Raw genomic sequence first — 56,509 nt, forward strand, 5'->3', positions numbered from 1 at the left:
GCCCGACCCGGTCAAGGACAAGGCCGCCCAGGCCGCCGGACAAGCCCGCGCCAAGGCAGCCCAGGCCGGCCAGGTCTGGCACGACAAGGCACCCGAACAGGTACAGCACACCACCGCTCAGGGAGCGCGCCTGGCGCGCGACAACCGCAAGCTGCTGCTGGCTGCCGCCGGTGCGGCCGTCCTGGTGTGGCTGGCCTGCCGCCGCAAGGACTGACCCGCTGCGGTGCGAGCCTCATCCCGGGGTCGCCGGGATGAGGCTGGCGGTACTGGTCTGCCGTCGCCGGTCGTGCCCCTTCAGCAGGTGGGGACGCCGGGGAGCCAGGCGGGGCCCTTGACGTAGATGTTGGTCAGCCAGGAACCGTCGGTCAGTTTCGCCCAGGCGTCGTTGGTGTAGCCGTCCGCGGTCACCTCCTGGGCGTGCGCCTGGCAGACCACGTTGACCGTCGTGGGCTGCGCGAAGTAGTCGACGACGCCGGCGTTGACGTTCGGCTCGCTGTGCGTGCGCACCCCCGTCCCCCACGTCTGGAACGGCGTGCTGCCCCCCGACGGCGGCGGCGTGCTGCTTCCGCCGCAGTCCGGTATGCCGGGCAGCGAGGCCGGGCCCTTGATGTAGATGTTCGTCATCCACGAACCGTCGGCCAGCTTGGACCAGATGTCGTTGGTGTACCCCTCCGCGGTGACGGTCTCCGCGTGCTGCTGACACTGGACCGACACCTGGGTGGGACCGGCGAAGGTGTCGACCACGGCGGACCGCACGCTCGGCGTGGAGTGGGTGCGCACTCCGGTGCCCCACGTCTCGAAGGTCGTACCGCCGTTCGCGGGCGGGGGAGTCGGGGTGCCCGACCCGTTGACCCGGATCGCGCCCGCGTAGTCGCCGCCCGTGCGCACCGGGGTGACCCTGATGTGGGTGCCCGACTCGTAGGCCTCGACCATCTGCCCGTTGCCGAGGTACATGGCGACGTGGTGGATGTGCCCGTTGCCCCAGAACATCAGGTCGCCCGGCACCAGCGGGGCGGTGCCCTGCCCGGCGGAGAAGCGGGCGGAGGCCTGCGAGCTGTGGAACTGGTCGTCCGCCGTGCCGTTGAGCAGGTCCCTGCCGGTGGCCCTCCAGTACGCGTACCGCATCAGGCCGGAGCAGTCGAAGCCCTTGCGCTCGTTGTCGTGCAGGCTGTCCGGGTCCGAGCCGTCGTAGTAGCCGTAGGTGGCGCCGGGCGTCGCGCCGTGGCCGCCGCCCCAGCTGTACCAGACGCCGATCTGGGAACAGGCCGCGTCCACGGCGGCCTGTGCGGTGGCCGAGGCGCCGGGCGCGAGGACCCCGCAGGAGGTGTCCTGGGCGGCGGCGTGGGCCGGGGCGGAGAAGAACGCGGTCAGGGCCAGGACCGAGGCCCCCAGAAGCCCGCCGCTGGTCCGGCGGCGCGTGCTGCTGATCTTCACGGGAGTCATCCTTCGTCGATGAGTCAGTAAGTCTCGGTAAGTCGATGAGTCGATGAATCGATGAGTCGTCACCAGACGTACCTGTGACGGCAGTTGGACGCTTGTTCGCCGCTCCCCACCCCCGTGGGGGAGCGGCACGGCCCTAGAGGTCGAGGGCGACGCGGATCTTGGCCAGGCCCCGCATGCGGTTGCGCTGGACCGTGCCCCGGTGGGCGCCGAGCCGCTCGCCGGCCGTGTCGTGGCTGAGGCCCTCCAGATCCACGAGGATCACCGCGGCGGCCTCCTTCTCGGTGAGCGTCCGCAGCAGAGCGAGCGTGGTCGCCGAGGCCTCGTACGAGGCGAGTCCGCCGTCCCAGCCCGCCTCGGGCAGCCGGTCGGTGCTCCGCTCCCGGCGGGAGGGATGCTGCCAGGAGTCACGGAGCAGGTTCAGGGCGACGGTGCAGGTGTAGGCGTAAGGGTGCCGCTGGTGCGTCAGTTCCTGGGCGCGGGCGCGCCGGGAGAGCCGTACATACGTCTCCTGGAGCAGGTCGTCGGCGTCGTGCGGGTTGCCCGTGAGCGCCAGCAGCCGTCGGCGCAGCCGTGGCATGTCGGCGGCGAAGGAGGCGTCGAAGTCCCCCGGGCTCATCCGGTCGGGGTCGGGGCGAGGCGTGGGCGGACGGGCGGCGTTGCTGATCTCCAACGAGGTTCCCCCTCGGTCGTACGGTGTGGTCGTGCCGTGTCCTGGTCGCCGCGGGTCACGCCGTGGACACGGGCGGGGCGGCGGGGCCGTAGCGGGCGGCGGGGGCCCGGCGGACAAGGGCCCAGTACCGGTCGCCGTAGGACCAGTGCCACCATTCGGTCGGGTAGTTGACGAAGCCGGTCGCGGTGAGGGCCCGGCTCATCGCGGCCCGGTTGGCGCGCGCCTCGGCGCCGATGCCGGGTGCCTCGGTGCGGCAGGCGCCCCCGCTCTCCTCCGGGGTGGCGTTGACCTCCGTGCCGAGCGGCAGTTCCCTGCCGTCCAGGTCGCACAGGGTCAGGTCGACCGCCCCGCCGCTGACGTGCGGTGCCACCTCCGGTGGGGAGATATAGGCGCTCGCCAGTTCACGGATCCGCTCGGGACCCGCGTCCGGGTGGGCCCGCCGCATCACGTCCGCGTACTGCTCGAAGTACCGCCGCTGCAGGTCCGGCGGCCGGTATCCCTCCACCACCAGGAACCGGACACCGGCCGGCAGCAGACGCTGTGCCCGCACCAGCCGGCGCAGCGCACCGGAGCGCAGACGGGCGTAGTTGCCGTCGCCGTCCGCCTGCCGGTGATCGAGCCGCAGTTGGTCCGTCCCGCGCAGGTCGACCAGCGGTTCACCGCAGTCTGCCTCCGCGACCGCTGCGACCCGTGGGTCCGAGAGCGTGATGATGTCGGTCACGCGGATCAGCGTCGCCCAGGCCGCTGCACATGCTCTGCAGGTTGCCTGTAAGCGGCCGACCGGCCTTTCTGCAGACGGTCGGGATCACTCGCCGGGGTCCGGTTCGTGGGCCTCCCGGCAGTCCAACTCCCGGAAGACCGCCATCGCTTCGGCGCGCGCCGAGCGCGCGGCCGGCTCATCGCCGAGCGCCGCCCGCACCCGGGCGAGGTCCCGGAGCGTACGGGCCCGCCACAGCGGCAGGCCCAGGGACTCCCACATCGACAGCGCCCGCTCCAGCGGCTCCCGGGCGGCAGCCGGATCACCGGCCGCCAGCCGCGACTCGCCCACGGTGCGCAGCACCAGTGCCTCACCGAACCGGTCCTGGCGCTCGCGGGCCACCTCCAGGCACCGGTCGAGCCGCGCCCGGGCCGTGTCCAGGCGGCCCTGCCGCACCTCGGTCTTGGCCAGGGACTGTTCGGTGTACATCACCCCGAACTTGTCCTGCAGCCCGTCGAAGATCCTCAGCGCCTCCAGCAACAGCCGTTCCGCCTCGGCCAGTTCCCCCTCGGCGCGGTGGCACAGGGCCAGCGACCGCAGGGTCAGTCCCTCGCCGTGCCGGTCGCCCTCCGCGCGGTACAGCTCCAGCGCCCGCGACAGGGCCTGAAGGGCCTGCGGGCCGCGTCCCTGTTCCCGGTGCACATAGCCGATGCCGTACAGCACACGGGCCCGGGCGCCGCGGTCCGCGGACTCGCCGTAGCGCTCGAGCGCGGCCGTCAGCAGGTGGGACGCCTCGCCGTACCGGGCCTGTTCGCGCCGGGCCGTCCCCATGCCGGCGAGCGCCAGCGCCTCGCCCCACGGCACGTCGCCGCGTGCCTCGAACAACCGCAGGGCCTGGCCGAAGTAGGCGTACGACTCCTCGAACTCGTCCTGTTCGTAGCGGAGTTGCCCCAAGCCCGTGAGCAGCCATGCCTCGCCCTCGCCGTCCCCGCTGCGGCGCACGGCCGCCATCGCCGCGGCGTGGGAACGGGACCAGGCGTCGAACTGGTTGTAGAGCGCGGCCGAACTCGCGATCAGCGCTCCTGCCAGATCGCGGGCGGCGCGGTCCATCCCGTGGTCCGCGCAGTACTCCACCGCGGCGAGCAGGCAGGCCTGTTCCGCCGCGAACCAGGCGGCGGGCCGCTGAAGCAGCTCGTCCTCGGCCCGTGGGTCGGAAGCGTCGAGGGACCGTACGGCCGCCGGCTCCGGGAAGTACCGGGCCGCTCCGCCCGGCCCGCGGGCGGCCGCCCGTTTGGCGAGCCCCAGCCAGCACTCCACCAGCCGTTCGACGGCCCCGGTGCGCTCCTCGGCGCTCTCCTCGGACAGACAGCGCTCCCGGGCGTGCTCGCGGGCCAGGTCGTGGATGCGGTAGCGGACGCGTCCGGTGTCGTCGGCGCCGAGCACGTCGACGAAGTGGCAGTCCACCAGCCGCTCCACCGCCTCCTCGGCCTCCTCCGTGCCGATGTCCAGCAGCGGGGCGGCGATCCAGGCCGCGAAGTCGGGCAGGTCGAGCAGGGCGAGCCGGCGCAGCGCGCGCCGCTCCTGCGGGTCGAGGTCGCCGTATCCGAGTTCCAGGCTGGTGCGCAACTCCAGGTCACCGGCCCGCAGTTCGTTCAGCCGGCGCCGCTCGTCCCGTAGCCGGCCGGCGAGTTGGCCGGGGACCCAGTGCGGACGGGCCGCGAGGCGCGCCCCGGCGATCCTGACGGCCAGCGGCAGCCGCCCGCACAGCGAGACGATCTCGGCGGCCCGTTCCGGCTCGGCGTCGGTGCGCTGCTGCCCGGCCACGCGCCGGAGCAGTTCGAGCGCCTCGGCCGGCTCCGGCACGGTGAGGTCCAGGTGGGTGGCGCCCTCCAGCGCGACCAGCCGGCGGCGGCTGGTGACGAGCACGGCGGAGCCGGGGCCCGGCGGCAGCAGGGGCCGCACGTGTGCCTCGCCGGCCGCGTTGTCGAGGATCAGCAGGACACGCCGGTGCGCGATGTGCGTGCGATACAGCCCCGTCAGCTCCTCGACCGAGGACGACAGCGTCTCCGGTTCGGCGCCCATGGCGCGCAGCAGCCGGGCGAGGGCGTCGGCGGGCTCCAGCGGTGCGGTGTCCGCCGCCCGCAGGTCCACGAACAGCCGCCCGTCCGGGAAGAGTTCGGCCGTGCGGTGGCCGACGTGCACGGCGAGGGCGGTCTTCCCCGTGCCGGACCGTCCGGAGACGACACCGATGGGCGGGGCGGTGCGGCCGGCGTCGCCGACCCCGCGCAACAGCGAGGTGGCCCAGTCGATCTGCTCCGAGCGGCCCACGAAGTCGGCGATGTCCGGCGGGAGATGGGACGGGGTGGGCCGGGGGCGCGGTACGGGGTCGGCCCCTCTCACGGTCTCCCGGGGCTTCGGACGTCCGGCCGGCTGGGCCGCCGTAGTCCGGGAACCGGTGCCCAGGAGCGCGGGATCATTGGTCAGGACCGCTTTGTGCAGCGCCCGCAGTTGCGGCCCGGGGTCGATGCCCAGCTCCTCGCGCAGGACCTCGCGGCCCTCCTGGTAGGTGCGCAGGGCGTCGGACACCCGGCCCGTGCGCACCAGCGCCGTCATCAACTGACCGCGCGGGCGCTCCCGCAGAGGGTGGGTGGCGACGTGCGCGAGCAGGGGAGCGATCGTCCGGTCCGCGCGGCCCAGCTCCAGTTGCAGGCCGAAGGACTCCTCCTGGCCGACGATCCGCAGCTCCGCCAGCCGGGCCGCCTCGATCCGGGCGAACGACTGGCCGAGCCCCTCCAGGGCCTCCTGCCCGCGCCACAGCCCGAGCGCCTCGGACAGCAGGTCCGCGGCCTCCTCCGGGCGGCCCGCCGCGGCCGACGCCCGGCCCGCGGTGAGCAGTTCCTCGAAGCGGCGGGCATCGACCCGGGAGGGGTCCAGTTCGGCGTAGTAGCCCGGCGGCCGGGTCCGGATGACGTCCGCCTCGCCCACCCGGGCCAGGGCCCGGCGCACGGCGGAGACATGGGTGGCGACGAGGGCGCCGGCCGTCGCGGGCGCCTGCTCGTCCCACACGAAGTCCACGAGCCGCTCGGTGGACAGGACTTCGCCGAGATGGACGACCAGGGCGGAGAGCACCGCCAGCGGCCTGACCCCGCCCAGGGGCACGCGCCGGTCCCCGTCCCACAGCTCCACCGGACCGAGCAGACGTACCTCGAGCATCGTTCCCCGATCGCCGTACCACCCGTCCCCCGCGGATCGTGGCAACGATATCGGCGCATGCATTGGGTGGACATGCCAAAGACCGGACCGTCTGGCCGGATCGGGCCGGTCCGCGGCAGTGGACCGGGTCCCCGACGGGGCCTGGCGTCCGGAACGGGAACAACTGCCTTCCGGGTCCTCCTCGGCTCGTCACTTGGCTGGATACGAGCGGTACGCGGACGCACCGCTCACCCGTGTGACGGCTGCGCGGGGGCCGCCGTATGACAGGAGACGCGAGAAAAACCCGTGTGCTCGCGGCGTCGTACGAAGGTGCCGCCCGGGGCGTCAACGGCTCGAAAGCACCACGCCCCCTCGACCGACGCCCCGGGAGCACGCCTACGAACCGCACAGTCGTCCCCGCCTGACCGCCGCGGTGTGTGCGGTCACCGCGGTGGCCTCCCTCGCCCTGACGGGCTGCACGGCGGGAGCCCCGACGGCCCGTCAGACCTCCACGGCGCCCGCCACTTTGCGGCTCCCGGACCTCACCTGGGTGAGGACCTGCGGGTCTCGGACGCCGAACAGCGGCTGACCGCACAGGGCGTGCGGCGCCACGGCTTCCGCTTGTGGGAGGAGCGGACACTGAGCCCGACCGAGAGCCGGCCGGTCGGCCATGTGCAGGACGACGTCGTATGGGCGCGCGAACACGGCTACGGCGGCCGGATCATGGCGAAGGAGGATCGCGCGCGCCCGCGCAACCCCAACCTCGCCTACCGCAGGACACTCCCGCCGGCACGGCAGATCGCCTACGACGCCGCGATGGACGGCGGGACGGGAGGCGGCTCTGCTGAAGTCGCGGGCCCCCTCCGGCGGCACCATCACCAAGCAGTCCGGCGGTTGTGCCGCCGAGGGCCGAGAAGAAGCTTCACGGCGACCCGGCGGCCTGGTTCCGCACCGACACGACCCTCAGCAACCGGCGTCCCCTCTACGTGGACAAGCTGCTGCGCTACCGGCAGTTCACCGCTGCGGTCCGCGCCTGGTCGCGCTGCATGGGGCGGGCCGCCCACCCCTACCCCGACCCGGACGCCGCACGGCAGGGGACACGCGACCACGCCGCCGGCCGGTCCCGGGCCGGGGAGGCCAGGTCCTTCGCCGCGGAGACCCGGATCGCGGTCGCCGACGCCACCTGCGCCCGCACCGTCCCGCTCCGCTCCTTCGGCGAGCGGCGCGAGGCCCACCCTCGGCCTGGCGGCCCTCGGCATCGCGATCCCGGCGACCACCCACGCGGCCCCGGCTGCAACGCCAACTGGCGGTCGCACGGCCGGGACGGCTACGTCCGTGCCTGGGAAGGCACCGGCTGCTCGGGCACGCTCCTCGGCGCCACGCCCGGCAACGACAGCGACTGGAGCGCTTCTCCTGCACGCCGGGACACCCGTCCTCCGCCTACGGCTGCCTCAAGCCGGGCGAGCTGTACGTGGCGGGCCCCGTCGCGCTCACCTCTCGTACTGACGACTTTCACACGGACGCCACCGGACCCTTCCCTGACGTTTGTTGCTCTTGGAACACTCGCACCGCGCGCAATCCGTCACGTTCCGGCCATCCGCACCCAGGATGAGAGGCACTCACCATGCCCGAAGTAAATCGGCGCCGATTCCTGCAACTCGCGGGCGCGACCACCGCCTTCACCGCCCTCTCCAACAGCATCGAGCGCGCCGCCGCGCTGCCCGCGAACCACCGCACGGGGTCCATCGAGGACGTCGAGCACATCGTCGTCCTGATGCAGGAGAACCGTTCTTTCGACCACTACTTCGGTTCACTCAGAGGCGTCCGCGGCTTCGGTGACCCGCGCCCGGTGACGTGGCCGAACGGCAAGTCCGTCTGGCACCAACAGGACGCGAGCGGCAAGGAGATCCTGCCGTTCCACCCCGACGCCGACGACCTGGGCATGGCGTTCATCCAGGACCTCCCGCACGGCTGGAACGACGGACACGCCGCCTTCGACGGCGGCAAGTACGACAAGTGGGTGCCCTCCAAGGGCTCCACGACCATGGCGTACCTGACCCGCGAGGACATCCCGTTCCACTACGCGCTCGCCGACTCCTTCACCATCTGCGACGCGTACCACTGCTCGTTCATCGGCTCGACCGACCCCAACCGGTACTACATGTGGACCGGTTACACGGGCAACGACGGCCAGGGCGGCGGCCCGGTCCTCGGCAACGACGAGGCCGGCTACAGCTGGACCACCTACCCGGAGCGCCTGGAGAGGGCCGGCGTCTCCTGGAAGGTCTACCAGGACGTCGGCGACGGCCTCGACGCGGCCGGCGGCTGGGGCTGGATCCAGGACGCCTACCGCGGCAACTACGGCGACAACTCGCTGCTTTACTTCAAGCAGTACCAGAACGCCAAGCCCGGCGACCCGCTCTACGACAAGGCCCGCACCGGCACCGACGCGACCAAGGGCGAGGGCTTCTTCGACCAGCTCAGGGCCGACGTCAAGGGCGGCAAGCTGCCGCAGATCTCCTGGATAGTGGCCCCCGAGGCCTTCACCGAGCACCCCAACTGGCCCGCGAACTACGGCGCCTGGTACGTCTCCCAGGTCCTGGACGCGCTCACCGCCGACCCGAAGGTGTGGGCGAAGACCGCGCTGTTCATCACCTACGACGAGAACGACGGCTTCTTCGACCACCTGATCCCGCCCTACGCGCCGGGCTCGGCCGCCCAGGGCAAGTCGACCGTCGACGTCGGCCCGGACCTGTTCAAGGGCGACGGCAGCCACCCGGCCGGCCCCTACGGCCTCGGCCAGCGGGTGCCGATGCTCGTCGTCTCGCCCTGGAGCAAGGGCGGTTACGTCTGCTCCGAGACGATGGACCACACCTCGATCATCCGGTTCATGGAGCGCCGCTTCGGTGTGCACGAGCCGAACATCTCGCCCTGGCGCCGGGCCGTGTGCGGCGACCTGACCTCGGCGTTCGACTTCTCCCACAAGGACACCAAGCCGGTCGCCCTGCCGGGCACCGACGGCTACCAGCCGCCGGACAAAAACCGCCACCCCGATTATGTGCCGACCCCGCCGGCCAAGGGATCCCTGCCCCGGCAGGAGCGCGGCCTGCGCCCGTCACGTCCGCTCAAGTACGCGCCCCACGTGGACGGTTCGGTCGACACGGCCGCCGGGAAGTTCACCCTCACCTTCGCCTCGGGGGCGAAGACGGGCGCCGCCTTCCTGGTGACCTCCGGCAACCGCACGGACGGCCCCTGGAGTTACACCACCGAGGCCGGCAAGTCCGTCGCGGACACCTGGAACTCGGCGTACTCCAGCGGCTCGTACGACCTGACGGTGCACGGCCCCAACGGCTTCATGCGCGTCTTCAAGGGCGTCAACAAGACCTCCGGACCCGAGGTCACCGCCCGCCACCACGGCGACGACCTCGAGCTCACCTTCACCAACAAGGGTTCCGGCACGGTGCGGTTGCGGCTGAGCGGCGGTTACGGCCACAAGTCCCAGGTCGTCTCCGTGCGGCCCGGCGCCACGGTGAAGCACGGCATCGACCTCAAGGCCAGCCGCCGTTGGTATGACCTGACCGTCACCTCCGAGGCCGACCCGGCGTTCGTACGGCGGTTCGCGGGCCATGTCGAGAACGGGCGTCCGGGTGTGAGCGACCCGGCGATCCTCACCGCGTAGGCGAACGGGCGGTGGCAGACAGGTAAAGGGTGATGCACGGCGTGCCACGGGGTCTGGTCAGGTGCCGGTGGGCCCGGGGTAGTGTGCCCCGGTGACCACGCATTCGAACACTCCTGCAGGCTGGTACCCGGATCCGCACGGTGCGTCCCAGACCCTCCGGTACTGGGACGGCGCGCAGTGGACCCAGCACACGCACGCGGACCAGCAGCAGGCCCCGCAGCACGCCGCCGCCCAGCAGGTGCCGCAGCAGCAGGTGCCGGACCAGCAGGTGCCGCACCAGCAGGTGCCGCAGCAGCCCGCGGGGCCCGATCCGCGGGTGCAGCGCCAGGTGCAGCAGCAGGCCGGGGTTGCAGCCGGTGGCCCCGGTGGCGGCACCCTGTTCTCCGAGCCGGTTCTGGTGGTCAACCAGAAGGCCAAGCTGATCGAGCTGACCAACGAGTACACGGTCATGGATCAGAACGGCCACCAGATCGGCTCGGTGACCGAGGTCGGGCAGAGCGCCCTGAAGAAGGTGGCGCGGTTCGTCTCCAGCCTCGACCAGTTCATGACGCACCGGCTGGAGATCCGGGACGCCCACGGGCAGCCGCAGTTGGTGCTGACCCGGCCCGCGAAGGTCTTCAAGTCCCGGGTGATCGTGTCCCGCCCGGACGGTTCGCCGGTCGGTGAGATCGTCCAGCAGAACATGATCGGGAAGATCAACTTCGCTATGACCGTCGACGGGCAGCAGGTCGGCGCGATCAAGGCGGAGAACTGGCGGGCCTGGAACTTCGCCATCGTCGACCACGCGGAGAACGAGGTCGCCCGGATCACGAAGACGTGGGAGGGGCTCGCCAAGACGATGTTCACCACCGCGGACAACTATGTGCTGCAGATCCACTACCAGTTGCCCGAGCCGCTGCTGAGTCTGGTCGTGGCGACGGCGCTGACCGTCGACACGGCGCTGAAGCAGGACTCCCGGGGCCTCGGCTGACGTCTGTCAGAGCGAGGTGAGGTGCCCCGGGTCGACCGACTGCCGGGGCACCAGCGCCGGTTCGAGGGTGGCCGTCTCCGGCTTGAGGGCCAGGACCGCCGCCACCGGGTGCTCTTCTTCCGACGCGACCGACGTGACCGGTGCCACGCGCGTCAGGAGCACGACCCCCCACGACGCGAGCCCCGCACCCGCCAGGCCCAGCAGCACACCCGCCACGCCACCGCGCAGGCCCTGGCCCAGCAGGGTGAGGCCGATCACCGCGGCCGCCACCGGGTTGGACAGGGTCACCACCGCGAGGGGGGCGCCGAGGCCGCCCTTGTAGGCGGTCTGCGACAGCAGCAGGCCGCCCACCGCGAACGCGGCCACCAGGACCGCCACCAGGACGACCCGCAGGCTCAGCACCGGCCCCGAGTGGTCGGTCGCCGCGACCGTCACCGTCTGGGTGAGCGCCGAGGCCACACCCGAGGCGAAGCCGGAGGCCGTGGCGTGGCGGAGGCCCGGGCGGGCTCCCGGACGGGCCAGCAGGCCGATCAGGGCGGCCGTGGCGCCCGCGACCGCCACCGCCTCCGTCAGGCTCAGCACCTGCGCGGGCGCCGAGCCGGACGCGGTGACCAGCAGCGCGGCCAGTCCGGCCAGCGTGAGCGCCGTACCCCGCCATTCGCTCGTGCTCACCTTGCGGCCGGCAACCCGCGCCCCCATCGGCACCGCGGCCACCAGGGTGAGCGCGCCGAGCGGCTGTACGACGGTCAGCGGGCCGTACTTGAGGGCGACCACGTGCAGCAGGGCCGCGCCGGCGTTGAGACCGACCGACGCCCACCAGGCGCCCGCGCCCAGCAGACGCAGCATGCCGGTGTCGGAGCTGCGGGCGGCGAGCCGCTCCTGGGCGACGGCCGCGGCCGCGTAGGCGACGGCGGAGACCAGGGACAGCGCGACGGCGACGAGGGTGGCGGTCATCGGCCCGCTCCCACCAGGACGTTGTCCTCGGCGACGGGCGCGAGCTGTTCGGTGCCGCGGCCGGCCGTCGTGGTCGTGCGGTGGGGACGGTGGATGAGGGCGAGCGCGGCGCCGAGCATCGCGGTCGCAACGATCGCGTCGAGCCAGTAGTGGTTCGCGGTGCCGACGATGACCAGCAGGGTGACCAGCGGGTGGAGCAGCCAGAGCCAGCGCCAGCGGGACCTGGTCGCCGTGATCAGGCCGATCGCCACCATCAGGGCCCAGCCGAAGTGCAGCGAGGGCATCGCCGCGAACTGGTTGGAGAGGTGGTCCGAGGAGGGCGGGCCGTAGACCGAGGGGCCGTACACGTGCGCGGTGTCGACGAGGCCGGTGGCGGCCAGCATGCGCGGCGGGGCCAGCGGGAACACGAAGGGCAGCACCAGGGCCGCCGAGGTCACGGTGGCGAGCACCCGGCGGGCCCAGACGTAGTGCGCGGGGCGCCGGAGGTAGAGCCAGACCAGGAAGGCCACGGTGGCGGGGAAGTGGACGGTCGCGTAGTAGGTGTTGGCGATGTGCACCAGGGTGTCGCCGTGCAGCAGCAGGGACTGCACCGAGCTCTCGCCGGGCAGATGGACCGCTCGCTCGAAGTCCCACACGCGGCGGGCGTTGTGCAGGGCCTCGCCGGTGTGGCCGGTCGCCAGCTGACGGCCGAACTTGTACACGAGGAAGAGCCCTGCGACGAGCAGGAGCTCACGGACGACCGGAGGCCGGGCTATGGCGCCGGTCTCTCCTTCTGCAGGCTCGGTGCGGGCATTCATCCCCCGGCCCCTTCGCTGACGGTGGTGCGGTGTGCTGGCAGGAGTCGGGACCGCTGTGGTGGCCCGAACTCATCGGTACGCGTCCGTGCCGAAACGAAAGCGTTCCGATACGGGAGTGTACCGATACCGAGGCGTTCCGGTACACTGGCGTATCGATTGAGGAACGCCACACTGGATCCCGGGAATAAAGCCGGGATAAGGAATCGCTCGAGAGCCGGACTCGGCACACCGCTTGAGACGAAGGAGAAGGGCACATGACGTCGCAGGCCGCGGACGGGCCGGAGACGGTCGCCTCGCGCCGCTCCAAGATCACGCCGGAGCGTGAGCAGGAGTTCTTCGACGCCGTGCTCGAGCAGATCCGCGAGTGCGGGTACGAGGCCGTGACCATGGAGGGCGTGGCCGCCAGCACGCGGTGCAGCAAGTCCACGCTCTACCGGCAGTGGAAGACCAAGCCCCAGTTCGTGGTGGCCGCCCTGCGCTCCCGGCGCAGCAAGCGCCTCGGCGGCATCGACACCGGGTCGCTCGCGGAGGACCTGCGCGAGGCCGCCCGCGCGATCGGGCGCTGGTCCAACACGGACACCAAGCTGCTGCAGGCCCTCGGGCACGCCGTCACCCAGGACGAGGAGCTGGCCCGGGCGCTGCGGGAGGCGCTGGTCTTTCCGGAGATCGAGGCGTTGCGGGAGCTGCTGCGGCGCGGGGTCGAGCGCGGCGAGGTGTCCGCCGACAACCCGGCCCTCGAGTACATCCCCGCCCAGATGTTCGGCATCGTGCGGGTCCGCCCGATCCTGGGCGACGGGTACGCCGACCCCGACTACCTGGTCTGCTTCGTCGAGGCCGCCGTGCTGCCGGCCCTGGGCCTGACCTGAGACGCAGGCCGCCGTCCACGGGATGACTGGACGGTGGCCTGGCCGCGCCGCACCGTGGGGACGGGGGCGGCGCGCACCCCCCGGCCGGGTGGGGCTCCTCCTTGAGCGGAGGGGAGCCCCGCCCGGCCGACCGTTGTCCGGGCCCGGGGGCCGGGGTCAGACGTTGTGGCCGTCCCCGCCGCCGGTGGACACCTTGATGCCCTGGGTGATGTCGTCGATGACGGACTCCTTCTGGCCGACGTCGACGCCGAAGCGGACCACGACGATCTCCGAGGGGTTCGCGGGCGACGGGAAGGCGAGCGACTCGACGTAGCCGTCGGCTCCCTTGCTGGTGACCGCCTTCCAGCGGACCAGATAGCCCTTCTGCCCGGCCACGGTCACGGCCTTGGACTCGAGCACGTCGTGCGAGGTGATGGAGCCGTAGGTGGTGCCGCCGTAGGACTCCTTGGCGTTCGCCGCGATGTCGGCCTTCGCCACCGCCTCGGCCGTGCTGCCGGCCGTCTTGAGCACGGAGGCCGGTGCCGAGTACGCACCGCCCTTCGTGCAGGTCTGGGAGGTGTCGCCCGGGCACTTGTAGGACGCGTCGGACGTGACCGAGGCGCCCACCTGGATCTGCTGCCCGTACCAGCCGTCCGGAATGGGCAGGCTGATCCCGCTGATCGGGTCGGCCACCGAACCACTGGTGATCTTCGGCGCCTCCGACTGCCCGGGCGCGGGCGACTGACCGCCGTCCCCGCCGCCCGAACCACCCGAGCCGCCCGAACCTCCGGAGCCGCCGCCATTTCCGCCGAACGGACCGCCCTGACCGCCGCCCGTGCCGCCCTGACCGCCGAATCCGCCCTGACCCTGCTGGGAGCCGGCGTTGCCGTTCGAGCCGCCGTTGTCGGTCAGCGCCCACACGCCCACCCCGATACTGGCGAGCACAGCCGCGGCCACGGCGACGGCTATACCCGTGCGCAGACCGCGCTTCGGGGCGGCCGGCGGGTGCGCGGGGTACGCCGGATAGGCGGGATACGCCGCGTACGCCGGATCCGCCCCGGCCGTCGGCGACTGCGCCGGGGGACCCCATACGGCGGCCGAGCCCACGGGTCGGGTCCGGTCCGTCCATGCCTTGCCGTCCCACCAGCGCTCGGCGGCGGGACCCTCACTCGTCTGCCCCGGATCGGGATACCACCCGGGAGGAGTCACCTGCGTCATGCCCCCACCGTATGAGGCGTCGGTGAAAGCGGGATGAGAGGATCCGGCCTTCGCCCCGCCGCCCCCTCGTCAGGCTCGCCGACGGCAGGTCACAGCCCTGGTGCGTCGACCCGAGGCGACCGGTGTCACCCCTCACGGGAACAGGTGGCCCGACCGGGCTCCGCCCGCCCATGGCGACGGCTACGCTCGACCTCGGTACGTCGTTCGGGCGACTTGGGGAGGTAGCGGAATGACGGAGGCACGGCCCAGGGAGGCCGCCTCGGCCTCCCTGTGGGAGCGCGAAGAGGAGATCGCCGCCGTCGAACAGGCGGTGGACACCCTGTGCGCCGACCGTTCCTCCCCGGGCGGCCTGCTGGTGATCCGGGGCGAGGCGGGCCTGGGCAAGACCAGGCTGCTGGCCGAGACCCGGCGCATCGCCGAACAGCGCGGCTGCGCCGTCTGGTCGGCCCGCGGCACCGAGACCCTCAGGTCCGTCCCCTTCAACGTGGTGCGCCAGCTGTTACAGCCCGCGCTGATCTCGCTGATGCCCGAGGAGGCCCGCGAGTACCTCGGCGACTGGTACGACGTCGCGGGCCCCGCCCTCGGCATCACCGAACCGGGGGAGCGCCAGGCCGACCCGCAGGGCGTCTACGACGGCCTGGGCACCGCCGTCCGCCGACTGGCCCGGCGGGACTGGCCGTTGGTGCTGCTGATCGACGACGCGCACTGGGCCGACCAGGAGACCCTGCGCTGGCTCGCCGCGTTCGCCGAGCGCCTGGAGGACCTGTCGGTGCTGGTCGTCGTCGCCCACCGGCCCGCCGACGTCAGCGGTGAGAGCGCCTGCCACCTGGAGGCCGTCGCCGCCGCGGCCAGCCCCGCCGCCGTACTGAACGCCCTCACCCCCGAGGCCACCGCGGGCCTCACCCGCGCCACCCTCGGCGCGCACGCCGACGCCCCGTTCTGCCGCGAGGTGTGGGCCGTCACCGGCGGCAACCCGTACGAGACCGTCGAACTCCTCGCCAAGGTCCGCGACAGCGAGCTGGAGCCGACCGAGACCGGCGCCGCCGAACTGCGCGCGCTCAACCGCTCGGCCCGCGGTGGCGGCCTGGTCGCCCGCCTGGAGGAACTGGGCATCGACGCCACCCGGTTCGCCTGGGCGGCCGCCATCCTCGGCACCGGCATCACCGTCGACCTGGTCGCCCGGCTCGCCACCATGAACCACGACGACGCCGCGCGCTGCGCCCTACTGCTGCAGGGCGCCCGCATCCTCACCGCGCCCGACCCCGCCGGCGCCCAAGGGGGCGGCGGGGAGCTGGAGTTCGTCCACCCGCTGATCGCCTCCGCCGTCTACAACTCCATCCCGGACGCCCTGCGCACCGCCATGCACGGCATCGCCGCCCAGGTCGTCAGCGACTCCGGGCTCGGCGCCGCCATGGCCTCCCGGCATCTGCTGCGGGTCCACCCGGACGACGACGAGGAACTCGTCGCGCAACTGCGCGAGGCAGCCCGCGAGCACCTCGCCGTCGGCGCCCCCGACGCGGCCCGCCACTGCCTGGAACGCGCCCTGCTGGAACCGCCCACCCCGGACGTCCACGCGCACGTGCTCTACGAACTCGGCTGCGCCACCCTCCTCACGGCGCCGCCCGCCACCACCATCGACCACCTCCGCAACGCGCTCGCCATGCCCGGACTCCAGGGCGACGAGCGGGTGGACGCCGTCTTCCGGCTCTCCCAGGCGCTCATGCACAACGACCAGTTGGAGGAGGCCGTCCGCACCGCCGAGGCGGAGGCAGCCCGGCACGAGGAGGGGCCCGCCAAACGACGGCTGCAGGCCGTGCACTTCATGTGGGAGGCCATCTACGTCGGCGAGGCCATCTCCCCGGACCGCTCCGAGCGCCTGGCGGCACTCGCCCGCACCTGCGCCGGCCGCGACAACTCCGAGCGCGCCCTGCTGATGCTGCGCGGCTTCGACGCCCTGATCCAGGGTCAGAGCGCCGAGGAGGTCGTCGAGTTCTGCGACCGCTCCCTGGTCAACGGCCGGCTCGCGCCGGGTCTCGGCTGGACCGACACCGAGTGGGGCTTCGAACTGCTGCTGATGCTCGGCAACTGCTACGCCTTCACCGACCGTCTCGACCGCGCCGACAGCCTCTACAACGAGGCCCTGCACGCCTACGAGTCGGCCGGCTGGAGCGGCGGCCACCTCGCCCTGGCGCACGCCTGCGTGGGCCTCGGCCACCGGCGGCGCGGCCGCCTGCGCGAGGCGGAGGCATCCCTGCGCGAGTCGCTGCGGCTCGCCGAACGGGTGGGCCGCGGGCTGCCGTTGTACTGGAACGCCACCTGCAACCTCGTCGACACCCTGCTCGCCCGCGGACACGTCGAGCAGGCGTGGGAGATCGCCGAGCAGTACGGGTTCGCGCCGCCGTACCCGTCCACGATCGCCATGCCGGACTCACGGTCCGTGCGGGGCCGTCTGCTGCTCGCCGTCGGCCGGACCGAGGAGGGCATCGACGAACTGGAGGCGGCGCAGAAGGCGGCGGCCGCCCGGGGCCAGCACAACCCGGTCATCGTGCCCTGGGCGCTGGACCTGGCGCGCGCCCTCGCCACGAAGGACCCGGACCGGGCCGCCCGGCTCGCCGCGGACGCCCGGTGGCAGGCCGAGCGGTTCGGCACGGACACGGCGATCGGTGAGGCCCTGCGGTGTGCCGCGGCGCTGGAGAGCGGACAGCGCGCGGTCCGGCTGGCCGCCCAGGCCGTGGCCTACCTGGAGGCCTCACCGTGCCAGTACGAGCACGCGGCGGCCCGGATCGAGTACGGCATCGCCGCGCGGCAGGACGCCGACCTCGAACGGGGTCTGGCGCTGGCCCGTTCGTGCGGGGCGGACGGCCTGGTGGCGCAGGCGCGTCAGGCGCTGGAGTCGGGGCACGCGGTCCGGTAGGTCACAGCGCCAGCAGTTGGTCCGTGACCGCCGACAGACGCTTGTGCAGCTCCCGGTCGTACGTCGACTCGTGCGCCCGCGACGGGGTCGTGCCGTCGAAGTAGCCGCCCGTGCCCCGGTCCTCAGTGGCCAGGGACAGGACGCCCGGGGCGCCGTCGGCGACCGTGTTCCAGGGGGCGATGCCGCCCTCGCGGACCATGGCCGTGTCCATGAAGGTCGCCGGATGCAGCACGTTCACCGCGACCCCGGAGCCCGCCAGCTCCTCGGCCAGGGCGAAGGTGTACGCGGCCAGGGCGAACTTGGCGCGGCAGTACGCGGCGAAGCCGGCGTAGCCGCGCCGGAACTCGATGTCGTCGAAGTCGACCGGTTCCTGGCCCACCGAGCCGACGTTGACGATCCGCGCGGGCGTGTTCGCACGCAGCACCGGCAGCAGGGCCCGGGTGAGGACGACGGGCGCCAAGTAGTTGACCGCCAGCCGCAGTTCGTGCCCGTCGACGCTCAGCTCGCGGCCCGTGCCGGGGGCGCCCGCGCCCACGCCCGCGTTGTTGATCAGGACGTCCAGGTCGGGGTGCGCGTCGGCCACGTGCGCCCCCAGCTCGCGGACCTGCGCGAGCGAGGCGAGGTCGGCGACGAAGCCCTCGGCGTCCCCCTCCGTGCGCAGCTCCTCCACCAGCCGCTCCGTACGGTCCGGATCGCGGCCGTGCGCGAGGACGACATGGCCCGAGCGGACCAGCTCGAAGGCGACGTACCGGCCGAGACCGGAGGTGGCACCGGTGATGAGAATCGTGGACATGCCCCCACCGTAGGCACGCGGCGGGGGCATGTGCGAGGTGCTGCTGGAGCTACGACCAGCAGGGTCACCCTTGGTCTTCGTCCTCCTCGGCCAGCACCCGCTGGGCCGTCGCGAAGGCGGAGTTCGCCGCGGGCACCCCGCAGTACACCGCCGTCTGCAGCAGCACCGCGCCGATCTCCTCGGGCGTGAGCCCGTTGCGCCGGGCCGCCCGGACATGCATGGCGAGCTCGTCGTAGTGGCCGTGCGCGACCAGCGCGGTCAGCGTGATCATGCTGCGCTCGCGGCGCGAGAGGGTGGGGTCGGTCCAGATCTCGCCCCAGGCGTAGCGGGAGATGAAGTCCTGGAAGCGGGCGGTGAAGGGCGTCTGGCGGGCCTGCGCCCGGTCCACGTGCGCGTCCCCGAGCACCTGCCGCCGTACCTCCATGCCACGACCGGCGCCCCCGCCGAGGTGGGCCCGCAGCGCCGTCAGCACGGCCCGGGGGCACTGGGCGGGGGCGAGGTGCCCGGCGCCAGGCAGTTCGACGAGGGTGGAGCCGGACACGGCGTCCGCGATCTCCCGCAGATGCGGCGGCGGGGTCGCCCGGTCCTCACGTCCGGCGATCAGCAGGGTGGGCACGGAGATGTCGGCGAGCCGTTCGCGCAGGTCGAAGGCGGCCAGCGCGTCACAGCAGGCCGCGTACGCTCCGGGGTCGGCGGCCCCCTGGTCCCGCACGAGTTCGGGAACGGTGAAACCGGATGTGAACCAGCGCTCCGGAGCGCTCTCCACGAGCCACTCCAGTCCTTCCCGCCGTACCCGCTCGGCCCGCTCCTGCCACGGCCCCGCGCCGTTGAAGTGGGCGGAGGAGCAGATCACCGCAAGCGACGACAGCCGCTGCGGATGGTGCACGGCGAGATGCAGGCCGACGGCTCCGCCCAGCGACACACCGGCGTAGGCGAACCGTTCGAGGCCGAGCGAGTCGGCGAGCGCCAGCACCAGGTCGGCGAGGTCACCGACGGTGGCGCCGGGACCGATCAGCCCGGGCGCGGAACCGCCGTGCCCGGGCAGGTCCCAGCGCACCACCCGGTGGCTGACGGACAGCTCGGGCGCCACACCGTCCCACAGGGCGTACGACGTCCCGAGCGAGGGCCCGAGCAGCAGCGCGGGCGCGGAAGCGGCGCCCTCCGTGCGGTGATTGAGGAGTTTCTCGGTCAACGTCGCTCCAGTGCACGGTCGGTGAGGTCTCCGGCGGAGCCGGTGTAGCGGGCGGGGTCGGTGGACTCGGTGAGGTCGACGTCCTTCAACTCGGGTACTTCGGCCAGGAGTTCGGCCAGGGGCCGGCCCTCCGCGTAGGCCCGCCGGGCGGCTTCCGTCAACAGGGACTTGGCGCGGGCGCGGCCCAGCACCGGCGCCAGCTCGGCGGACAGCCGCTCCGAGACGATCAACCCGTGGGTGAGGCCCAGGTGTTCACGCATCGCGTCGGCGTTCACCCGCAGCCCCTCGACAAGTTCGGCAGCGTCCCGGGCGGCCCCGCCGACCAGCCGCAGCAGGTCGCGCAGCGGCTCCCACTCGGCGTGCCAGGCACCGGCGGGCCGCTCGTCCTCGGCGGCCATCGAAGCGTAGAGCGTGGCCGCGAGCAGGGGCGCCCGTCGCGCGGCGGCCGCGATCAGCGTGGAGCGCACGGGGTTGGCCTTGTGCGGCATGGCCGACGAGCCGCCGCCGCTGCCCTCCGCTACCTCGGCGATCTCGGTGCGGCCGAGGACGAGCACATCCGCCGCGATCTTGCCCAGCGCCCCGGTCGTGAAGGCCAGACAGCCGGCGAGGTCGGCGATCGGGGTGCGCAGGGTGTGCCAGGGCAGAAGGGGTTCCCGCAGGCCGAGTTCGCGGGCGAAGGCGGCCGTCAGCACCCGGGTGTCCTCGGCGCCGTAGGCGGTGAAGGCGGCCAGGGTCCCGGCCGCGCCGCCGAGTTGGGCGGGCAGGCCGTCCCGTACCGTCCGGACGCGGTCCCGTGCGTCGAGCACCAGTGACCGCCAGCCGGCCGCCTTCAGCCCGAACGTCGTCGGTACGGCGTGCTGGGTGAGCGTGCGTCCCGGCAGCGCGGTGTCGCGGTGCTCGGCCGCGAGCCGGGCCAGGGCTTCCTCGGTGCGGGCGAGGTCGGCGAGCACGAGGTCCAGGGTGCGCACGGCGACCAGCATCAACGCCGTGTCCATGATGTCCTGGCTGGTCGCGCCCCGGTGGACGTGGGGGCCGTGCTCCTCGCCCACGGCCTTCGTCAGGTCGGCGACCAGGGGGATGACCGGGTTGCCGCCGGAGCGGGCGCGCCCGGCGAGGGAGCGCACGTCGAAGCGGCCGGCGTCGGCCACCTCGGTCACCGCCGCCGATGCCTCGTGCGGGGCGAGATCCAGCGCCGCCTGGGCGCGGGTGAGGGCCGCCTCCGCGTCGAGGAGGGCCTGGAGGAAGGCCGTGTCGGAGGTCGCGGAGGCGGCCGGGGAGCCCGCCCACCCGGGGGCGAGCAGGCCCGTGTCGTCGGGATCGACAGAGGTCACGTGAACTCCAGGAAGACCGTCTCGCCTTCGCCCTGAAGGCGGATGTCGAAACGGTAGGTCCCGTTGGCCTCGTCCCGCGCGATCAGCGTGTCGCGTCGCGCACCGTCCAGCTGTGCCAGCAGCGGGTCGGCCGCGAGGGCCGTCGCGTCGCCCGGCAGGTAGATCCGCGTGAACAGGTGCACCAGCAGCCCGCGCGCGAACACGCACACGCTGATGTACGGGGCGCTGCGCCCACGGGCGCCCGGTCGCAGGGTGCGCGCGTACCAGTGGCCGTTCGCGTCGGTCTGGATGCGCCCCCACCCGGTGAACTCCACGCCGTTGCGGCCCAGATAGCCGCCGGTCGCCGGGTCGCGGCGGATCGAGCCGTCGGTGGTCGGCACGTTGCCGTTGGGGTCCGCGCCCCACAGCTCCACGAAGGCGTCGGGCAGCGGCTCGCCCTCGCCGTCCAGGACGTACCCGTGGACGGTGACGGTGTCCGGGTGTCCGACGGGCGCGATCTCCTCGCCGCCGCGGAAGGGCAGCGCGTATCCGTAGAAGGGGCCCACGGTGTGCGAGGGGGTGGGCAGCACGCTCTCCGGCCTGCTGGTGTCGATCTTCGTCATGGCAGGTCAGCGCCCTTCCTCGAGCCAGGTGGCGTTCGGCCCGTCCAGCACGATGTCCCAGTGGTAGCCCATCGAGAACTCCGGCACGGACAGGTCGTGGTCGTAGGTGGCGACGAGCCGCTGCCGCGCCGCGTCGTCCGTCACCGACTGGATGATCGGGTCGTACGGGAAGAGCGGGTCGGCCGGGAAGTACATCTGCGTCACCAGCCGCTGGGTGAACGCCGTGCCGAACATGGAGAAATGGATGTGGGCCGGCCGCCAGGCGTTGAGGTGGTTGCGCCAGGGGTAGGGGCCGGGCTGGACGGTGGTGAAGTGGTAGCGGCCCTCGGCGTCCGTGATCGTACGGCCGACACCGGTGAAGTTCGGGTCCAGCGGGGCATCGTGCTGCTCGCGCTGATGGGCGTAGCGGCCGGCCGAGTTGGCCTGCCAGATCTCGATGAGCTGGCCGCGCACGGGCTTCCCGGCCCGGTCCAGCAGCCGGCCCGAGACCGTGATGCGCTCGCCGACCGGCTCACCCGTGTGCTGCCGGGTGAGGTCGTTGTCGATGGCGCCGAGGTCCCGCTCGCCGAAGGCGGGGGAGTGCAGCTCCACCAGCTCCGGGTCCTTGCTGACGTCGATGGCGACCAGCGGCTGCTTGGGGTGGCGCAGCAGCGAGGAGCGGTACGGCGCGTAGTCGCGGCGCGGGTGGTGCTCGACGGGGGCGCCGTCGGCGACCCGCTTCTCGTACGCGGCGTGCTCGGCCGCGATCTCCTGGTCGATGTCGTGCTGGGTGAGAGTCATGGCGGATTCCCCGGTAATTAATCAGGGCACTGAGTATTTTGGTGAAGTTTCCTTCACGCTGCCACCCGAGCCGTCCGACGTCAAGACCTCGCAGAACAACAAGGTCAAACAGGGGAGCGCAGGCTGAAGACAGAGGATTGGCCACCGGGTATCGTTCAGTGCACCAACGAATTCGACGGGGGGAGCGCACATGGCAGCGGTGGACCTCGCCACCCACCCCGGGCATCTCGCCCGGCGCCTGCAGCAGGCCCACTACCTGCTGTGGAACACGATGGTCTCGGAGGAGATCACCTCGCCCCAGTTCGCGGTCCTCAACGCGCTGGTCGCCGAGCCGGGCCTGGACCAGCGCACGGTGGGGGAGCGGGTGGGACTCGACCGGTCCACGATCGCCGAGGTGATCAGCCGGCTCGGCAGGCGCGGCCTGCTCGACAAGGTGCGCGACCCGCGGGACGGCCGCCGGTTCCTGCTGCGTCTGACGGAGGACGGGGTGCGCACCCACCGCAAGCTGACCGTGCGCACCGCCCGGATGAACCAGGTCTTCCTCGCCCCGCTGTCGGCCGCCGAGCAGACGGTGTTCTTCGAGCTGATCCAACGGGTCGCGGACGCGGCCGAGGGGCTCCGCAACCCCGCGGAGCCCCTGGTGACGCAGGGCTGAGCGCGTCGCGCGGATCAGGATGCCTTCGCGAGGACGACCCAGACCTGGCCCTTGGCGAAGTCGACCGGCTTGCCGTCGTTCGTCGTGAAGTCCGTGCCGTCCGTGGCCTTGGCGCGCTTCCAGTCGACGTCGTAGGCCTTGCCGTCGCGCAGCACCTTCGCCCGGCCCGAGCCGACCGTGTCGGTGAAGGGCGTGTTGTTGCCGAGGAAGTCGTGGAAGCGGGACTTGCGCATCGTCACGTACTGCACGACGACCGTCGCCGGGGCCACCGGCTGCCCGTCGGTCGTCCTGCTGGGCGTTCCGTCCATCGCGACCAGCCAGCCGTGGCGGCTCGCGGACCAGGTGAAGGTGAAGCGGGCGGCGGGATAGCGCACGGTGAGTGAGGTGTCCGCTCGTCCGCCGTCGGGTGCGGGGCCGTAGCGGAAGCCGTTCGTCAGCGCGCCGGGGCCGGGGGCGGTGCCCATCAGTCGGGCCGGGCGCAGATAGAGGTTGTGCGGTGCGGCCCGGTCGCTGCCGCGGAAGTAGGCGCCGGACGCCTTCTCCGGCGGCTCGGCCTTCAGTGGGGCCTTGGCGATCAGCGGCAGCAGCTTGTGCTGCGCGCCGGAGAAGGCGAGCGTGGGGTGGTCGTACTGGCGCAGCAGTTCCAGATCGGACTCGCGGGCGCTGCGCACCGGGCCGACGGCCTTCGGCAGGGTGCTCGCGTACACGGCCATCAGCCGGCTCAGTCCGCCCTCGACCTGCTCGACGTAGACGACGTCGGCCTGCCGCAGCCCGGTGTGGGGACGGGCGTCGGGGGCGTTGTCGATCTTCACGGCGAGGACGTGGCCGTGGCTGGTGGCGCTCTCGGTCGGGCTCGGGGAGGTCGGGGTGGGGCTCGGTGGCTTGGTGCGGCCGCGGCCGTCGTCCGAGGGGTGCGATGGCGAGCAGCCCGCCGCGAGCGCGGCGGTTGCCGTGGCGGCCAGCAGGGCCACTGTCATCGAGGCGTGTCGTCCGCGCGCCCGCCGTTGCGATCTGCCCACTGTGGCCCCACATCCCGTGTCAGTGATTGTGCGTTTATAGGTTCATTGGTGGCCATACCCGCTCGGTTCTGGTTGTGCGCGTTTGAATACCCCGAATGATTTCGAACGACCCCGATGGGCGCACAGGGCGGCGCTTCGGCGGGGAGAGGCCGGGTACTCGGGCCGTCCATGCCACCGGACACTCCGACGCGACGGAGGGAGCCCCACGCGATGAAGGCTGTGACCTGGCAGGGCAAACGTGACGTACGGGTCGAGGACGTGCCCGATCCGAAGATCCAGGAGCCGACCGACGCGATCATCCGCATCACGTCCTCCGGTCTGTGCGGCTCCGATCTGCACCTGTACGAGGTGCTCACCCCGTTCATGACACCGGGCGACATCCTCGGACACGAACCGATGGGCATCGTCGAGGAGGTCGGACCCGGGGTGCCGGACCTGGCCGCAGGCGACCAGGTGGTGGTGCCGTTCCAGATCGCCTGCGGCAACTGCTGGATGTGCCTGACCGGGCTGCCCACCCAGTGCGAGACCACCCAGGTCACCAGCGAGGGCATGGGTGCCGCGCTGTTCGGCTACACCCGGCTCTACGGCGCCGTCCCGGGCGCCCAGGCCGAGTACCTGCGGGTCCCGCAGGCCCAGTTCGGGCCGATCAAGGTCCCCGAGGGCCCGCCCGACGACCGCTTCGTCTATCTCTCCGACGTGCTGCCCACCGCCTGGCAGGCGGTCGAGTACGCGAGCATCCCCGAGGGCGGCAGCGTCGCCGTGCTCGGCCTCGGGCCGATCGGCGACATGGCCTGCCGGGTGGCCCGGGTGCGCGGCGCCGGACGGGTGTTCGGCGTGGACCGCGTGAACGAGCGACTGCGCAGGGCCCGCGCCAGGGGCGTGGAGACGTACGACCTCCGGCAGTTCGACAACGACAAGGAACTCGTCGAGGCGATCCGCGGCGAGACCGACGGCCGCGGCCCCGACGCCGTGATCGACGCGGTCGGCACCGAGGCCCACGGCAGCGCGGCCGCCCGGCTCGCCCAGCAGGCCTCGGCGATGCTGCCGCGCAAGATCAGCGGACCGTTCGCCGAACGCTTCAGCGTCGACCGGCTCGCCGCCCTCTACACCGCGATCGAGCTGGTCCGCCGCGGCGGCACCATCTCCCTGACCGGTGTCTACGGTGGCATGGCCGACCCCATGCCGATGCTCACCCTCTTCGACAAGCAGATCCAGATGCGCATGGGGCAGGCCAACGTGCGCCGCTGGAGCGACGAGATCATGCCGTATCTCACGGACGAGGACGAGCTCGGCGTCGACGACTTCGCCACCCACCGGGTGCCGCTCTCGGACGCCCCGCACGCGTACGAGATGTTCCAGAAGAAGCAGGACGGCGCCGTCAAGGTGCTGATGACGCCGTGACTCAGCCATGGGAGCGGACTCAGCCGGGGGAGCTGAGGATCTCGTCCAGGTCATAGCGCACCGGCTCCTCCAGCTGCGCGTAGGTGCAGCTCTCCGGCGTACGGTCCGGCCGCCAGCGGCGGAACCGGGCCGTGTGCCGGAAGCGCGCCCCGTTCTCCATGTGGTCGTACGCCACCTCGGCCACCCGCTCCGGCCGCAGCGGCACCCACGACAGGTCCTTCTTGCCCGACCAGCGGCTCGGCGCCCCCGGCAGCCGGGCCGTCTCGTGCGCCGCCTCGTCCGACCAGGCCGCCCACGGGTGCCCCGCCACGTCGTCCATCCGCAGCGGCTCCAGCTCCTCGACCAGTTCGGCGCGCCGCTTCATGGCGAACGCGGCCGACACGCCCACATGCTGCAGCCGGCCCCCGTCGTCGTACAGCCCGAGCAGCAGTGAGCCGACGACCGGGCCGCTCTTGTGGAAGCGGTAGCCCGCGACGACGACGTCCGCGGTGCGCTCGTGCTTGATCTTGAACATCACCCGCTCGTCCTGGCGGTAGCGCAGGGTGAGCGGCTTGGCGATGACACCGTCCAGTCCGGCGCCCTCGTACTCCTCGAACCAGCCCCGCGCCACGTCGATGTCGGTCGTCGCGGGCGCGAGATGGACCGGCGCGGTGACCCCCGCCAGCGCCCGGGTCAGCAGCGCCCGCCGTTCGGTCAGCTCCACGCCCGTCAGCGCCTCGTCCGCCAGCGCCAGCAGGTCGAAGGCGACGAAGGAGGCCGGGGTCTTCTCGGCGAGCATCCGCACCCGGGAGTCGGCCGGGTGGATGCGTTCGGTCAGCGCGTCGAAGTCGAGCCGCCCCTCCCGGGCGATCACGATCTCCCCGTCCAGCACGCACCGCTGGGGCACCCGCTCCTTCAGCGCCGCCACCAGCTCCGGAAAGTACCTGGTCAGCGGCTTGCCGGTACGGCTGCCGAGCTCGACCTCGTCGCCGTCGCGGAACACGATCGCCCGGAACCCGTCCCACTTGGCCTCGTACTGCATGCCCGGCGGGATCTTCGCCACCGACTTGGCGAGCATCGGCTTCACGGGCGGCATCACGGGCAGATCCATGATTCCGATTCTGCGCGCATACGGCGGCTCTCGCCCGGTGTGCGCGGTGTGCGAGGTGCGCCTACCGTGGCCGCATGGGCGAAGCGGTGGAACTTCAGGCGGGCGGCCGCACGGTCCGGCTGTCCAGCCCGGACAAGATCTTCTTCCCCGAGCGCGGTTTCACCAAGCTGGACCTCGCCCGGTACTACATCGCCGTCGGCCCCGGAATCCTGCGCGCCCTGCGCGACCGGCCCACCACCCTGGAGCGCTACCCGGACGGGGTGACCGGCGAGAACTTCTTCCAGAAGCGGGCGCCGAAGAACATGCCCGACTGGATCCCGACCGCCCACATCACCTTCCCCAGCGGCCGCAGCGCCGACGAGATGTGCCCCACCGAGGAGGCCGCCGTGCTGTGGGCCGCCCAGTTCGGCACGCTCACCTTCCACCCCTGGCCGGTCCGCCGCGACGACGTCGACCGCCCCGACGAACTCCGCATCGACCTCGACCCGCAGCCCGGCACCGACTACGACGACGCCGTCCGCGCCGCCCACGAACTGCGCGCCGTCCTCGACGAGTTCGGCGGGCTGAAGGGCTTCCCGAAAACCTCCGGCGGACGCGGACTGCACGTCTTCGTGCCGATCGAGCCGCGCTGGACCTTCACCCAGGTACGCCGCGCCGCCATCGCCGTGGGCCGGGAGATGGAACGCCGGATGCCGGACCACGTGACGATCAAGTGGTGGAAGGAGGAGCGGGGCGAGAAGATCTTCATCGACTACAACCAGACCGCCCGCGACCGCACCATCGCCTCCGCCTACTCCGTACGGCCCCGCCCGCACGCCCCCGTGTCGGCGCCCCTGCGCTGGGACGAGGTCGGGGTCGCGCATCCGCAGGACTTCGACATCGCGACCATGCCCGCGCGCTTCGCCGAACTCGGCGACGTGCACGCCGACATGGACGACCACCGCTACTCCTTGGAGGCGCTGCTGGAACTGGCGCGCCGGGACGAGCACGAGCACGGACTCGGCGATCTGCCGTACCCGCCCGAGTACCCCAAGATGCCGGGCGAGCCCAAGCGGGTACAGCCGAGCCGGGCGAGGAAGGACGGGCCCGCGGGTGCCTGAGGCGCTCTTGCCCGGACCCGTTGACCGATCATGGACGGGTGACGCTTCTCCTGACCCACGGTGACCTGCGGGCCCTGCTGGACGTCGACGACTGTCTCGACGCGCTGCGGGAGGGTTTCCGTACGTCGGACGCCGTGCCGGTGGCCGGTCTGCGGGTGCGGACCGATCTGCCGTTCCCGGGGACGGCCACCGCCCTGCTTCCCGGTCTGCTGCCCGGCGTCGAGGCGTACACGGTGAAGGTCAACGCCAAGTTCCCCGGCGCGCGGCCGGCCCTGCGCGGGGTGATCTGCCTGCACAGCGGCGCGGACGGCGCACTGCTCGCCCTGCTGGACTCCGCGACGGTGACGGCCTGGCGCACCGGGCTGGCGGCGGCCCTGGGGACGCATCTCCTCGCCGGGCGCGGCGAGGTGACGGGGGTGGTCGGGGCGGGCGCGCAGGCCGAATTGGTCCTCCGGGGGCTGGTGGCGCTGCGGGGCCCGGGCGCCCTGGTCGTCCATGACACGGACGGCGGGCGGGCGGAGGAGTTCGCCGCGCGGCACGGGGGACGGGTGCTGGGGTCGGCGGCCGAGGTCGCCGCGGCCGCCGATGTCGTCCTGCTGGCGACCTGGTCGCGGGAACCGTTGCTCGGGCTGGCCGAGACGAGGGCCGGGCAGCACTTCACGAGCCTGGGCGTGGACGAGCCGGGCAAGCGGGAGCTGGCGGCGGATCTCCTGGAGGCGGCGCTGCTCGTCGTCGACGACCGTGAACTGGCCTCGCAGACGGGCGTGTTGGCGTCCTCCGACCTCCCTGCCACGGCTGTCGGGGCGACCCTGGGCGAGGTGGTCCGCGGGGAGCACCCCGGCCGGGGAAGCGTCGAGGAGCGGACCGTGTACGCACCGGTGGGTCTGCCCTGGCAGGACCTGGCGCTGGCGTGGGCGGCATACCGGCGGGCCGAGCGGGAGGGGGCCGGGCGGCGGATCGATCTGCTGGGGTGAGACAGGATCACCGAGAGCGCTCTCACAGGGTTGTGTGCCCGGAGCTATCCTGATCCGCACCCGCCGATGAGGAGCCTCGAAGTGACCGACACAGCGCCGCGTCCCACCCTGGAGGCCGTGGCCGCCCGGGCCGGGGTGTCGCGGGCCACCGTCTCCCGGGTGGTCAACGGCGGGGACGGGGTCAGGGAGCCGCTCGTCGCCCGGGTGCGCCGGGCCGTCGAGGAACTCGGCTACGTGCCGAACCAGGCCGCCCGCAGTCTGGTCACCAAGCGGCACGACGCGGTCGCCGTGGTCATCGCCGAACCGGAGACCCGCGTCTTCGCGGACCCCTTCTTCGCCCTCCAGCTCCGGGGTATCAGCAAGGAGTTGACCGCCCACGACAACCAGCTGGTCCTGCTGCTGACGGAGGGCCGTGACGACCATGCCCGCGTCGGCCGCTACCTCGCCGGCGGCCACGTCGACGGCGCGCTGGTCTTCTCGCTGCACCTCGACGACCCGCTGCCGGGACTGATCCACCACGCGGGGGTGCCGACCGTGTTCGGCGGGCGCCCCGGCTGGAGCGACGGGCGCGGCGGCGCGGTGTACGTCGACAGCGACAACCGGGGCGGTGCCCGGGAGGCCGTACGTCACCTCGCCGCCCTCGGACGCACCCGGATCGCGCACATCACCGGCCCCCTCGACCAGACCTCGGCGGCGGACCGGCTGGACGGTTTCCGGGACGTCATGGGCGACATCGATCCGGGGCTGGTCGTGGAGAGCGACTTCACCCCGGCCGGCGGGGAACGGGCGATGCGGGAGCTCCTGGACCGGCACTCCGACGTGGATGCCGTGTTCGCCGCGAACGACCTCACCGCCGCGGGTGCCCTGCGGGTGCTGCGCGAGCAGGGGCGGCGGGTGCCCGAGGACGTGGCCGTGATCGGGTTCGACGACATGGTGGCGGTCGCCGAGCAGACCGATCCGCCGCTGACGACGGTGCGTCAGGACATCGAGGGGATGGGGCGGTTGATGGCGCGGCTGCTGTTGCGCCGGCTCGGGAACAAGGGCGTCGAGGCGGGCGGCGCGGGCACGCCGTCCAGTGTCGTACTGCCGACGACACTGGTACGGCGAGCCTCGGCGTAGGCGCTCCCGTCGGAGGATCGGCCCTCGTCCCGCGCCCCTTACCCCTGCGGCGGTGCGCTCTTGATGACGGCGAAACGGGCGCCGTACGGGTCGGCGAGCTTGGCGAAGCGGCCCACGCCCTCGATGTCCGTGGCGGGCAGGCGGACCGTGCCGCCGAGTCGCTCGGCCTCGGCGACCGTGGCGTCCGTGTCGGCGACCTCGAAGTACGGCAGCCAGTAGGCGCTGTCCTCGGACGGGTCGTCGGCCAGCGGCACGAGCCCGCCGAACATCGAGTCCTCGCCGCCCCCGGCGGGGTTGACCGTGGTGTACGTGCCGCCGGGGAAGGGCACCGCCGCCGTCTCCAGGCCGAGCGTCTCGTGGTAGAACCAGGCCGCCGCCGCGATGTCCGGGGTGTACAGCTCCACCCAGGACAGGGAACCGGTCTCGTTCGCCCGGTCGATGCCCTTGGTGCGGCCCGGCTGCCAGATGCCGAACGGCACGCTCGCCTTGTCGGCGAGGATCGCCATGTGACCCTCGCCCATCACGTCCATGGGCCGCATCAGAACGCTGCCGTGCGCCTGCTCGGCGGCCTTGGCCGTGGCCTCGGCGTCCGCGCTCTGGAAGTAGACGGTCCAGGAGGGCGGGCCCTGCTCGGGCGTGGTCTGCATGCCGCCGGCCACGGTCTTCCCGTCCAGCTGGAAGAAGCCGTAACCGCCGGCGTCCGGTCCCGCCGACTGGAACGTCCAGCCGAACAGACCGCCGTAGAAGGAAGTGGCGCCGTCGATGTCGGAGGTACCGACGTCGATCCAGTTGGGAGCGCCGTTGACGAAACGGGTGGTGAGCATCATCGCCCTCCTCGGAAGGGTCCCGTTCTCTGCACTGCCGAGTCTCGCACTGCCCACTGACAACGCGCTGCCGGAGCCACGCGGAGGACCGGAGCGGAGTGCGGGATGACCGTGGGTCACCGTTCGGGACCGCACGGTTTCCGCGTCGTTCCGCGCGCCGCCGTGCGCCGCGTGGTGCGCACACGTCACCATCGGGTGGCCGGGGGCCGTGAACGGCGCCATTGATCCCGCGTTGATCGAACGTTTTTCGCCGCCCGGCACGATCCCGTCCATGCACATCGACACGATCATCCCGGCCGACCTCGACTGGCACGCCCAGGCGCTGTGCGCGCAGACCGGGGCGGACTTCTTCTTCCCCGAGCCGGGCAGCTCGGTACGCGAGGCGAAGCGCATCTGCGGCATGTGCGAGATGCGCCCGGCCTGCCTGGAGTACGCCCTGCGCAACGACGAGCGGTTCGGTGTCTGGGGCGGGCTGTCGGAGAAGGAGCGGCTGGAGCTCAGGCGGCACGGAAACCGGTGAGCCGGGGCGGGGGAGCGGTTACGATCCGGGGGCGCACCCGGGCGTAGCGCAGAGGCAGGCGCACTCGCCTTGCCCAGGCGGAAGACATCGGTTCGAATCCGATCCCCGGGCTGCGTACGGGGCCCCGTAGAGCAGAGGCAGACTCGCCACCTTGTCAGGGTGGATACGCCGGTTCGAATCCGGCCGGGGCCGCGCGACCGCACAGGGGGCGGTAGCGCAGCGGCAGGCGCACCTTCATGGCATGAAGGACACGCCGGTTCGAATCCGGTCCGCCCCACGGCACGGCACGAACGGGGGCGGGACCCATGGACGACGGTGCGGCGATCGGCGACGAGGAGCTGGCCGCCTTCCACCGCACGGTCGGCAGGCTGCGCGAGCTGCCCGTCGACGACCCCGTACGCCTGCGTGCCGAGCAGGTCGCCGCGTCCTTCGCCCGCGACGGACGGCTGCGGCGTCGCAAGGCGCGCGGTGCCGAGACCTCCGCCGCCGACGCCGAGACGATGGCGGCGACCGCGACCGGCGCCCGCGACCGGCGCGAGGACGCGCCCCTGGCCGTCCCGGGCGACGCCGGCCACTTCCGCAAGTCCCGCAGCTGCTACGTCTGCAAATCGCCCTATCGACAGGTCGACGCCTTCTACCACCGCCTCTGCCCCCGCTGCGCCGCCGACAACACGGCTCGCCGGGGCCTGTCCACCGATCTGAGCGGGCGCCGCGCACTGCTCACCGGCGGCCGGGTGAAGATCGGCTTCCAGCTGGCCCTGATGATGCTGCGCGACGGCGCGGAGCTGCTGGTCACGAGCCGCTTCCCGCACGACACCGTGCGCCGGTTCCAGGCAGAGCCGGGCAGCGCGAAGTGGCTCGACCGGCTGACCGTCCTCGCCGTCGACCTGCGCGACCCCCGTCAAGTACTGGGCCTGTGCGAGGAGTTGCGGCAGGAGGGTGAGCCGCTGGACATCCTCGTCAACAACGCCGCCCAGACGGTGCGGCGACCGCCCGAGTCGTACGCGCTGCTGGCCGGGGGCGAGTACGACGCGCTGCCCGAGGGGGCCAGACGGGCGCCGGGCTTCACGCCGATGCGGGCGCTGACGGGCGGCGCGGCGTCGCTGCCGGCCGCCCTGCGCGAGGCCGACGAGGCGGGCCTGCTGCCCGACCCGTCCCCGGACAACTCCTGGTCCGCCCGGCTCGGTGCGCTCGACCCGGCCGAGGTTCTGGAGACCCAGCTGGTCAACGCGCTCGCGCCGGCACTGCTGTGCGACCGCCTGCTGCCCCTGCTGCTCGCCTCGCCGCACCCGCGCCGCTACGTCATCAACGTGACGGCCGTCGAGGGCCGTTTCGCGGTCCGCAACAAGATGGCCGGCCACCCGCACACCAACATGGCCAAGGCCGCCCTCAACATGCTCACCCGCACCGGCGCCGCCGAACTCGCCGAGCAGGGCGTGCACATGTGCTCCGTCGACACCGGCTGGATCACCGACGAGAACCCGGCCCCGAAGAAGCGGCGCATGGCCGACGCGGGTTTCCGCACGCCGCTGGACGTCGTGGACGGAGCGGCGCGGGTGTACGACCCGATCGTGCGCGGCGAGGCGGGTGATCCCGTGTCGGGGGTGTTCCTGAAGGACTACCGGGAGGCGGAGTGGTGAGCGAGGAACCCGAGGACCTCGTGGAGGAGGGCGCGTGCGCGGCGTCCGCCGGTTTCGCCGGAGTGCCGTCCCTCGTGCCCCGCCCGGCCGTCGAACTGGCCCCGCTGCTCGACTGGTTGCGCGCCGGCCGCCCCGCCGGTGAGCGGCTGGACTTCACCGCGGGTACGGTGCTGCCCGACGGGCGCCTCGACCTGTGCAAGCAGGGCCTGGGCGCGGAGGGCGCCGCCCTGGTCGCCGACGCGCTCGCCCAGGGGTCTTCGCCGGTACGGCATCTGCTGCTCGGGACCGACGGGCTGGGCGACGACGGGGCGGCCGTCGTGGCCGGTTCGGGTACCGGCGTCGAGACGCTTTACCTCGGCTGCAACGGGATCACAGAGGGCGGCGCCTGCCGGATCGCCGACCAGCTGCGGGCCTCGCCGCAGGTCGTCACCGGCGTGTGGCTCAAGCGCAATCCGCTGGGCGCGGGGGGCGGCCGGGCGGCGGCCGAACTCATCGACGCCGCACGGTCCTTGCGCACCCTCGACCTCGTCCAGACCGGCCTGGACGCGACGGGCGCCGCCGTTCTGGCGGACGCGCTGCTCGCCGCGGCGGGCAACGGCCGCCGGATCGAGCGGCTCTTCGTCGGCGGCAACCCGCTGGGGGAGGCCGGAGCACGGCCGCTCGCCGAACTGATCAGGGCGGGCGCGATCGACGAACTGTACGTGTCCGCCGCCCGGTTGGGCGAGGGCGGGGCGGTCTGCCTCGCCGAGGCCCTGGAAGCGGCACCGCACGGACGGCTCACCCGTCTGTCCGTCGCGAGCAACGGCATCGGCCCGTCGGCGGCGGCCCGGCTGGTGACGGCGGCGACCGCCGCCGGGGTGCGGCTGCTGGACCTCGGCCGGGTACGGGCGGCCGCGGTCCTCGGCGCGGCGGACAACCACCTCGACCTCGCCGCCGCCCAGTCCGTCGCCGACGCCCTCGCGGACACCCCCGGCCATCGGCTGACCCATCTGGTCCTCAGCCACACCGGCATGCGCAGCCGCGAGGCCCACCGCCTCCTGGACACCGCCCCGCGCGCCACCACGGCCACCCGTTTCGTCCTGGGCCGGGGCATCGCCGCCAGCGTCAAGCGCCGGCTGGACGCCCTCAGCGCCCATGTCCCGCCGCCGTCGGTCCCGGCGGACGTGGCGGCCGTACGCAGCGTGCACCGCACCCCGCCGCCGGCCCGCGGCTGACGGTGTCACCGCCGCATCGACATGAACACCTCCGTCCAGAAGCGCTGTTGGGGCACGGACGCCCCCACCAGATAGGTGGCCCGCAGCTTCGCCGGCAGCAGGGCCACCAGACGGGTCACCACGCCCCGGTGCTTCTTGAGCTGGGACAGCTCGGCGTTGGCGAGGATCTGGTGGACCATGTCGCTGTCGTCGCCGCCCTCCGTGGAGTGGTCGGCGGCACGGCGCAGACGTGCCTCCCACAGCTCCGCGTCGCGGGCGAGCTCACGCAGACCCGTCACCGGGCGGCCCTGGAAACGGTCGATCAGCGCGGTGAGCGGCACCGGCGCGTACTCGCCGTCGCCGAGGTAGACCGTGCCCATCTCCAGCGGCAGGCCGCGCCGGTACAGCTTGATCAGCCGCTCCAGGGTGCGCTTGGTGATCCAGGCCCGTCCGTCGTCGTCGATGTCGTGCTTCCACCACTCCAGGACCGTCTCGGCGTCCGTGCCGTAACGGGCGAGCAGCCACTCGTTGGCCGGGATGTCCTCCGGCTCCACCTGCAGCGAGGCCGTGAAACGGGTCGCCTGGGCGATGTTGTTGCGCGACACCAGCATCTTGCGGCCCAGATGGTACGGCGGATTCTGCACCGCGATCTGAGCGCGCAGGTTCTCGATCCGCCGGCCCGCCAGCGACCACTCCTGGGTGATCTCCATGAGTTTGGCGAAGGCGGCCTTGTCCTTGGGCCGGTTGTACTCGTCCCACACGATCGCCTTGGGCTCCGGCCCGGTGAACTTGGCGGCCAGCAGGTTGTCGAGCGTGCCGTCGGCGGAGGGGATCGGCGCGCACAGGTCCTCGACGTTCGTCACCGGCAGGGAGAAGTACAGCGCGTCACGGCCCAGCCCCGCCCGCACCGTCTCCCGCACCAGCTCCGTCTTCCCGCAGCCCGGCGGCCCCTGCAGCAGGACCGTCCAGCGGTTGCGCAGCGCCGCCCGCACGACCTGGCGCACCGGGTCGGGGACCGTCGCCGGGTTGGGCACGCCCAGCGCCTCGGCGACACGGTCCAGGATCTCGGCCGTACGGTTCTGGCCGGGCCTGCCGTCCGGGCCCGGCTCGGCCAGCCGCAGCCGCTCCCCGTCGACCAGGGGCAGACCCCAGCGCAGCGGGAAGCCCTCCCTGGCGTTCGCCAGGACGTGGTCCAGGGTGCGCGGGGACAGCAGCTCGCGCAGGGCGGGGGACAGGGACGCCCACAGCGAGAACACCGGACGCAGGTCCCACCCGCGGTACTTGGCCGACAGGTGCCGCCGCCACGCGGTGTCGTTGGCCGTGATCCGCAGCGTCACCATGCGGTCCAGGAGCGCGAGGTCGCTGCGCCGGGCGGAGGTCTCGGCCAGCGACTCGTTGTCGGTGAGGAAGACGCCGACGCAGCCCAGGGCGCGCAGATCGTGCTCGCCGAGCGTCCAGTTGCAGGCGATCTGCATCAGCTGCGACTGGATCGTCTCGCCCGCCTGCAGGGAGTCGTCGATGAGCAGCACGAAGGGCCGGCCCGGCTTGAGCTGGCTCATCACCAGCTGCCGCAGCACCAGTTCGCCGGTGTGCGGGTCACGCACCGGTGCGTTGACGAGCAGGTCGTCCGGGGTCAGGTTCGCCGCCGGGACGTACACCAGGGTCGCGTCCGGATACGCGCGGGCGATGTGCGAGAAGAACGTCGCCGTCTTGCCGATGCCGTGCTCGCCGAAGACCTGCCCCGTCTGCTCCATGTCGATCATCGCGTCGATGAAGGCCTCGAGGCGGGAGACCTCCCCGGGCCCGCGCCCGTCCGCGGCCGTCCCTGACGGCCGTGCCTCGGTGGTCATCCGTCCCTCACCTCGATCCAGTCGTGACGCGATGGCAGTCCATCGCCGGGTCGTGCGTCTCGGGCCACTCGCTGCCGCCCTCCGTGATCAGCCAGATCCATTTGTCCGGCTCGGCGGGCGTGATCGGCGGGGCGTGTCCGTCGGTGAGCATCACGACGGCGTCCGGGGTCACGTCGAACCGTCGCCCGCTCACCTCCGTGCGCCCCTCCACGTAGTCGGCGACGGCCTGGAAGCTCGTGCCGCCCCCGCCGTGGACGCGCTCGCCGGGCTTGAACGGCATCACCTGCCCGTCGAAGGACAGCCAGTGCGCCTCGACCCCGTCGATCCGCCCCACCAGCCGGGTCAGCCACTCGACCACGTGCTCCGGCATCGAGCCCGAGGTGTCATAGGCGATGACGAGCACCTTCTCCCGCACCGGGCCGCGCCGGGAGAGCATCGGGTCCTGGCCCAGCGCGGCGAGCAGCGCGCCCCGCTTCTTCGGGTACACCAGCCGCTCGCCGTCGCGGAGCTTGGAGCCCAGTACGTCGACCAGCCAGCGCTGCCACCAGTGGACCGTGCCCGTGCGGGTGGTCTCGCCGCGCAGCGCGCCCGCGCCGAGGCTGCCCCAGATCCGCGCCGCCCGGCTGTTGCCGTCCTCGGTGCGGCCCATCAGGTCCAGCAGCTCCCGCTCCGCGCCCGCGTGCCCCCGCCGGGCCGCCAGCAGGGAGTTCAGCAGCGCGGAGGACGCCACCGCGTCGATGGTCTCCTGGTCGGCGGGGACGGCCCCGTCCAACAGGTACACGCACAGCCGGCGCTCGGGCACCGGCGGGCGGTGCATCCGCTTCAGCTCGCCGTACACCCGCATGTCGGTCTCGGTGAACGTGTCGTACTGCACCGGCTGAAGACCGTGCGCCGTCAGGTCCGCGACGTACGCCTCGTACACGGCGCGCGGGTCGACGCCCGTGGGCCGGCCCGCCAGCAGCGGCAGGTCCCGCCGCCCGAGCCGGACCAGCGCCACATGGTTGATGGACACCTCGCAGGCCAGGTCGAAGACCGGGTCCGCCCGCAGCTCGGGGTCGGCGAACAGGTGCCGCTGCACCAGATGCCGTGCCTCGTGGAACAGCACGAACTTGACGCCGTCCAGGCCGAGTCCGACGAAGAAGTCCGGGTTGTAGAGCAGCAGGCAGGAGCCGTCGCCGGAGGCCACCACGGCCGCCGTGTCGACGGCTGTGGTCGGGATCTGGTGATGGCACTTGGCGTACAGCCACGACGCCACCGCCGACTCCGTGAGCCCGAAGTCCAGCAGCGCGGCCTCCTTCAGCCGCCGCGCCTCCTCGATCACGGCCGCCTCCGCCGGGCGGTACCGCTCCAGTGCCCTGCGGTCGGCCAGGTCGACCACGGGGACACGCCGCCCCCGCTCTCCGTACACCATGACGAGCCCCCCGTACCGGATCTCCCCCGTGCCTCATTGGTAGCAGCGCCGACTGACAACGGGCCAACGCATTACGCTCGGGCGGCAAGGGCGGGGCCGTAGCGCAGAGGCAGGCGCACCGGTCTCCAGAACCGGGACACGCTGGTTCGAATCCAGCCGCCCCGCCCCCTCCTGGCGCCGGGTCAGGCGATCGCTCCCGCCGTCATGATCAGTTCCGGAGCGGTCCCGTGGAACGTCCCGAGGAGCTGGGCCAGCACCGCCCAGGCCTCCTCGCGGCCGGCCAGGTGGTCGCGCACGAGCGGGCGCAGCGCGTCCTCCGCCTCGCCCACGCGCGCGGGGAACATCACGGGGCCGAGGGAGAGCACCTTCAGCACCTGCGCGGCGGGGCCGTGCGCGGTCGCGTACTCACCGGGGCCGGAGAGGATCCCGGCCTGGCGGACGCGGTGGGTGAACTTGGCGTGGCTGCCGAACTGCGCGCGCAGGGCCGGCGGGCAGTCCGGGCGCACCGACAGCGCCCAGCGGGCGTACCCGGGCAGCGGCTGCTCGCGGTCGGCCTCGGTGACCGTCCGCCAGTCGCGGTGTCCGAGCACCATGGAGGCCGCCTGTCTGGCGGGTTTCATGGCGGTGACGGCCCGCAGGGTCGCGACGAGTCCCCGCCCGGCGAAACCCTCCGGCTCCGGCGGTTCGTCCGCGTGCCGGAGCAGTACGTCGTCCACGGGCAGGGTGTCCGTGCGGCCCGGCCCGAACGGGAGGCCGCGCAGCACCGCCCGCCGCATCGCCGGGTCGGCCGCGACGTGCCCGTACACGACCGCGTTGAGCTCCGGGTCGTCCTGCTCCAGGATCCACAGCAGCACCGAGGCCGGGACCCAGGACTGCTTCAGGACGGCGTAGGTGATCCGGCGCTCCTCCACGGCAGCCGCGGGCACGCCGATCCGCCGCCGTACCCCGGCGGCGTCCTCGGTGTCGATCAGGCGCAGCAGGAAGCCGACCGCCCGCTGTGTCGTGCCGTCATCATGCATGGCCGCATGATGACCCAGGCGGTCGGCGATCCGCACCGGAGATTCGGCTGTCGTCAGGCCCCGGCCCGAGCCGCCATGCGCGCCTTGCGCGCCGCCAGCTTCTCGTCGAACTTCGACGCCTCCGCATCGAGCCCGCCCAGGAACATCCCGAGTTCCTCCTGCGCCTGGCGGCCCTCGCTGCCGAGGCCGTCGATGTCCAGGACCTTCAGGAAGCGCAGCACCGGCTGCAGGACGTCGTCGTGGTGGATGCGCAGGTTGTAGACCTCGCCGATCGCCATCTGGGCCGCCGCCCGCTCGAAACCGGGGATGCCGTGGCCGGGCATGCGGAAGTTGACGACGACGTCCCGGACCGCCTGCATGGTCAGGTCGGGGGCGAGTTCGAACGCGGCCTTGAGGAGGTTGCGGTAGAAGACCATGTGCAGGTTCTCGTCGGTCGCGATACGGGCCAGCATCCGGTCGCAGACCGGGTCGCCGGACTGGTGGCCGGTGTTGCGGTGCGAGATGCGGGTCGCGAGCTCCTGGAAGGCGACGTAGGCCACCGAGTGCAGCATCGAGTGGCGGTTGTCCGACTCGAAGCCCTCGCTCATGTGGGCCATGCGGAACTGCTCGAGCTTGTCCGGGTCGACCGCGCGGGAGGCGAGCAGGTAGTCCCGCATCACGATGCCGTGCCGGCCCTCCTCGGCGGTCCAGCGGTGCACCCAGGTGCCCCAGGCGCCGTCGCGGCCGAAGAGCGAGGCGATCTCGTGGTGGTAGCTGGGCAGGTTGTCCTCGGTGAGGAGGTTCACCACGAGCGCGATACGGCCGATCTCGGTGACGCTCGACTGCTCCTTGTCCCAGGCCTCGCCGTCCTCGAAGAGGCCGGGGAAGTTACGGGCGTCCGACCACGGCACGTACTCGTGCGGCATCCAGTCCTTGGCGACCTTCAGATGCCGGTTGAGTTCCTGCTCGACCACTTCCTCCAGGGCGTACAGCAGCCGGGCGTCGGTCCAGACGGCAGGGCTGCCGAGGTGCGGGGAAGTGATCGTCACGGGGACTCCAGGGGGACGGGCGACACAGGGGATCACCGGCGAGCGGCGCCGGAACCTACGGAATCGTAGGCTACGAATCCGTAGGTTACGATTCCGTAGGTTAAGCCCGCTGTAAAGCTTGCTGATCAGGCCCCTGTCAACGGCGTCCGGGAGCGTCCCGGGCAGCCCCAGGACCCGCAGGTCCCGGGGTGGAAGGGGTGAGTCGTTCCCCTGTCAGGCGTACAGCTCCCTGAGCCGCACCGAGAGGCATGTCACACAGCCTTCGAGCTTCTCGAACTCGCTGATGTCGACCAGAACGGGCTCGAACCCGAGGTCGGCCAGCAGCTCGGCCGTCTTCGGCGCGCTCGCGGCCATCAGCAGCTTGCCGCCGCCGAGCAGCACCACATGGGAGCCGGCCTCCTCGGGCACCGACAGGAAGCGCGGGAACAGCGAGGGCCGGTCGACCTTCGGGATGTGCCCGATGACCGTTCCGTCCGGCAGCGCGGTGACCGCCGACTTCAGGTGCAGCACCTTGCTCACCGGTACGGCGACGACCTGGGCGCCGAGCGGTTCGAAGGCGGCGCGCAGCTGCTGCACCCCGGCCGCGTTGGTGCGTCCGCCGCGGCCGACGTAGATCGTGTCGCCGATCTTCAGCACGTCACCGCCGTCCAGGGTGCCCGGGTCCCAGATCCAGTTCACCGAGCAGCCGAGGCCGGCCACCGCCTCCTCGACCCCCATGGTCTCCTCGCGCCGCGACTCGGCGCCGGGCCGGGTGATCAGCGCCACGTTCTTGTACACGACGACCGTGTCCTCGACGAACACCGAGTCGGGGCAGTCGTCGGCCGGGTCCACCTCGACCGTCTCCCAGCCGTGCTCCCGCAGTGCCTCGACGTAGCCCTCCCACTGCTCCAGCGCGAGGTCCGTGTCGACCTTCTCCCGCTCGATGTGCGTCACCAGACCTTCGGCGAGGCGCGGGCTGGGGCGGCGGACGAGGGCCTTCTTGCTGGGCACGACGGGACTCCGTATCGGCGGGACGGTGGACCGGGCCCCGTACGGAACCCGGTCCGCCATCATGCAGGGCGGATCCGCGCAGACAAAACCCCCACGGTCAGGCTGTGCCCCTGTTGAGACCGGGCCGGCCCACCTCCTCCGGCGCCGTCTCCCGCAGCTCGCCGTCGAGCAGCAGCCACCTGGTGATCCCGATCGACTCCAGGAACGGCAGGTCGTGACTGGCCACGATCAGCGCCCCCTCGTACGACTCCAGGGCCGTGGTCAGCTGCCGGACGCTCGCCATGTCGAGGTTGTTCGTCGGCTCGTCGAGCATCAGCAGCTGCGGGGCCGGCTCGGCGAGCATCAGCGCCGCCAGGGCCGCCCGGAACCGCTCGCCGCCGGACAGCGTCGCCGCCTTCTGGTCGGCCCGGGCGCCCCGGAACAGGAAGCGGGCAAGGCGCGCCCGCACCCGGTTGTTGGTGGCGCCCGGCGCGAACCGGGCCACGTTCTCGGCGACCGAGAGCTCGTCGTCGAGCACGTCGAGCCGCTGCGGCAGGAAGCGGAGCGGCACCTGCGCGTGCGCCTCGCCCGACACCGGCGCGAGCTCCCCGGCGATCGTGCGCAGCAGCGTCGTCTTGCCCGCGCCGTTGCGCCCGATCAGCGCGACCCGCTCCGGCCCGCGCAGATCGAGCCCGCCCGCCACGCGCGCGCCGTACGCGAGCTCCAGGTCCAGCAGGGTGAGCACGGTACGGCCCGGGGGGACGGCCGTGTACGGCAGGTCGACGCGGATCTCGTCGTCGTCCCGTACCGCCTCCACCGCCTCGTCGAGCCGTTCCCTCGCCTCGCTGAGCCGCTCCTCGTGCATGATGCGGTGCTTGCCCGCGGACTCCTGCGCCGCCCGCTTGCGCGCCCCCATGACGATCTTCGGCTCGCGCTTCTGATCCCACATCTTCTGCCCGTACCTCTTGCGGCGGGCCAGTTTGACCTGGGCGTCGGCCAGTTCGCGTTTCTGCTTGCGGAAATCGGCCTCGGCGACGCGCACCATCCGCTCGGCCGCCTCCTGTTCGATCGCCAGCGCCTGCTCGTAGGCGGAAAAGTTGCCGCCGTACCAGGTGACCTCCCCGGAGCGCAGATCGGCGATCTGGTCGACGAGGTCGAGGAGTTCACGGTCGTGGCTGACCACCACCATGACCCCCGGCCAGGCGGACACGGCCGCGTACAGCCGCCGCCGCGCGTACAGGTCGAGGTTGTTGGTCGGCTCGTCCAGCAGCAGGACGTCCGGGCGGCGCAGCAGCAGGGCCGCAAGCCGCAGCAGCACCGACTCGCCGCCGGACACCTCGCCGATGGTGCGGTCCAACTGGATGTGCCCGAGCCCGAGTTCGCCCAGGGTGGCGAGCGCGCGCTCCTCCACGTCCCAGTCGTCGCCGACCGTCTCGAAGTGCTCCTCGGCCACGTCACCCGCCTCGATGGCGTGCAGCGCGGCCCGCTGCGCGGCGATGCCGAGCGCCTCGTCGACCCGCAGCCGGACGTCGAGCGTGGCGTTCTGCGGGAGATACCCGACCTCGCCTGCGACGCGCACCAGGCCGTCGGCCGGGGTGAGCTGACCGGCGATCAGCTTCAACAGGGTCGATTTCCCCGACCCGTTGACGCCGACGAGCCCGGTCCGGCCGGGGCCGAAGGAGACGTCCAGGCCCTCGAAGACGGGGGTGCCGTCGGGCCAGGTGAAGAAGAGGGACGTGACAGTGATGGAAGCAGACATTCAGGACCTCGCGGTTGCTCGATGCGGTCAGGGGCAAACGCGTATCGAGACACCGGCGACCGCGGACGGCCGAAAGAGCCCTGCACGGGAGGGGGCATGAAAATAGCCCTGCTCCGTCGGGGACGGCTCACCTGCCGAGGTCGCACACGGCACACACCAGTGGTGGGTGACACGGTGTCTCAGGACCTCAGAGGAGCAACGTCCTTCTCCGATCGACGGCAACAGAACCGTCATGCACGGTACGAGCGCCGCCGAGCGCTGTCAACGAATTAACGTGACCCCCGGATCGCCCCGCCGATCGCACCGCACCAAGGAGACCTCGTGCCGCACGGTTCGCTCTCGCTCCCCGCCCGGCTGTGCCTGCTGGCCTGGGACTCCACGCCCGAGGCCATGGGCACCGCCCATCTGGTGCGGGCCGGGGCCCTCACCGAACTGGCCCGGCGTGGCCTGCTCACCGACGAGGACGGCATCGCCACCCCGGCCGACATGGACAGCCTCACCGCGGACGCCGTCCTCGACGGTCTCCTGGAACTCGTCCGTGAGTCCCGGCCGCACCGGTGGCGGACCTGGGTGACGCTGCACGCGCGCGTGACGTCCGACGCGGTACGCGAGCAGCTGACCGCCGACGGCTGTCTGCGGGCGGAGCGGAAACGGGTTCTCGGAGTCTTCCCGAGCGTGGATCACGTCCTGGAACGCACCGACGTCGTGGCGTCGCTGCGGGAGGAGGCCCGAGGCCTTCTGGAGCAGACGCCGCCGGTCGCGGAGGTCTCGGAGGTCTCGGAGGAGGAGGCGGCCGCCGTGGCCCTGGCGGTCGCGGCAGGACTGCCCGCGCTGCTGGGGGACGGGGACCGAGAGCGTCACAAGGACCGGGTCGAGGAACTGATCGGACGAACGGGGGTGAGCGGGATCCTGAGTGAGCTGTGCTCCGCCCTCGCGACCGTGCCGCATTGATGTCGGATCCCTGACCCAGAGACTGTCGAGCTCCTCGTCGACGGCGTCGGCGGACCGCTGAACGTGATGGCCGGCCCGGGCGCGCCGTCCGTCCCGGAGCCGGCCGCCCTGGGCGTCGCCCGTGTGAGCCCGGATCCGCCATCGCCCAGGCCGCCCATGCCCCTGTAGGTGGTGGAGCGCGGGAACTGCTGACGGAACGCGCTCACGCGTCCCGCATCAGCTCCGCCAGGCCGTTGTCCAGGTCCAGCTGCAGGTGCTCCAGGCCGACGGGCACCAGCTCGTTCGCCGCGCCGAGGAAGCGCCGTACCTCCTCCGAGCGCACATGCACCACGGCCGTGCCCTCGGGGGCGTGGAACTCCAGGACGGTGCGGTCGTACCCGTACGGCCGCACCCGGACGTCGCCGTGCCCCTCCGGCTCCTCGAGGCCTGCCGACAGCAGCTCGCGCGAGAAGGTCCAGCAGACCTCCACGCCCTCCAGCGTGGCAGGCGCCGGGAAGGTCATTCTGACCGCGAACGGGTCGCGGCGGTCGTAGTGCAGGGTGGCCGGGATGCTCGGCATACGCGGCGCGGCGGCCACGAGGCGGGCCTCGACGGGCTGATCGATGACGGTGGACAACGCCTTGCTCCCTTGCTGCGGCTGGACGGGCCTGGCGGACTGATCGGACCGGGCACTGCTAGAGACGCCGGAACCGGCCGATCCGTGCACATGAATGTCGAGTGACCTCCGTCACCGCATTCATTCACAGAAGTGACGAGTCCCACCTCCCGTGCCCCGGTGGGCACTTGTGGCCCGCGCGGCCCTCTGGACGCCGTCCGGGCGGTCGGCTAGCTTCGCCCGCCATGAGGCGCTCGGGGAAGACACGAGGGACGAGACGGACGGTTCGGGCGATGGCGGCGGTGGCCGTGTGCTCGGCGGCACTGGCGGCCCTGACCGCCGTACCGGCGCAGGCGCACGAGACTGGACACCGGGCACCGCACTGGCAGCTCAAGGACACCGGCAAGCCGGACGTCCGCTTCCGCGGGCTGTCGGCCGTGGGACGGGAGACCGCGTGGGTGGCGGGAACCGGGGGCACCGTGCTGCGCACCACCGACGGCGGGACGAACTGGCGCGACGTCTCCCCACCCGGCGCCTCGGACCTGCAGTTCCGGGACATCCAGGCCTTCGACGCGCGGCGGGCCGTGGTGCTGGCCATCGGCGAGGGCGAGGCGTCCCGCGTCTACCGCACCGACGACGGCGGCGCGACCTGGACCGAGTCCTTCCGCAACACCGACGCGGCGGCCTTCTACGACTGCCTCACCTTCTTCGACTCCCGTCACGGCCTCGCGATGAGCGACCCGGTGGACGGCCGGTTCCGCATCCTGTCGACGAGCGACGGCGGCCGCTCCTGGAAGGTGCTCCCCAGCAAGGGCATGCCGCCCGCCCTCGACGGCGAGGCGGGCTTCGCGGCGAGCGGACAGTGCCTGGTCGCATCCGGACCGTCGGACGTGTGGCTGGCCACCGGAGGCGGGGCACGCGCGCGTGTGCTGCACTCCCGCGACCGCGGACTGACCTGGACGGCCGCCGACACGCCGATCCCGGCCGGCGACCCCGCCAAGGGCGTCTTCGCGCTGGCCTTCCGCGACCGTGTCCACGGCCTCGCGGTCGGCGGCGACTACCGCCCCGACCAGGCCTCTCCGCAGGCCGCGGCCCGCACCGGCGACGCCGGCCGCACCTGGCAGCCGGCCGACCGGCCGCCGCCCGCCTACCGCTCCGGCGTCGCCTGGCTGCCGCACAGCCGCACCGCCGCCCTCGCCGTCGGCCCCACCGGAACCGACCTCACCACCGACGGCGGCCGCACCTGGCGGACCGTCGACACGGGCTCGTACGACACCGTGGACTGCGCCGGTCATGGCTGTTGGGCGGCGGGGGAGCAGGGGCGGGTGGCGCGTCTGGAGCGGTGACGTGCCGGAATCCGGGTACCCGGTCGCCGACTGCGAAAGGAGTGAGCGACGATGCCCGCAGGTTCCAGCCCCAAGCGTGAACGTCAGTACGAGCACATCAAGAAGAGCGCCGAGGACCGTGGCGAGAGCACCGGACGCGCCAAGGAGATCGCGGCCCGCACGGTCAACAAGGAACGCGCCCGGTCCGGCGAGTCGGAGACCGCCAGCCGCAGCTCGACGAAGGACATGTCCTCCAGCAGGCGCGGCGGTCAGCGGTCGGGCAACCGGACCGGCTCCCAGGGGCCGACCCGGGACCAGCTCTACAACGAGGCCAAGCAGCGCGGCATCGAAGGCCGTTCGAACATGAACAAGGACCAGCTGCAGCGCGCGCTGAACTCGAAGAAGGGCTGAGCCGCGCGATTCAGCCCTCGGTCTCGCGGAACCGCTCCAGGGCCGGGGCCGTCCTCGTCGCGTCGAACTCGGTGACGCGGTACGTGCACACGCCGCCGGTGGCGAAAGGGTCGCCGGCGGCGATCTCCTCGGCCTGGGCGCGGTCCTCGGCGAGGGCGAGGATGATCCCGCCGTCGCGGGGGTTCTTGCGCCCGGCCAAGAGGAAGACGCCCTTGCCGAACTGCTCGTCCAGCCAGGCGACATGGGCCGGAAGCAGGGCGTCGACGGCGTCGAGCGGGGCGGTGTAGGTCAGCTCCAGTACGAACATGATCGCGAGCTTACGCGGCACCGGCGCGGGACCGTAGGCTCGGTCCCATCATGACGACCGTTGGCGTTCCCGCGGGCTGGCCCGCGACCGAGGACCAGGCCCGTGCCGTACAGGACGAGTTGCGGGCGCGGGTGGTGCTGGACGAGGCCGGGCCGCCGCCCGGTACGGGACGGGTGACCGGCGTCGACGTGGCCTACGACGACGAGCTGGATCTCGTGGCGGCCGGCGCGGTGGTCCTGGACGCGGCGACCCTCGACGTGGTCGCCGAATCCACGGCGGTCGGCCGCGTCTCCTTCCCGTACGTCCCCGGCCTGCTCGCCTTCCGCGAGCTCCCCACGGTCCTCGCCGCCCTGGAGAGCCTGCCGTGCGAGCCCGGCCTGGTCGTCTGCGACGGCTACGGCCTGGCCCACCCCCGCCGCTTCGGCCTCGCCAGCCACCTCGGCGTGCTGACCGGCCTGCCCACCATCGGCGTCGCCAAGAACCCATTCACCTTCGCCTACGACGACCCGCCCGCCCCGCGCGGCAGCGCCTCCCCGCTCCTCGCGGACACCGAGGAGGTCGGCCGCGCCCTGCGCACCCGGGAGTCCGTCAAGCCGGTCTTCGTCTCCGTCGGCCACCGCACCACCCTCGACAACGCCTGCGCCCACGTCCTCGCCCTGACCCCCACCTACCGCCTCCCGGAAACGACCCGCAGGGCGGACGCCTTGTGCCGCCGGGCCCTGCGGGAGGCGACCCTGCCGAGCGGGCCGGTCGCCGACGCGGCGGCGGCCGATCCCACCCGGTCCTGGGGGCGCACCGTGTTCGAGCGTCAGCGCGACCCGGTGACCTGGGCGGGCCGGGTGCTCGCGGCGGCGGCCGGCCGGGAGCCGGCACCTGCCGTCCGGGCCGCCTTGGAGCTGGCCGGCGATCGCGACCGGTGGCACTGCGGGCGCGAGGTGTTCGAACTGGTGCGGCGGGAGGGGCCGCACGACGGCGACCGGCCGGCCGAAACGGAGCGGATCCTGTTCCGTCTCGCGGAGCTGGTGGGCAAGCTCGCCCACAACGTGGCGGGGCCCGCACCGTACTTCGACCACCACGCGGGGTGGCAGATCGGCCCCCTCGCCCGGCGCCTCGCCGCCGTCACCGACGACGCGGGCGCGGGGCGGCGGATCGCCGAGGCCCTCGGGGAGCCGCTGCCGGCCGGTCCCGGCCCGGAGGCGGGACCGGGATGCGGCTCCCTCGACGGGTGATCTGAGTAGCCGGACTGAGTACCTGTACGGATGTGGGCGCGTGGGGCCTCTCGGCACAGTGGGGCGCATGACGACGCACCGTGCCCGGGCCGCCAAGCCCCGGCCCCTCGCCGACCCGAACCGTCCCGTCGAACGGGCCGTGAACCTCGCGCTGGTCCTCGCCGTGCTGGCGGGGCTGGGATGGATCTGCGGGATGATCTACACCGTGGCCGGATGGTCGCTGTAGGGCCCGTCAGCGGCTCGCGGCGACCCGGAAGGTGATGCCGGCCCGGCGCAGCCGCTCGGTCAGGGCGTCGCCCATCGCGACCGCCGTGGTGACCTGGCCGGCCGTCTCCGGAAGGTCGTCGAGGGCCAGGGACAGCGCCGACTCGGCGAACATCTTCGCCGTCTCGTCGTACCCGGGATCGCCGCCCGCGACCTCAGTGAACACCCGCCGACCGCCGCCGTCACCCACGAAACGCACCGAGAACCAGCTCTTGGCGCGCTTCTCCGCGCTCGGCCCGTCCCCCGGCTTGAGCCGGTCGGACAGCCAGCGCCGGGCGGGCGGCAGCTGGGCCGCCGTGACGAGCGCGCCCATCGCCGCCACCCCGCCGAGCGCCACCGGCAGATGCCGTACGGCCGCGTAGTGGCGGTAGCGGAAGTCGGGACCATAGCGGTCGAGCGCCTTCGCCGACCGGTGCACGATCTGCGGGTCGATCGTCGGCAGCGGCAGCGCCCACGCGCCGATCTCCTTCGCGAACCGCGGCGCACCCGTCGGCGCCGCCGCCCGCCGGCCCACCAGGCGCGGTTCGTGCCGCCGTCGGTCCCGCTCGGCGGCCAGCATCGGCCGCAGCCGGGAGAACTGGTTCAGCGCGGACGCGAACGTGCCACCCGAGAAGGTGGCGTCGGCGGTGACGAACCCGTCGACCGTCAGCGGGACCCCCTCCGGCAGCTGCCGGACGGTGAAGTAGGCGCCCAGGTCGTGCGGGATCGAGTCGAATCCGCAGGCGTGCACCAGCCGGGCGCCGGTCTCCCGCGCGCGTGCGTCGTGCCGGACGTAGGTCAGGTCCACGAACTCCGGCTCACCGGTCAGATCCAGGTAGTCGGCGCCGGTGTCCGCGCAGGCGGCGACGAGGTCCTCGCCGTAGCTCGTGTACGGCCCCACGGTCGTGGCCACCACGCGCGCGTGCTCGGCGAGTTCGCGCACCGAGTCCGGCTCGGCCACGTCCGCGCGCAGCACCCCGACCTTCTCCCCGGCGGGCAGCCGTTCGCGCAGCTGTTCCAGCTTCCGCTCGCTGCGTCCCGCGATCGCCCAGCGCAGTCCCTCGGGGGCGTGCGCGGCGAGATACTCCGCGGTCAGCGCCCCCACGAAGCCCGTGGCTCCGAAGAGCACGATGTCGTACGGACGGTCCGTCCCGTTCAGCCTGCTCATGACACTCCTCGGTCCGCACCACGCGCCGTTGTCGGTGGCCGAGGCTAGCGTGAGGAGAGGGCGGAGCCGACGCGGACCCCGGTAATGGGCTAAGCGCTTGCTCGCCCAGGTCTTGTGTTCAGTGGAACGTGTTCTTAGCATCACTGGTGTTACATCAGTTGTGTCACAGCGCTGGGGGCTGGATGGCAACGGCAGGGACGCCGCCCGGGCAGGGCCCGCTCACCGGCGTGCGCGTGGTCGAGCTGGCCGGCATCGGGCCGGGCCCGTTCGCCGCCATGCTCCTCGCCGACCTGGGCGCCGACGTCGTGCGCGTCGACCGCCCCGGCGGCGTGGGCCTCGCGATCAAACCCGAATTCGACGTCACCAACCGCAACAAACGCTCGGTGGTCGTCGACCTGAAGGCCCCGTACGGCCCAGCGCGCGTCCTCGACCTGGTCGAACGTGCCGACATCGTCGTCGAGGGCTACCGCCCGGGCGTGGCGGAGCGCCTCGGCGTGGGCCCGGAGGCCTGCCACGCCCGCAACCCGGGGCTCGTCTACGGCCGCATGACCGGCTGGGGCCAGGACGGCCCGCTCGCCCCGCGCGCCGGCCATGACATCGCCTACATCGCCCTCACCGGCACCCTCGGCCTGATCGGCGAACCGGACCGGCCCCCGGCCGTCCCCGCCAACCTCCTCGGCGACTACGCGGGCGGCTCCCTCTACCTGGTCGTCGGCGTCCTCGCCGCCCTCCACCACGCGCGTGCGGGCGGTACCGGCCAGATCGTCGACGCCGCCATCGTCGACGGCACCTCCCACCTCTCCGCGATGCTCCACGGCATGCTCGCCACCGGCGGCTGGCAGGACCGGCGCGGCGCCAACCTCCTGGACGGCGGCTGCCCGTACTACGGCACCTACGAGACGGCCGACGGCGGGTACATGGCGGTCGGCGCCCTGGAACCGCAGTTCTACCAGGAGTTCGTGACCCTGCTCGGCCTTCCCGAGCACGCCGACGACCGCAAGGACTGGACCCGCTGGGGCGAGCTGCGCGAGGCGGTCGCGGCCCGCTTCAAGTCCCGTACACGCGACGAGTGGACGGCCCTCTTCCAGGGCACCGACGCGTGCGTGGCGCCCGTACTGTCGCTGCGCGAGGCCCCCGGCCACCCGCATCTGGCCGCCCGCGGCACCTTCACCGACCACGGCGGCATCACCCAGCCGGCGCCCGCGCCCCGCTTCTCCGCGACCCCGACGGCCGTGCGCACCGCCCCCGCCCGGCCCGGCGCGGACACTGCCGACGTGGCGCGAGACTGGGACGTACCGGACCTCTTGAAAGGCCCCGCATGAAGCGGCTGATCTTCGCCCCCGAGCACGACGCGTTCCGCGAGACCGTGCGCGCCTTCCTGGCGAGGGAGGTGCTGCCCCACTACGCGCAGTGGGAGAAGGACGGCATCGTCTCCCGCGAGGCCTGGCGGGCGGCCGGCAAGCAGGGGCTCCTCGGGCTCGCCGTGCCCGAGGAGTACGGCGGCGGAGGGACCGCCGACTTCCGCTACAGCGCCGTCCTGGCGGAGGAGTTCACCCGCGCGGGCGCCCCCGGGCTCGCCCTCGGCCTGCACAACGACATCATCGGCCCCTACCTGACCTCGCTCGCCACCGAGGAGCAGAAGGGACGCTGGCTGCCCGGCTTCTGCGACGGCACGCTGATCACCGCGATCGCCATGACCGAGCCCGGCGCCGGCTCCGACCTCCAGGGCATCCGCACGCACGCGGAGGACCGCGGCGACCACTGGGTGCTCAACGGCTCCAAGACGTTCATCTCCAACGGCATCCTCGCCGACCTGGTGATCGTCGTCGCGAGGACGACACCCGAGGGCGGTGCGCGCGGGCTGTCGCTGCTGGTCGTCGAGCGGCGCACGGAGGGCTTCGAGCGGGGCCGCAACCTCGACAAGATCGGCCAGAAGGCGCAGGACACGGCCGAGTTGTTCTTCCACGACGTGCGCGTCCCCAAGGAGAACCTGCTCGGCGAGCCGAACGGCGCCTTCGGCCACCTGATGACGAACCTCGCGCAGGAGCGCCTCAGCATCGCGGTCTCCGCGATCGCCGCCGCCGAGCACCTGCTGGAGATCACCACCGAGTACGTCAAGGAGCGCGAGGCCTTCGGCCGGCCGCTCGCCACCAAGCAGCACGTCCGGTTCGAGATAGCGGAGATGGCCACCGAGTGCGCCGTCACCCGGACCTTCCTCGACCGCTGCATCGAGGACCACTCGAACGGTGAACTCGATGCCGTGCACGCCTCCATGGCCAAGTGGTGGGCGACCGAACTGCAGAAGCGGGTCACCGACCGCTGCCTCCAACTGCACGGCGGCTACGGCTACATGAGCGAGTACCCCGTCGCCCGGGCCTTCACCGACGGCCGTATCCAGACCATCTACGGCGGGACCACCGAGATCATGAAAGAGATCATCGGCCGTTCCCTGCTGGGCTGACCCTCACCCTCGAAAGGCGTTCCACGTGAGCACCGAAGCGTATGTGTACGACGCGATCCGCACCCCGCGCGGCCGCGGCAAGGCCAACGGCGCCCTGCACGGCACCAAGCCCATCGACCTGGTCGTCGGACTCATCCACGAGATCCGCGGCCGCTTCCCGGACCTCGATCCGGCCGCGATCGACGACATCGTGCTCGGCGTCGTCGGCCCGGTCGGCGACCAGGGCTCCGACATCGCCCGCATCGCCGCGATCGCCGCAGGCCTGCCGGACACGGTCGCGGGCGTACAGGAGAACCGCTTCTGTGCGTCGGGCCTGGAGGCCGTCAACATGGCCGCCGCCAAGGTCCGCTCCGGCTTCGAGGACCTGGTCCTCGCCGGCGGTGTCGAATCCATGTCCCGGGTGCCGATGGCCTCCGACGGCGGCGCCTGGTTCAACGACCCGATGACCAACCTGGCCGTCAACTTCGTGCCGCAGGGCATCGGCGCCGACCTGATCGCCACCATCGAGGGTTTCTCCCGCCGGGACGTCGACGAGTACGCGGCCCTGTCCCAGGAGCGGGCGGCGACGGCCTGGAAGGAGGGCCGCTTCGACCGCAGCGTCGTCCCGGTGAAGGACCGCAGCGGCCTGACCGTCCTCGACCACGACGAGCACCTGCGCCCGGGCACCACCGCCGCCTCCCTGGCCAAGCTGAAGCCGTCCTTCGCGGACATCGGCGACCTCGGCGGCTTCGACGCCGTCGCGCTGCAGAAGTACCACTGGGTGGAGAGGATCGACCACGTCCACCACGCCGGCAACTCCTCCGGCATCGTCGACGGCGCCTCCCTGGTCGCCATCGGCACCAAGGAGATCGGCGAGCGCTACGGGCTCACCCCCCGCGCGCGGATCGTCTCCGCGGCCGTCTCCGGCTCCGAGCCGACCATCATGCTCACCGGCCCCGCGCCCGCCACCCGCAAGGCGCTCGCCAGGGCTGGGCTGACCATCGACGACATCGACCTCGTCGAGATCAACGAGGCCTTCGCCGCCGTCGTCCTGCGCTTCGTCAGGGACATGGGCCTCTCGCTGGACAAGGTCAACGTCAACGGCGGCGCGATCGCGCTGGGCCACCCGCTCGGCGCCACCGGCGCGATGATCCTCGGCACGCTCGTCGACGAACTGGAGCGCCAGGACAAGCGGTACGGCCTCGCCACGCTCTGCGTGGGCGGCGGCATGGGCATCGCCACCGTCGTCGAGCGCATCTGACCCCCTCCCACGGATCACACGGAGCACACCCCTCATGAGCACTGAGCCCACCACCATCCGCTGGGAACAGGACCGCACCGGCGTCGTCACCCTCGTCCTCGACGACCCCGACCAGTCCGCGAACACCATGAACCAGGCGTTCCGCGACTCCCTCGCCGTGATCACCGACCGCTTGGAGGCCGAGAAGGACTCCATCCGCGGCATCATCCTCACCTCCGCCAAGAAGACCTTCTTCGCGGGCGGCGACCTGCGCGACCTCATCCGCGTCACGCCCGAGACCGCGCAGGACCTCTTCGACGGCGGCATGGCGATCAAGCGGAACCTGCGCCGCATCGAGACCCTGGGCAAGCCGGTCGTCGCGGCGATCAACGGCGCGGCCCTCGGCGGCGGTTACGAGATCGCCCTCGCCTGCCACCACCGGATCGCACTGGACGCGCCCGGCTCCAAGATCGGCTGCCCCGAGGTCACCCTGGGCCTCCTTCCCGGCGGCGGCGGAGTCGTCCGCACGGTCCGCCTCCTCGGCATCGCCGACGCGCTGCTGAAGGTGCTGCTCCAGGGCACCCAGTACGACCCGCGGCGCGCGCTGTCCCAGGGTCTCGTCGACGAAGTGGTCGACACCCCCGAGGAGTTGCTGACCCGGGCCCGCGCCTTCATCGACGCCCACCCCGAGTCGCAGCAGCCGTGGGACAAGCCCGGCTACCGCATCCCCGGCGGCACCCCCGCCAACCCCAAGTTCGCGGCCAACCTGCCCGCCTTCCCGGCCAGCCTGCGCAAGCAGACGGGCGGCGCCCCCTACCCGGCCCCGCGCAACATCCTCGCGGCGGCCGTCGAGGGCTCCCAGGTCGACTTCGAGACCGCCCAGGTCATCGAGGCCCGCTACTTCGTCGAACTGGCCGCGGGCCAGACCTCGAAGAACATGATCCAGGCGTTCTTCTTCGACCTCCAGGCCGTCAACTCCGGCGCCAACCGCCCCCAGGGCGTCGAGCCGCGCCAGGTCCGCAAGGTCGCCGTCCTCGGCGCCGGGATGATGGGCGCCGGCATCGCCTACTCCTGCGCCCGCGCCGGCATCGAGGTCGTCCTGAAGGACGTGTCGCTCGAGGCCGCGGTCAAGGGCAAGGGCTACTCCGAGAAGCTGTGCGCCAAGGCCGTCTCCCGGGGTCGTACCACCCAGGAGAAGGCGGACGCCCTGCTGGCCCGCATCACGCCCACCGCCGATCCCGCCGACACGGCGGGCTGCGACGCGGTGATCGAGGCGGTGTTCGAGAACCCCGAGCTCAAGCACAAGGTCTTCCAGGAGATCCAGCACATCGTCGAGCCGGACGCGCTGCTGTGCTCCAACACCTCCACCCTGCCCATCACCGCGCTGGCCGAAGGCGTCGAGCGCCAGGCGGACTTCATCGGTCTGCACTTCTTCTCGCCGGTCGACAAGATGCCGCTCGTCGAGATCATCAAGGGCGAGCGCACGGGCGACGGGGCCATCGCCCGCGCCTTCGACCTGGTCCGCCAGATCAAAAAGACCCCGATCGTCGTCAACGACTCCCGGGGCTTCTTCACCTCGCGTGTGATCGGGCACTTCATCAACGAGGGTGTCGCGATGGTCGGCGAGGGCATCGAGCCGGCCTCCGTCGAGCAGGCGGCGGCGCAGGCGGGCTACCCGGCCAAGGTCCTGTCCCTCATGGACGAACTGACCCTCACGCTCCCGCGCAAGATCCGCAACGAGTCGAAGCGGGCCGTGGAGGAAGCGGGCGGCACCTGGCCGACGCACCCCGCCGAGGCGGTCATCGACCGCATGGTCGACGAGTTCGGCCGCACCGGCCGCAGCGGGGGAGCGGGCTTCTACGACTACGGCGACGACGGCAAGCGCGCGGGTCTGTGGCCGGGCCTGCGCGAGCACTTCACCAAGCCGGGCCACCGGATCCCGTTCGAGGACATGCAGGAACGCATGCTCTTCTCGGAGGCCCTCGACACGGTCAGGCTCCTGGAGGAGGGCGTCCTGACGTCCGTCGCCGACGCCAACATCGGGTCGATCTTCGGCATCGGGTTCCCCGGCTGGACCGGCGGTGTCCTGCAGTACATCAACGGCTACGAGGGCGGCCTGCCCGGTTTCGTAGCCCGCGCGCGGGAGCTGGCGGACCGCTATGGGGAGCGTTTCACCCCGCCGGCCCTGCTGGTGGAGAAGGCGGAGAAGGGGGAGCGCTTCACGGACGCCTGACGGGGAGCGGACCGGCGGCGAGGAGCGGACCGGCGGCGGGGTGACGGCCGGCAGCGGGGTGAGGGCCGTCGTGGGCAAGCCGTACAGCTTGGCCGTACGGCGCCTTGCCCCCGGCGCCCGACCCCCGCACGCTGATCCGTGAACCGGTCCCGAGGTCCCCCCGGAGGAGCCCCCCATGGGATACCGTCCCGCCCTCGCCGTCCTGGACATCCTGCGCGACGAGGGCGTGGACCGCGTCTTCGGCAACCCCGGCACCACCGAACTGCCCTTCCTGGCAGCCCTGGCGGACACCTCCGACGCACCCGAGTACGTGCTCGGCGTCCACGAGGGCTCCGTGGTCGCCATGGCCGACGGCTACGCCCGCGGCACCGGGCGCCCCGCCTTCGTCAGCCTGCACATCGCGGCGGGCCTCGCCAACGGCCTCATCGGCCTGCTCAACGCCCGCCGCTCCCGCACCCCCCTCGTCGTGACGGCCGGCCAGCAGGACCGCCGCCACCTCCAGCAGGACCCCATGCTCTCCGGCGATGTCATCGCCATCGCCACCCCCGCCGTGAAGGCGGCGTACGACATCCAGCACGCCCACGACCTCCCGCTCGCCCTCCGCCGGGCCTTCGCCCTCGCCGTACGGCCCCCGGCCGGACCGGTGTTCCTGTCCGTCCCCACCGACCTGTACGCCGAGGACACCGAGGTCGACGTCCCGGCCCGCACCCCCACGCCACCGCTCGCCCCGGCCGCCGGGCTGGACCGCGCCGCCCTCCTCCTCGGCGCCGCCACCCGCCCCGCGATCGTCGCCGGGGACGGCGTCGGCCGCGAGGGTGCCCTCGACGCACTGGTCCGCACGGCGGAGGCGTGCGGAGCCGTCGTCCACCACCAACCCATGAGCGACTGCCTGAACTTCCCCACCACGCACCCCCTGTACGCCGGCATGCTGCCGCCCCGGCACGACGCCATCCGCGCCGCCCTCGCCCCGTACGACACCCTGCTGATCGCCGGAGCGCACGCCTTCACCCCGCACGCCTACACTCCCGGTCCGGCACTTCCGCCCGGTCTCACCGTCGTCCAGCTCGACTCGGACCCGGACGAGATCGGCCGCAACTTCCCGGCCGCCGCGGGGCTGGTGGGCGCCCTCGCCCCCTCCCTGGACCTTCTCGCCGAACTCCTGCGCGAGCGCGTCCCCGCCCACACCGCCAAGTCCCGCACGCTACGCGTCGGCGAACAGCACACCGTCGAACGCGACAGCACCGAGTCGGCCGCCCGCGCCGCCTACTCCCCGGCCCCGCTCGCCCCCTGGGCCGCCGCCCACGCCGTGGCCCGCGGACTCCCGCCCGACGCCGTGGTCGTCGAAGAGGCCATCACCGTCGGCCTGTTGGTCCGCCGACTCGTCCGCCTCGAACGTCCCGGCAGCTACACCCACACCGTCGGCGGCGGGCTCGGCTGGGGCATCGGCGCCGCGGTGGGCCGCGCCCTCGCCGAACCCGGCCGTCCGGTCGTCGCCGTCCTGGGCGACGGCTCCAGCCTGTTCGGCCTGCAGGGCCTGTGGAGCGCGGCCCGCCAGAACGCCCCCGTCCTGTTCGTCGTCATGAGCAACGGCGCCTACCGCACCGTGCAGGAGACCTACGAGGCGATGGGCCACCAGGGCCCCTGCCCGGGCACCGACCTGGGGCACCTCGACTTCACCCAGGCGGCCCGGTTCTTCGGCGTCGACGCGGTACGGGCGGACAGCGCCGATCATCTGCGCGAACTCGTCGCGGGCGCGGGCGGTTTGACGGGCCCGCTGCTGGTCGACGTACCCCTGCGGACGTGATCGGGCCAGGCGCGGGAGGTGATCGGACCGGCGCGGGTCAGGCAGGCCGGCCGTCCTGCGCGTCCGTGAGCCAGCCCAGCACCTCTTCCTTCAGCGAGCGCTGGAACGTCGTCAGCAGCGCCTGCACCACCAGCGGCTGCATGTGCGCGGACAGCGACTTCACGTCCTCCTCGGCCCGCTCCGACACCTCGCCGCGGAACAGCTGCGACAGCTCGTGCGCCGCCGCCCGCGAGTGCTCGATCAGCACCGTGCGCGCCGCCAGGATCGCCTCCTCGGACAGCGGTACGTCCAGCAGCTGCACGGCGAGCCGCAGCAGCCCCGAGTCGACGCGGTAGGCGTCCCCGTCGGCCCGTACCACGCCCATCGCGGCGAGCCGCTCGACCTCGTCCCCGCTCAGCGCCCGCCCCGCCCGGCGCCGCAACTCCTCGGGCGTCACCGTCTCCACGGTGTCCGGAGCCCAGGAGGCCACCACCGCCCGGTGGATCGCCAGGTCGTGATGGCTCAGGTCGGCCGGCAGCTGCTCCATGTAGCGCTCGATCGCCGCCAGCGTCATGCCCTGGTGCTGCAGCTCCTCGATCAGCGCGAGCCGCGCCACGTGCTGCGGCCCGTAGTGGCCGACCCGCCGTGGACCGATCACCGGGGGCGGGAGCAGGCCCTTGGTGCTGTAGAACCGGACCGTGCGGACCGTGATGCCGGCCCGCGCGGCCAGTTCGTCGATGGTGAGCGTCGGCTCCCCGGTGTCGGTCGTCATGTGCAGCAGTATCGCTGTCACACCAGTGCTGCGAAACCTTGTGCCGGAGACGTGAGGGGCCTGTGAGAAGTGCCGCGGTGTGAGCCATGCCATCGCTTGGGCGCCGGGCGGCTGGGAAGGCGGCGAGATGGCCCGCGCCCCATCGGGAGCGCCGGCCTCGTACG

47 protein-coding genes, 4 tRNA genes and 2 pseudogenes are annotated in these 56,509 nt (G+C 72.6%); 28 read left to right on the plus strand and 25 right to left on the minus strand.

Annotated elements, in window-relative coordinates; genetic code table 11:
* Positions 1–214: pseudogene (locus ABZZ74_RS37220) on the plus strand (hypothetical protein); the annotation flags it as partial.
* Positions 215–294: 80 nt separating this feature from the next.
* Here ABZZ74_RS37220 and ABZZ74_RS37225 read toward each other — a convergent pair.
* The 4 genes from ABZZ74_RS37225 to ABZZ74_RS37240 form a co-directional block, all read right to left on the minus strand.
* A complete protein-coding gene (locus ABZZ74_RS37225) occupies positions 295–1,434 on the minus strand; it encodes an NlpC/P60 family protein (RefSeq protein WP_356772678.1) in 1,140 nt (379 codons plus the stop codon).
* A 142-nt stretch (positions 1,435–1,576) separates the two neighbouring features.
* Positions 1,577–2,059: a sigma-70 family RNA polymerase sigma factor gene (locus ABZZ74_RS37230; RefSeq protein ID WP_356772786.1), complete on the minus strand. Its 483-nt coding sequence runs from the start codon at positions 2,057–2,059 to the stop codon at positions 1,577–1,579.
* A 109-nt stretch (positions 2,060–2,168) separates the two neighbouring features.
* Complete coding sequence (locus tag ABZZ74_RS37235; RefSeq protein WP_356772680.1) at positions 2,169–2,834, minus strand: M15 family metallopeptidase; 666 nt, start codon at positions 2,832–2,834, stop codon at positions 2,169–2,171.
* An 84-nt stretch (positions 2,835–2,918) separates the two neighbouring features.
* The gene (locus ABZZ74_RS37240) at positions 2,919–6,023 is read right to left on the minus strand and encodes a BTAD domain-containing putative transcriptional regulator (protein ID WP_356772682.1); all 3,105 of its coding nucleotides are present in this window, start codon (positions 6,021–6,023) and stop codon (positions 2,919–2,921) included.
* 875 nt (positions 6,024–6,898) lie between these two features.
* On the opposite strand from ABZZ74_RS37240, the gene ABZZ74_RS37245 reads away from it, so the two are divergent.
* The 3 genes from ABZZ74_RS37245 (at position 6,899) to ABZZ74_RS37255 (ending at position 10,651) form a co-directional block, all read left to right on the plus strand.
* The gene (locus tag ABZZ74_RS37245) at positions 6,899–7,639 is read left to right on the plus strand and encodes a hypothetical protein (protein WP_356772684.1); all 741 of its coding nucleotides are present in this window, start codon (positions 6,899–6,901) and stop codon (positions 7,637–7,639) included.
* Positions 7,627–9,681 carry a phosphocholine-specific phospholipase C gene (locus tag ABZZ74_RS37250; RefSeq protein WP_356772686.1) on the plus strand — a complete coding sequence of 685 codons (2,055 nt, stop codon included), beginning with the start codon at positions 7,627–7,629 and terminating at the stop codon, positions 9,679–9,681. Before ABZZ74_RS37245 ends, ABZZ74_RS37250 begins: the two co-directional genes overlap by 13 nt.
* 91 nt (positions 9,682–9,772) lie before the next feature.
* A complete protein-coding gene (locus ABZZ74_RS37255) occupies positions 9,773–10,651 on the plus strand; it encodes a phospholipid scramblase-related protein (RefSeq protein WP_356772688.1) in 879 nt (292 codons plus the stop codon).
* A 6-nt stretch (positions 10,652–10,657) separates the two neighbouring features.
* On the opposite strand, the gene ABZZ74_RS37260 is transcribed toward ABZZ74_RS37255, so the two are convergent.
* Complete coding sequence (locus ABZZ74_RS37260) at positions 10,658–11,605, minus strand: hypothetical protein (protein WP_356772690.1); 948 nt, start codon at positions 11,603–11,605, stop codon at positions 10,658–10,660.
* Positions 11,602–12,402: a phosphatase PAP2 family protein gene (locus tag ABZZ74_RS37265; RefSeq protein ID WP_356772692.1), complete on the minus strand. Its 801-nt coding sequence runs from the start codon at positions 12,400–12,402 to the stop codon at positions 11,602–11,604. The genes ABZZ74_RS37260 and ABZZ74_RS37265 overlap by 4 nt, the downstream gene beginning before the upstream one ends.
* 254 nt (positions 12,403–12,656) lie before the next feature.
* On the opposite strand from ABZZ74_RS37265, the gene ABZZ74_RS37270 reads away from it, so the two are divergent.
* On the plus strand, positions 12,657–13,268 hold the full coding sequence (locus tag ABZZ74_RS37270) for a TetR/AcrR family transcriptional regulator (RefSeq protein WP_208779789.1): 612 nt from the start codon (positions 12,657–12,659) through the stop codon (positions 13,266–13,268).
* Positions 13,269–13,424: 156 nt separating this feature from the next.
* Here ABZZ74_RS37270 and ABZZ74_RS37275 read toward each other — a convergent pair whose 3' ends face one another.
* On the minus strand, positions 13,425–14,465 hold the full coding sequence (locus tag ABZZ74_RS37275; RefSeq protein WP_356772695.1) for a DUF2510 domain-containing protein: 1,041 nt from the start codon (positions 14,463–14,465) through the stop codon (positions 13,425–13,427).
* A 229-nt stretch (positions 14,466–14,694) separates the two neighbouring features.
* On the opposite strand from ABZZ74_RS37275, the gene ABZZ74_RS37280 reads away from it, so the two are divergent.
* The gene (locus ABZZ74_RS37280) at positions 14,695–17,379 is read left to right on the plus strand and encodes an AAA family ATPase (RefSeq protein ID WP_356772697.1); all 2,685 of its coding nucleotides are present in this window, start codon (positions 14,695–14,697) and stop codon (positions 17,377–17,379) included.
* 1 nt (position 17,380) lies between these two features.
* On the opposite strand, the gene ABZZ74_RS37285 is transcribed toward ABZZ74_RS37280, so the two are convergent.
* The 5 genes from ABZZ74_RS37285 to pcaH form a co-directional block, all read right to left on the minus strand.
* On the minus strand, positions 17,381–18,172 hold the full coding sequence (locus ABZZ74_RS37285) for an SDR family NAD(P)-dependent oxidoreductase (protein ID WP_356772699.1): 792 nt from the start codon (positions 18,170–18,172) through the stop codon (positions 17,381–17,383).
* Between the two features lie 64 nt (positions 18,173–18,236).
* Positions 18,237–19,364, minus strand: a complete 1,128-nt coding sequence (gene pcaD, locus ABZZ74_RS37290) for a 3-oxoadipate enol-lactonase (protein ID WP_356772701.1) — start codon at positions 19,362–19,364, stop codon at positions 18,237–18,239.
* A complete protein-coding gene (gene pcaB, locus ABZZ74_RS37295; protein WP_356772703.1) occupies positions 19,361–20,695 on the minus strand; it encodes a 3-carboxy-cis,cis-muconate cycloisomerase in 1,335 nt (444 codons plus the stop codon). The genes pcaD and pcaB overlap by 4 nt, the downstream gene beginning before the upstream one ends.
* The gene (gene pcaG, locus ABZZ74_RS37300) at positions 20,692–21,297 is read right to left on the minus strand and encodes a protocatechuate 3,4-dioxygenase subunit alpha (protein WP_356772705.1); all 606 of its coding nucleotides are present in this window, start codon (positions 21,295–21,297) and stop codon (positions 20,692–20,694) included. Before pcaG ends, pcaB begins: the two co-directional genes overlap by 4 nt.
* A gap of 6 nt (positions 21,298–21,303) precedes the next feature.
* Positions 21,304–22,077: a protocatechuate 3,4-dioxygenase subunit beta gene (gene pcaH / locus ABZZ74_RS37305; RefSeq protein WP_356772707.1), complete on the minus strand. Its 774-nt coding sequence runs from the start codon at positions 22,075–22,077 to the stop codon at positions 21,304–21,306.
* Positions 22,078–22,267: 190 nt separating this feature from the next.
* Here pcaH and ABZZ74_RS37310 point away from each other — a divergent pair, with 190 nt between their 5' ends.
* Complete coding sequence (locus tag ABZZ74_RS37310) at positions 22,268–22,732, plus strand: MarR family transcriptional regulator (protein WP_356772709.1); 465 nt, start codon at positions 22,268–22,270, stop codon at positions 22,730–22,732.
* Positions 22,733–22,746: 14 nt separating this feature from the next.
* Here ABZZ74_RS37310 and ABZZ74_RS37315 read toward each other — a convergent pair whose 3' ends face one another.
* Positions 22,747–23,709, minus strand: coding sequence for a DUF3048 domain-containing protein (locus tag ABZZ74_RS37315; protein ID WP_356772711.1), 963 nt, complete (start codon positions 23,707–23,709; stop codon positions 22,747–22,749).
* Between the two features lie 252 nt (positions 23,710–23,961).
* Here ABZZ74_RS37315 and ABZZ74_RS37320 point away from each other — a divergent pair, with 252 nt between their 5' ends.
* Complete coding sequence (locus tag ABZZ74_RS37320; protein ID WP_356772713.1) at positions 23,962–25,152, plus strand: zinc-dependent alcohol dehydrogenase; 1,191 nt, start codon at positions 23,962–23,964, stop codon at positions 25,150–25,152.
* 19 nt (positions 25,153–25,171) lie between these two features.
* Here the strand turns inward: ABZZ74_RS37320 and ABZZ74_RS37325 are convergent, their stop codons facing one another.
* Positions 25,172–26,242, minus strand: a complete 1,071-nt coding sequence (locus ABZZ74_RS37325) for an ATP-dependent DNA ligase (protein WP_356772715.1) — start codon at positions 26,240–26,242, stop codon at positions 25,172–25,174.
* 74 nt (positions 26,243–26,316) lie between these two features.
* Between ABZZ74_RS37325 and ligD the strand changes: the two genes are divergently transcribed.
* From ligD to ABZZ74_RS37340, 3 genes are all read left to right on the plus strand, one after another.
* Positions 26,317–27,342, plus strand: coding sequence for a non-homologous end-joining DNA ligase (gene ligD / locus ABZZ74_RS37330; RefSeq protein ID WP_356772717.1), 1,026 nt, complete (start codon positions 26,317–26,319; stop codon positions 27,340–27,342).
* A gap of 38 nt (positions 27,343–27,380) precedes the next feature.
* Entirely contained in the window at positions 27,381–28,316 is a 936-nt protein-coding gene (locus tag ABZZ74_RS37335) for an NAD(P)-binding domain-containing protein (protein WP_356772719.1), read from the plus strand.
* An 81-nt stretch (positions 28,317–28,397) separates the two neighbouring features.
* Positions 28,398–29,435, plus strand: coding sequence for a LacI family DNA-binding transcriptional regulator (locus ABZZ74_RS37340; RefSeq protein WP_356772721.1), 1,038 nt, complete (start codon positions 28,398–28,400; stop codon positions 29,433–29,435).
* Positions 29,436–29,473: 38 nt separating this feature from the next.
* Here ABZZ74_RS37340 and ABZZ74_RS37345 read toward each other — a convergent pair whose 3' ends face one another.
* Entirely contained in the window at positions 29,474–30,259 is a 786-nt protein-coding gene (locus ABZZ74_RS37345) for a VOC family protein (protein ID WP_356772788.1), read from the minus strand.
* 271 nt (positions 30,260–30,530) lie between these two features.
* Between ABZZ74_RS37345 and ABZZ74_RS37350 the strand changes: the two genes are divergently transcribed.
* From ABZZ74_RS37350 to ABZZ74_RS37375, 6 genes are all read left to right on the plus strand, one after another.
* Positions 30,531–30,779, plus strand: a complete 249-nt coding sequence (locus ABZZ74_RS37350; protein WP_207929668.1) for a WhiB family transcriptional regulator — start codon at positions 30,531–30,533, stop codon at positions 30,777–30,779.
* 36 nt (positions 30,780–30,815) lie between these two features.
* Positions 30,816–30,890, plus strand: a tRNA-Gly gene (locus tag ABZZ74_RS37355).
* Positions 30,891–30,899: 9 nt separating this feature from the next.
* A tRNA-Asp gene (locus tag ABZZ74_RS37360) sits at positions 30,900–30,971 on the plus strand.
* Positions 30,972–30,984: 13 nt separating this feature from the next.
* A tRNA-Ala gene (locus ABZZ74_RS37365) sits at positions 30,985–31,056 on the plus strand.
* A gap of 28 nt (positions 31,057–31,084) precedes the next feature.
* The gene (locus ABZZ74_RS37370; RefSeq protein WP_356772724.1) at positions 31,085–32,419 is read left to right on the plus strand and encodes an SDR family oxidoreductase; all 1,335 of its coding nucleotides are present in this window, start codon (positions 31,085–31,087) and stop codon (positions 32,417–32,419) included.
* A complete protein-coding gene (locus ABZZ74_RS37375; protein ID WP_356772726.1) occupies positions 32,416–33,633 on the plus strand; it encodes a ribonuclease inhibitor in 1,218 nt (405 codons plus the stop codon). The genes ABZZ74_RS37370 and ABZZ74_RS37375 overlap by 4 nt, the downstream gene beginning before the upstream one ends.
* 5 nt (positions 33,634–33,638) lie before the next feature.
* On the opposite strand, the gene ABZZ74_RS37380 is transcribed toward ABZZ74_RS37375, so the two are convergent.
* Entirely contained in the window at positions 33,639–35,462 is a 1,824-nt protein-coding gene (locus ABZZ74_RS37380) for an AAA family ATPase (RefSeq protein ID WP_356772728.1), read from the minus strand.
* A gap of 7 nt (positions 35,463–35,469) precedes the next feature.
* Positions 35,470–36,873, minus strand: a complete 1,404-nt coding sequence (locus ABZZ74_RS37385) for a hypothetical protein (protein WP_356772730.1) — start codon at positions 36,871–36,873, stop codon at positions 35,470–35,472.
* Between the two features lie 90 nt (positions 36,874–36,963).
* Here ABZZ74_RS37385 and ABZZ74_RS37390 point away from each other — a divergent pair.
* Positions 36,964–37,039 (plus strand) — tRNA-Trp (locus ABZZ74_RS37390).
* A 16-nt stretch (positions 37,040–37,055) separates the two neighbouring features.
* Here the strand turns inward: ABZZ74_RS37390 and ABZZ74_RS37395 are convergent.
* From ABZZ74_RS37395 to ABZZ74_RS37410, 4 genes are all read right to left on the minus strand, one after another.
* Entirely contained in the window at positions 37,056–37,892 is an 837-nt protein-coding gene (locus tag ABZZ74_RS37395) for a hypothetical protein (RefSeq protein ID WP_356772732.1), read from the minus strand.
* Positions 37,893–37,945: 53 nt separating this feature from the next.
* The gene (locus tag ABZZ74_RS37400) at positions 37,946–38,920 is read right to left on the minus strand and encodes an acyl-ACP desaturase (RefSeq protein WP_356772734.1); all 975 of its coding nucleotides are present in this window, start codon (positions 38,918–38,920) and stop codon (positions 37,946–37,948) included.
* A 213-nt stretch (positions 38,921–39,133) separates the two neighbouring features.
* On the minus strand, positions 39,134–39,910 hold the full coding sequence (gene ddaH, locus ABZZ74_RS37405; RefSeq protein ID WP_356772736.1) for a dimethylargininase: 777 nt from the start codon (positions 39,908–39,910) through the stop codon (positions 39,134–39,136).
* 97 nt (positions 39,911–40,007) lie between these two features.
* Positions 40,008–41,648: an ABC-F family ATP-binding cassette domain-containing protein gene (locus ABZZ74_RS37410; RefSeq protein WP_356772738.1), complete on the minus strand. Its 1,641-nt coding sequence runs from the start codon at positions 41,646–41,648 to the stop codon at positions 40,008–40,010.
* Positions 41,649–41,969: 321 nt separating this feature from the next.
* Here ABZZ74_RS37410 and ABZZ74_RS37415 point away from each other — a divergent pair, with 321 nt between their 5' ends.
* The gene (locus ABZZ74_RS37415) at positions 41,970–42,599 is read left to right on the plus strand and encodes a GPP34 family phosphoprotein (RefSeq protein WP_356772740.1); all 630 of its coding nucleotides are present in this window, start codon (positions 41,970–41,972) and stop codon (positions 42,597–42,599) included.
* A 202-nt stretch (positions 42,600–42,801) separates the two neighbouring features.
* Here the strand turns inward: ABZZ74_RS37415 and ABZZ74_RS37420 are convergent, their stop codons facing one another.
* A complete protein-coding gene (locus ABZZ74_RS37420; protein WP_356772742.1) occupies positions 42,802–43,215 on the minus strand; it encodes an SsgA family sporulation/cell division regulator in 414 nt (137 codons plus the stop codon).
* Between the two features lie 272 nt (positions 43,216–43,487).
* Between ABZZ74_RS37420 and ABZZ74_RS37425 the strand changes: the two genes are divergently transcribed.
* Together ABZZ74_RS37425 and ABZZ74_RS37430 are read left to right on the plus strand one after the other, a co-directional pair.
* A complete protein-coding gene (locus tag ABZZ74_RS37425) occupies positions 43,488–44,540 on the plus strand; it encodes a YCF48-related protein (protein WP_356772744.1) in 1,053 nt (350 codons plus the stop codon).
* A gap of 51 nt (positions 44,541–44,591) precedes the next feature.
* Positions 44,592–44,930: a plasmid stabilization protein gene (locus ABZZ74_RS37430; protein ID WP_356772746.1), complete on the plus strand. Its 339-nt coding sequence runs from the start codon at positions 44,592–44,594 to the stop codon at positions 44,928–44,930.
* Between the two features lie 10 nt (positions 44,931–44,940).
* On the opposite strand, the gene ABZZ74_RS37435 is transcribed toward ABZZ74_RS37430, so the two are convergent.
* On the minus strand, positions 44,941–45,237 hold the full coding sequence (locus tag ABZZ74_RS37435; RefSeq protein ID WP_356772748.1) for a YciI family protein: 297 nt from the start codon (positions 45,235–45,237) through the stop codon (positions 44,941–44,943).
* 50 nt (positions 45,238–45,287) lie between these two features.
* On the opposite strand from ABZZ74_RS37435, the pseudogene ABZZ74_RS37440 reads away from it, so the two are divergent.
* Positions 45,288–45,971: pseudogene (locus tag ABZZ74_RS37440) on the plus strand (endonuclease V); the annotation flags it as partial.
* Positions 45,972–46,533: 562 nt separating this feature from the next.
* Positions 46,534–46,692 (plus strand): hypothetical protein, encoded by a 159-nt coding sequence (locus ABZZ74_RS37445; protein WP_356772750.1) that lies wholly within the window; start codon positions 46,534–46,536, stop codon positions 46,690–46,692.
* 6 nt (positions 46,693–46,698) lie between these two features.
* Here ABZZ74_RS37445 and ABZZ74_RS37450 read toward each other — a convergent pair whose 3' ends face one another.
* Positions 46,699–47,877, minus strand: coding sequence for a saccharopine dehydrogenase NADP-binding domain-containing protein (locus tag ABZZ74_RS37450; RefSeq protein WP_356772752.1), 1,179 nt, complete (start codon positions 47,875–47,877; stop codon positions 46,699–46,701).
* Between the two features lie 182 nt (positions 47,878–48,059).
* On the opposite strand from ABZZ74_RS37450, the gene ABZZ74_RS37455 reads away from it, so the two are divergent.
* The 5 genes from ABZZ74_RS37455 to ABZZ74_RS37475 all read left to right on the plus strand — a co-directional run bounded on the left by ABZZ74_RS37455 (position 48,060) and on the right by ABZZ74_RS37475 (position 55,594).
* Complete coding sequence (locus ABZZ74_RS37455) at positions 48,060–49,199, plus strand: CaiB/BaiF CoA-transferase family protein (protein ID WP_356772754.1); 1,140 nt, start codon at positions 48,060–48,062, stop codon at positions 49,197–49,199.
* Positions 49,196–50,338 (plus strand): acyl-CoA dehydrogenase family protein, encoded by a 1,143-nt coding sequence (locus tag ABZZ74_RS37460; RefSeq protein ID WP_356772756.1) that lies wholly within the window; start codon positions 49,196–49,198, stop codon positions 50,336–50,338. Before ABZZ74_RS37455 ends, ABZZ74_RS37460 begins: the two co-directional genes overlap by 4 nt.
* Positions 50,339–50,363: 25 nt before the next feature.
* Entirely contained in the window at positions 50,364–51,578 is a 1,215-nt protein-coding gene (locus tag ABZZ74_RS37465; RefSeq protein ID WP_356772758.1) for an acetyl-CoA C-acetyltransferase, read from the plus strand.
* 34 nt (positions 51,579–51,612) lie between these two features.
* The gene (locus ABZZ74_RS37470; protein ID WP_356772760.1) at positions 51,613–53,790 is read left to right on the plus strand and encodes a 3-hydroxyacyl-CoA dehydrogenase NAD-binding domain-containing protein; all 2,178 of its coding nucleotides are present in this window, start codon (positions 51,613–51,615) and stop codon (positions 53,788–53,790) included.
* A 175-nt stretch (positions 53,791–53,965) separates the two neighbouring features.
* Complete coding sequence (locus ABZZ74_RS37475) at positions 53,966–55,594, plus strand: thiamine pyrophosphate-binding protein (RefSeq protein WP_356772762.1); 1,629 nt, start codon at positions 53,966–53,968, stop codon at positions 55,592–55,594.
* A 37-nt stretch (positions 55,595–55,631) separates the two neighbouring features.
* On the opposite strand, the gene ABZZ74_RS37480 is transcribed toward ABZZ74_RS37475, so the two are convergent.
* Complete coding sequence (locus ABZZ74_RS37480) at positions 55,632–56,345, minus strand: MerR family transcriptional regulator (protein WP_165954744.1); 714 nt, start codon at positions 56,343–56,345, stop codon at positions 55,632–55,634.
* Between the last annotated feature and the right edge of the window lie 164 nt (positions 56,346–56,509).

It is taken from the genome of Streptomyces sp. NPDC006476, assembly GCF_040612015.1.
Lineage (GTDB): Bacteria > Actinomycetota > Actinomycetes > Streptomycetales > Streptomycetaceae > Streptomyces > Streptomyces griseorubiginosus_B.

Coding starts and splice junctions, on each gene's coding strand:
- ABZZ74_RS37230 (WP_356772786.1), bottom strand. CDS start 2,059: ATGAGCCCGGGGGACTTCGACGCCTCCTTCGCCGCCGACATGCCACGG.
- ABZZ74_RS37240 (WP_356772682.1), bottom strand. CDS start 6,023: ATGCTCGAGGTACGTCTGCTCGGTCCGGTGGAGCTGTGGGACGGGGAC.
- ABZZ74_RS37250 (WP_356772686.1), top strand. CDS start 7,627: ATGCCCGAAGTAAATCGGCGCCGATTCCTGCAACTCGCGGGCGCGACC.
- ABZZ74_RS37260 (WP_356772690.1), bottom strand. CDS start 11,605: ATGACCGCCACCCTCGTCGCCGTCGCGCTGTCCCTGGTCTCCGCCGTC.
- ABZZ74_RS37265 (WP_356772692.1), bottom strand. CDS start 12,402: ATGAATGCCCGCACCGAGCCTGCAGAAGGAGAGACCGGCGCCATAGCC.
- ABZZ74_RS37270 (WP_208779789.1), top strand. CDS start 12,657: ATGACGTCGCAGGCCGCGGACGGGCCGGAGACGGTCGCCTCGCGCCGC.
- ABZZ74_RS37275 (WP_356772695.1), bottom strand. CDS start 14,465: ATGACGCAGGTGACTCCTCCCGGGTGGTATCCCGATCCGGGGCAGACG.
- ABZZ74_RS37280 (WP_356772697.1), top strand. CDS start 14,695: ATGACGGAGGCACGGCCCAGGGAGGCCGCCTCGGCCTCCCTGTGGGAG.
- ABZZ74_RS37285 (WP_356772699.1), bottom strand. CDS start 18,172: ATGTCCACGATTCTCATCACCGGTGCCACCTCCGGTCTCGGCCGGTAC.
- pcaG (WP_356772705.1), bottom strand. CDS start 21,297: ATGACGAAGATCGACACCAGCAGGCCGGAGAGCGTGCTGCCCACCCCC.
- pcaH (WP_356772707.1), bottom strand. CDS start 22,077: ATGACTCTCACCCAGCACGACATCGACCAGGAGATCGCGGCCGAGCAC.
- ABZZ74_RS37310 (WP_356772709.1), top strand. CDS start 22,268: ATGGCAGCGGTGGACCTCGCCACCCACCCCGGGCATCTCGCCCGGCGC.
- ABZZ74_RS37315 (WP_356772711.1), bottom strand. CDS start 23,709: ATGACAGTGGCCCTGCTGGCCGCCACGGCAACCGCCGCGCTCGCGGCG.
- ABZZ74_RS37320 (WP_356772713.1), top strand. CDS start 23,962: ATGAAGGCTGTGACCTGGCAGGGCAAACGTGACGTACGGGTCGAGGAC.
- ABZZ74_RS37325 (WP_356772715.1), bottom strand. CDS start 26,242: ATGGATCTGCCCGTGATGCCGCCCGTGAAGCCGATGCTCGCCAAGTCG.
- ligD (WP_356772717.1), top strand. CDS start 26,317: ATGGGCGAAGCGGTGGAACTTCAGGCGGGCGGCCGCACGGTCCGGCTG.
- ABZZ74_RS37345 (WP_356772788.1), bottom strand. CDS start 30,259: ATGCTCACCACCCGTTTCGTCAACGGCGCTCCCAACTGGATCGACGTC.
- ABZZ74_RS37350 (WP_207929668.1), top strand. CDS start 30,531: ATGCACATCGACACGATCATCCCGGCCGACCTCGACTGGCACGCCCAG.
- ABZZ74_RS37370 (WP_356772724.1), top strand. CDS start 31,085: ATGGACGACGGTGCGGCGATCGGCGACGAGGAGCTGGCCGCCTTCCAC.
- ABZZ74_RS37380 (WP_356772728.1), bottom strand. CDS start 35,462: ATGACCACCGAGGCACGGCCGTCAGGGACGGCCGCGGACGGGCGCGGG.
- ABZZ74_RS37385 (WP_356772730.1), bottom strand. CDS start 36,873: ATGGTGTACGGAGAGCGGGGGCGGCGTGTCCCCGTGGTCGACCTGGCC.
- ABZZ74_RS37395 (WP_356772732.1), bottom strand. CDS start 37,892: ATGCATGATGACGGCACGACACAGCGGGCGGTCGGCTTCCTGCTGCGC.
- ABZZ74_RS37410 (WP_356772738.1), bottom strand. CDS start 41,648: ATGTCTGCTTCCATCACTGTCACGTCCCTCTTCTTCACCTGGCCCGAC.
- ABZZ74_RS37425 (WP_356772744.1), top strand. CDS start 43,488: ATGGCGGCGGTGGCCGTGTGCTCGGCGGCACTGGCGGCCCTGACCGCC.
- ABZZ74_RS37430 (WP_356772746.1), top strand. CDS start 44,592: ATGCCCGCAGGTTCCAGCCCCAAGCGTGAACGTCAGTACGAGCACATC.
- ABZZ74_RS37435 (WP_356772748.1), bottom strand. CDS start 45,237: ATGTTCGTACTGGAGCTGACCTACACCGCCCCGCTCGACGCCGTCGAC.
- ABZZ74_RS37445 (WP_356772750.1), top strand. CDS start 46,534: ATGACGACGCACCGTGCCCGGGCCGCCAAGCCCCGGCCCCTCGCCGAC.
- ABZZ74_RS37450 (WP_356772752.1), bottom strand. CDS start 47,877: ATGAGCAGGCTGAACGGGACGGACCGTCCGTACGACATCGTGCTCTTC.
- ABZZ74_RS37455 (WP_356772754.1), top strand. CDS start 48,060: ATGGCAACGGCAGGGACGCCGCCCGGGCAGGGCCCGCTCACCGGCGTG.
- ABZZ74_RS37460 (WP_356772756.1), top strand. CDS start 49,196: ATGAAGCGGCTGATCTTCGCCCCCGAGCACGACGCGTTCCGCGAGACC.
- ABZZ74_RS37470 (WP_356772760.1), top strand. CDS start 51,613: ATGAGCACTGAGCCCACCACCATCCGCTGGGAACAGGACCGCACCGGC.
- ABZZ74_RS37475 (WP_356772762.1), top strand. CDS start 53,966: ATGGGATACCGTCCCGCCCTCGCCGTCCTGGACATCCTGCGCGACGAG.
- ABZZ74_RS37480 (WP_165954744.1), bottom strand. CDS start 56,345: ATGACGACCGACACCGGGGAGCCGACGCTCACCATCGACGAACTGGCC.